At 67.3% G+C, this 54498-nt stretch carries 61 protein-coding genes, 2 tRNA genes and 1 pseudogene (2 of these 64 cut by a window edge); 28 read left to right on the top strand and 36 right to left on the bottom strand.

Features of this window, described 5'->3' with window-relative positions; genetic code table 11:
- Together EG854_RS07495 and EG854_RS07490 are read right to left on the bottom strand one after the other, a co-directional pair.
- Positions 1-38: the 5' portion of a hypothetical protein gene (locus EG854_RS07495; RefSeq protein ID WP_164461939.1), read on the bottom strand. The gene continues 580 nt to the left of window position 1, outside the view; the window shows 38 of its 618 coding nt (coding positions 1-38); the start codon lies at positions 36-38; the stop codon falls past the left edge of the window.
- Positions 39-126: 88 nt separating this feature from the next.
- Entirely contained in the window at positions 127-1437 is a 1311-nt protein-coding gene (locus tag EG854_RS07490; protein WP_241153166.1) for a S8 family serine peptidase, read from the bottom strand.
- A 90-nt stretch (positions 1438-1527) separates the two neighbouring features.
- On the opposite strand from EG854_RS07490, the gene EG854_RS07485 reads away from it, so the two are divergent.
- Together EG854_RS07485 and EG854_RS07480 are read left to right on the top strand one after the other, a co-directional pair.
- Positions 1528-2031 carry an RNA polymerase sigma factor gene (locus tag EG854_RS07485; RefSeq protein ID WP_206423385.1) on the top strand — a complete coding sequence of 168 codons (504 nt, stop codon included), beginning with the start codon at positions 1528-1530 and terminating at the stop codon, positions 2029-2031.
- Complete coding sequence (locus EG854_RS07480; RefSeq protein WP_123287475.1) at positions 2028-2774, top strand: anti-sigma factor family protein; 747 nt, start codon at positions 2028-2030, stop codon at positions 2772-2774. Before EG854_RS07485 ends, EG854_RS07480 begins: the two co-directional genes overlap by 4 nt.
- 39 nt (positions 2775-2813) lie before the next feature.
- On the opposite strand, the pseudogene EG854_RS13450 reads toward EG854_RS07480, so the two are convergent.
- Positions 2814-3017 (bottom strand): annotated as a pseudogene (locus EG854_RS13450) (DDE-type integrase/transposase/recombinase); the annotation flags it as partial.
- 232 nt (positions 3018-3249) lie between these two features.
- Between EG854_RS13450 and EG854_RS13380 the strand changes: the two are divergent.
- Positions 3250-3603, top strand: a complete 354-nt coding sequence (locus tag EG854_RS13380; RefSeq protein WP_123287386.1) for a PH domain-containing protein — start codon at positions 3250-3252, stop codon at positions 3601-3603.
- Between the two features lie 43 nt (positions 3604-3646).
- Here EG854_RS13380 and EG854_RS07465 read toward each other — a convergent pair whose 3' ends face one another.
- Positions 3647-4654 (bottom strand): AraC family transcriptional regulator, encoded by a 1008-nt coding sequence (locus EG854_RS07465; RefSeq protein WP_164461935.1) that lies wholly within the window; start codon positions 4652-4654, stop codon positions 3647-3649.
- Between the two features lie 446 nt (positions 4655-5100).
- Here EG854_RS07465 and EG854_RS07460 point away from each other — a divergent pair, with 446 nt between their 5' ends.
- A complete protein-coding gene (locus EG854_RS07460; protein ID WP_164461933.1) occupies positions 5101-11643 on the top strand; it encodes an Ig-like domain-containing protein in 6543 nt (2180 codons plus the stop codon).
- 109 nt (positions 11644-11752) lie between these two features.
- On the opposite strand, the gene EG854_RS07455 is transcribed toward EG854_RS07460, so the two are convergent.
- A complete protein-coding gene (locus tag EG854_RS07455; protein WP_123287378.1) occupies positions 11753-12526 on the bottom strand; it encodes a glutaredoxin family protein in 774 nt (257 codons plus the stop codon).
- A 68-nt stretch (positions 12527-12594) separates the two neighbouring features.
- Between EG854_RS07455 and EG854_RS07450 the strand changes: the two genes are divergently transcribed.
- Positions 12595-13008 carry a MerR family transcriptional regulator gene (locus tag EG854_RS07450; RefSeq protein ID WP_123287375.1) on the top strand — a complete coding sequence of 138 codons (414 nt, stop codon included), beginning with the start codon at positions 12595-12597 and terminating at the stop codon, positions 13006-13008.
- Between the two features lie 3 nt (positions 13009-13011).
- Here EG854_RS07450 and EG854_RS07445 read toward each other — a convergent pair whose 3' ends face one another.
- From EG854_RS07445 to EG854_RS07415, 7 genes are all read right to left on the bottom strand, one after another.
- Complete coding sequence (locus EG854_RS07445; RefSeq protein ID WP_446325279.1) at positions 13012-13380, bottom strand: DUF411 domain-containing protein; 369 nt, start codon at positions 13378-13380, stop codon at positions 13012-13014.
- 86 nt (positions 13381-13466) lie between these two features.
- Positions 13467-13904 carry a copper resistance CopC family protein gene (locus EG854_RS07440; protein ID WP_123287371.1) on the bottom strand — a complete coding sequence of 146 codons (438 nt, stop codon included), beginning with the start codon at positions 13902-13904 and terminating at the stop codon, positions 13467-13469.
- Between the two features lie 12 nt (positions 13905-13916).
- Positions 13917-14957 carry a copper resistance protein B gene (locus tag EG854_RS07435; RefSeq protein ID WP_123287368.1) on the bottom strand — a complete coding sequence of 347 codons (1041 nt, stop codon included), beginning with the start codon at positions 14955-14957 and terminating at the stop codon, positions 13917-13919.
- Entirely contained in the window at positions 14954-16756 is a 1803-nt protein-coding gene (locus EG854_RS07430) for a copper resistance system multicopper oxidase (RefSeq protein ID WP_123287365.1), read from the bottom strand. The genes EG854_RS07435 and EG854_RS07430 overlap by 4 nt, the downstream gene beginning before the upstream one ends.
- 80 nt (positions 16757-16836) lie before the next feature.
- On the bottom strand, positions 16837-17394 hold the full coding sequence (locus EG854_RS07425; protein ID WP_241153165.1) for an RNA polymerase sigma factor: 558 nt from the start codon (positions 17392-17394) through the stop codon (positions 16837-16839).
- Positions 17395-17401: 7 nt separating this feature from the next.
- Positions 17402-17839: a Spy/CpxP family protein refolding chaperone gene (locus EG854_RS07420; protein WP_123287363.1), complete on the bottom strand. Its 438-nt coding sequence runs from the start codon at positions 17837-17839 to the stop codon at positions 17402-17404.
- Positions 17836-18126: a hypothetical protein gene (locus tag EG854_RS07415; RefSeq protein WP_123287360.1), complete on the bottom strand. Its 291-nt coding sequence runs from the start codon at positions 18124-18126 to the stop codon at positions 17836-17838. The genes EG854_RS07420 and EG854_RS07415 overlap by 4 nt, the downstream gene beginning before the upstream one ends.
- Positions 18127-18233: 107 nt before the next feature.
- Between EG854_RS07415 and EG854_RS07410 the strand changes: the two genes are divergently transcribed.
- A complete protein-coding gene (locus tag EG854_RS07410; protein ID WP_123287358.1) occupies positions 18234-18713 on the top strand; it encodes a nuclear transport factor 2 family protein in 480 nt (159 codons plus the stop codon).
- Here EG854_RS07410 and copD read toward each other — a convergent pair whose 3' ends face one another.
- From copD to EG854_RS07390, 4 genes are all read right to left on the bottom strand, one after another.
- Positions 18714-19622: a copper homeostasis membrane protein CopD gene (copD, locus tag EG854_RS07405; protein ID WP_123287356.1), complete on the bottom strand. Its 909-nt coding sequence runs from the start codon at positions 19620-19622 to the stop codon at positions 18714-18716.
- Between the two features lies 1 nt (position 19623).
- Positions 19624-19977 (bottom strand): copper homeostasis periplasmic binding protein CopC, encoded by a 354-nt coding sequence (gene copC, locus EG854_RS07400; RefSeq protein WP_123287354.1) that lies wholly within the window; start codon positions 19975-19977, stop codon positions 19624-19626.
- A 545-nt stretch (positions 19978-20522) separates the two neighbouring features.
- Positions 20523-20741 (bottom strand): DDE-type integrase/transposase/recombinase, encoded by a 219-nt coding sequence (locus EG854_RS13445; protein ID WP_375782293.1) that lies wholly within the window; start codon positions 20739-20741, stop codon positions 20523-20525.
- Positions 20742-20766: 25 nt separating this feature from the next.
- Positions 20767-20856, bottom strand: a tRNA-Ser gene (locus tag EG854_RS07390).
- A 132-nt stretch (positions 20857-20988) separates the two neighbouring features.
- Here EG854_RS07390 and msrA point away from each other — a divergent pair.
- Positions 20989-21651: a peptide-methionine (S)-S-oxide reductase MsrA gene (gene msrA, locus EG854_RS07385; protein WP_123287352.1), complete on the top strand. Its 663-nt coding sequence runs from the start codon at positions 20989-20991 to the stop codon at positions 21649-21651.
- 3 nt (positions 21652-21654) lie between these two features.
- On the top strand, positions 21655-21999 hold the full coding sequence (locus tag EG854_RS07380) for an MmcQ/YjbR family DNA-binding protein (RefSeq protein WP_123287350.1): 345 nt from the start codon (positions 21655-21657) through the stop codon (positions 21997-21999).
- A gap of 876 nt (positions 22000-22875) precedes the next feature.
- On the opposite strand, the gene EG854_RS07375 is transcribed toward EG854_RS07380, so the two are convergent.
- The 8 genes from EG854_RS07375 to flgF form a co-directional block, all read right to left on the bottom strand.
- The gene (locus EG854_RS07375; RefSeq protein ID WP_164461929.1) at positions 22876-24678 is read right to left on the bottom strand and encodes a DUF885 domain-containing protein; all 1803 of its coding nucleotides are present in this window, start codon (positions 24676-24678) and stop codon (positions 22876-22878) included.
- Between the two features lie 65 nt (positions 24679-24743).
- Entirely contained in the window at positions 24744-25253 is a 510-nt protein-coding gene (locus tag EG854_RS07370) for a hypothetical protein (RefSeq protein WP_206423384.1), read from the bottom strand.
- Positions 25254-25275: 22 nt separating this feature from the next.
- On the bottom strand, positions 25276-25707 hold the full coding sequence (locus EG854_RS07365) for a hypothetical protein (protein ID WP_123287346.1): 432 nt from the start codon (positions 25705-25707) through the stop codon (positions 25276-25278).
- A gap of 31 nt (positions 25708-25738) precedes the next feature.
- The gene (locus EG854_RS07360) at positions 25739-26245 is read right to left on the bottom strand and encodes a hypothetical protein (RefSeq protein ID WP_123287344.1); all 507 of its coding nucleotides are present in this window, start codon (positions 26243-26245) and stop codon (positions 25739-25741) included.
- Positions 26246-26356: 111 nt separating this feature from the next.
- On the bottom strand, positions 26357-27082 hold the full coding sequence (flgH, locus tag EG854_RS07355; protein WP_123287342.1) for a flagellar basal body L-ring protein FlgH: 726 nt from the start codon (positions 27080-27082) through the stop codon (positions 26357-26359).
- Positions 27083-27105: 23 nt separating this feature from the next.
- Complete coding sequence (gene flgA / locus EG854_RS07350; protein WP_123287340.1) at positions 27106-27876, bottom strand: flagellar basal body P-ring formation chaperone FlgA; 771 nt, start codon at positions 27874-27876, stop codon at positions 27106-27108.
- Positions 27876-28664, bottom strand: a complete 789-nt coding sequence (gene flgG / locus EG854_RS07345) for a flagellar basal-body rod protein FlgG (protein ID WP_123287338.1) — start codon at positions 28662-28664, stop codon at positions 27876-27878. Before flgG ends, flgA begins: the two co-directional genes overlap by 1 nt.
- Before the next feature lie 46 nt (positions 28665-28710).
- The gene (gene flgF / locus EG854_RS07340; protein WP_123287336.1) at positions 28711-29448 is read right to left on the bottom strand and encodes a flagellar basal-body rod protein FlgF; all 738 of its coding nucleotides are present in this window, start codon (positions 29446-29448) and stop codon (positions 28711-28713) included.
- Between the two features lie 173 nt (positions 29449-29621).
- On the opposite strand from flgF, the gene EG854_RS07335 reads away from it, so the two are divergent.
- The 7 genes from EG854_RS07335 (at position 29622) to EG854_RS07305 (ending at position 34674) form a co-directional block, all read left to right on the top strand.
- Positions 29622-30272 (top strand): flagellar basal body-associated FliL family protein, encoded by a 651-nt coding sequence (locus EG854_RS07335; RefSeq protein WP_123287334.1) that lies wholly within the window; start codon positions 29622-29624, stop codon positions 30270-30272.
- Between the two features lies 1 nt (position 30273).
- Positions 30274-31344, top strand: a complete 1071-nt coding sequence (gene fliM / locus EG854_RS07330) for a flagellar motor switch protein FliM (protein ID WP_123287332.1) — start codon at positions 30274-30276, stop codon at positions 31342-31344.
- Positions 31341-31859, top strand: a complete 519-nt coding sequence (locus tag EG854_RS07325) for a DUF6468 domain-containing protein (protein ID WP_123287330.1) — start codon at positions 31341-31343, stop codon at positions 31857-31859. The genes fliM and EG854_RS07325 overlap by 4 nt, the downstream gene beginning before the upstream one ends.
- A gap of 31 nt (positions 31860-31890) precedes the next feature.
- Positions 31891-32763, top strand: a complete 873-nt coding sequence (locus EG854_RS07320) for a MotE family protein (RefSeq protein ID WP_123287328.1) — start codon at positions 31891-31893, stop codon at positions 32761-32763.
- Between the two features lie 72 nt (positions 32764-32835).
- Positions 32836-33075 (top strand): DUF3297 family protein, encoded by a 240-nt coding sequence (locus EG854_RS07315; RefSeq protein WP_123287326.1) that lies wholly within the window; start codon positions 32836-32838, stop codon positions 33073-33075.
- A 79-nt stretch (positions 33076-33154) separates the two neighbouring features.
- Positions 33155-34582: a M20/M25/M40 family metallo-hydrolase gene (locus EG854_RS07310; protein WP_241153164.1), complete on the top strand. Its 1428-nt coding sequence runs from the start codon at positions 33155-33157 to the stop codon at positions 34580-34582.
- Between the two features lie 7 nt (positions 34583-34589).
- Positions 34590-34674, top strand: a tRNA-Leu gene (locus EG854_RS07305).
- Between the two features lie 4 nt (positions 34675-34678).
- On the opposite strand, the gene EG854_RS07300 is transcribed toward EG854_RS07305, so the two are convergent.
- Entirely contained in the window at positions 34679-34861 is a 183-nt protein-coding gene (locus EG854_RS07300; protein ID WP_123287321.1) for a DUF3606 domain-containing protein, read from the bottom strand.
- Positions 34862-35014: 153 nt separating this feature from the next.
- Here EG854_RS07300 and pyk point away from each other — a divergent pair, with 153 nt between their 5' ends.
- The 3 genes from pyk (at position 35015) to EG854_RS07285 (ending at position 37947) form a co-directional block, all read left to right on the top strand.
- Positions 35015-36451 (top strand): pyruvate kinase, encoded by a 1437-nt coding sequence (gene pyk / locus EG854_RS07295; RefSeq protein ID WP_123287319.1) that lies wholly within the window; start codon positions 35015-35017, stop codon positions 36449-36451.
- A 146-nt stretch (positions 36452-36597) separates the two neighbouring features.
- On the top strand, positions 36598-37635 hold the full coding sequence (locus EG854_RS07290) for a DNA adenine methylase (RefSeq protein WP_123287318.1): 1038 nt from the start codon (positions 36598-36600) through the stop codon (positions 37633-37635).
- Positions 37636-37674: 39 nt separating this feature from the next.
- Positions 37675-37947: a hypothetical protein gene (locus EG854_RS07285; RefSeq protein WP_164461927.1), complete on the top strand. Its 273-nt coding sequence runs from the start codon at positions 37675-37677 to the stop codon at positions 37945-37947.
- Here EG854_RS07285 and EG854_RS07280 read toward each other — a convergent pair.
- Together EG854_RS07280 and EG854_RS07275 are read right to left on the bottom strand one after the other, a co-directional pair.
- Complete coding sequence (locus tag EG854_RS07280) at positions 37944-38564, bottom strand: ribonuclease HII (RefSeq protein ID WP_123287314.1); 621 nt, start codon at positions 38562-38564, stop codon at positions 37944-37946. The genes EG854_RS07285 and EG854_RS07280 overlap by 4 nt on opposite strands.
- Positions 38564-39163: a DNA-3-methyladenine glycosylase I gene (locus tag EG854_RS07275; RefSeq protein WP_123287469.1), complete on the bottom strand. Its 600-nt coding sequence runs from the start codon at positions 39161-39163 to the stop codon at positions 38564-38566. The genes EG854_RS07280 and EG854_RS07275 overlap by 1 nt, the downstream gene beginning before the upstream one ends.
- 96 nt (positions 39164-39259) lie before the next feature.
- On the opposite strand from EG854_RS07275, the gene EG854_RS07270 reads away from it, so the two are divergent.
- Both EG854_RS07270 and EG854_RS07265 read left to right on the top strand, forming a co-directional pair.
- Positions 39260-39679, top strand: a complete 420-nt coding sequence (locus EG854_RS07270; protein WP_123287312.1) for a tetratricopeptide repeat protein — start codon at positions 39260-39262, stop codon at positions 39677-39679.
- 111 nt (positions 39680-39790) lie between these two features.
- Positions 39791-40018, top strand: a complete 228-nt coding sequence (locus EG854_RS07265; RefSeq protein WP_123287310.1) for a hypothetical protein — start codon at positions 39791-39793, stop codon at positions 40016-40018.
- Positions 40019-40078: 60 nt separating this feature from the next.
- On the opposite strand, the gene ygfZ is transcribed toward EG854_RS07265, so the two are convergent.
- Positions 40079-40870 (bottom strand): CAF17-like 4Fe-4S cluster assembly/insertion protein YgfZ, encoded by a 792-nt coding sequence (gene ygfZ / locus EG854_RS07260; RefSeq protein WP_123287309.1) that lies wholly within the window; start codon positions 40868-40870, stop codon positions 40079-40081.
- Between the two features lie 83 nt (positions 40871-40953).
- Between ygfZ and EG854_RS07255 the strand changes: the two genes are divergently transcribed.
- Both EG854_RS07255 and EG854_RS07250 read left to right on the top strand, forming a co-directional pair.
- The gene (locus EG854_RS07255) at positions 40954-41910 is read left to right on the top strand and encodes a glycosyltransferase family 9 protein (protein ID WP_123287307.1); all 957 of its coding nucleotides are present in this window, start codon (positions 40954-40956) and stop codon (positions 41908-41910) included.
- 22 nt (positions 41911-41932) lie between these two features.
- Positions 41933-43282 carry a dihydroorotase gene (locus EG854_RS07250; RefSeq protein WP_123287305.1) on the top strand — a complete coding sequence of 450 codons (1350 nt, stop codon included), beginning with the start codon at positions 41933-41935 and terminating at the stop codon, positions 43280-43282.
- Here EG854_RS07250 and EG854_RS07245 read toward each other — a convergent pair.
- The 4 genes from EG854_RS07245 to erpA all read right to left on the bottom strand — a co-directional run bounded on the left by EG854_RS07245 (position 43263) and on the right by erpA (position 45659).
- A complete protein-coding gene (locus EG854_RS07245; RefSeq protein WP_123287303.1) occupies positions 43263-44198 on the bottom strand; it encodes an alpha/beta hydrolase in 936 nt (311 codons plus the stop codon). The two genes, EG854_RS07250 and EG854_RS07245, sit on opposite strands and share 20 nt — an antisense overlap.
- Positions 44199-44226: 28 nt before the next feature.
- Positions 44227-44910, bottom strand: a complete 684-nt coding sequence (locus EG854_RS07240; RefSeq protein WP_164461925.1) for an SdpI family protein — start codon at positions 44908-44910, stop codon at positions 44227-44229.
- Positions 44903-45193 carry a metalloregulator ArsR/SmtB family transcription factor gene (locus tag EG854_RS07235; protein WP_123287299.1) on the bottom strand — a complete coding sequence of 97 codons (291 nt, stop codon included), beginning with the start codon at positions 45191-45193 and terminating at the stop codon, positions 44903-44905. The genes EG854_RS07240 and EG854_RS07235 overlap by 8 nt, the downstream gene beginning before the upstream one ends.
- A 76-nt stretch (positions 45194-45269) precedes the next feature.
- Complete coding sequence (gene erpA, locus EG854_RS07230; RefSeq protein ID WP_123287297.1) at positions 45270-45659, bottom strand: iron-sulfur cluster insertion protein ErpA; 390 nt, start codon at positions 45657-45659, stop codon at positions 45270-45272.
- 34 nt (positions 45660-45693) lie between these two features.
- Here erpA and EG854_RS07225 point away from each other — a divergent pair, with 34 nt between their 5' ends.
- The 5 genes from EG854_RS07225 (at position 45694) to scpB (ending at position 50281) form a co-directional block, all read left to right on the top strand.
- Positions 45694-46902, top strand: coding sequence for a deoxyguanosinetriphosphate triphosphohydrolase (locus EG854_RS07225; protein ID WP_123287295.1), 1209 nt, complete (start codon positions 45694-45696; stop codon positions 46900-46902).
- Positions 46903-46980: 78 nt separating this feature from the next.
- Entirely contained in the window at positions 46981-47691 is a 711-nt protein-coding gene (locus tag EG854_RS07220) for an SPOR domain-containing protein (RefSeq protein WP_123287293.1), read from the top strand.
- A 6-nt stretch (positions 47692-47697) separates the two neighbouring features.
- Positions 47698-48744: a beta-N-acetylhexosaminidase gene (nagZ, locus tag EG854_RS07215; protein WP_123287291.1), complete on the top strand. Its 1047-nt coding sequence runs from the start codon at positions 47698-47700 to the stop codon at positions 48742-48744.
- The gene (locus tag EG854_RS07210; RefSeq protein WP_123287289.1) at positions 48741-49589 is read left to right on the top strand and encodes a segregation and condensation protein A; all 849 of its coding nucleotides are present in this window, start codon (positions 48741-48743) and stop codon (positions 49587-49589) included. Before nagZ ends, EG854_RS07210 begins: the two co-directional genes overlap by 4 nt.
- A complete protein-coding gene (gene scpB / locus EG854_RS07205; protein ID WP_123287288.1) occupies positions 49586-50281 on the top strand; it encodes an SMC-Scp complex subunit ScpB in 696 nt (231 codons plus the stop codon). Before EG854_RS07210 ends, scpB begins: the two co-directional genes overlap by 4 nt.
- Here scpB and EG854_RS07200 read toward each other — a convergent pair.
- From EG854_RS07200 to EG854_RS07185, 4 genes are all read right to left on the bottom strand, one after another.
- On the bottom strand, positions 50278-51201 hold the full coding sequence (locus EG854_RS07200; protein ID WP_123287467.1) for a cobalamin biosynthesis protein CbiG: 924 nt from the start codon (positions 51199-51201) through the stop codon (positions 50278-50280). The genes scpB and EG854_RS07200 overlap by 4 nt on opposite strands.
- A gap of 100 nt (positions 51202-51301) precedes the next feature.
- Positions 51302-51817: a hypothetical protein gene (locus EG854_RS07195; protein ID WP_123287286.1), complete on the bottom strand. Its 516-nt coding sequence runs from the start codon at positions 51815-51817 to the stop codon at positions 51302-51304.
- Between the two features lie 2 nt (positions 51818-51819).
- Positions 51820-52599, bottom strand: a complete 780-nt coding sequence (xth, locus tag EG854_RS07190; RefSeq protein ID WP_123287284.1) for an exodeoxyribonuclease III — start codon at positions 52597-52599, stop codon at positions 51820-51822.
- Between the two features lie 103 nt (positions 52600-52702).
- The gene (locus EG854_RS07185; protein ID WP_123287282.1) at positions 52703-53686 is read right to left on the bottom strand and encodes a hypothetical protein; all 984 of its coding nucleotides are present in this window, start codon (positions 53684-53686) and stop codon (positions 52703-52705) included.
- A gap of 142 nt (positions 53687-53828) precedes the next feature.
- On the opposite strand from EG854_RS07185, the gene EG854_RS07180 reads away from it, so the two are divergent.
- On the top strand, positions 53829-54498 hold the 5' portion of the coding sequence (locus EG854_RS07180; RefSeq protein ID WP_241153163.1) for an MBL fold metallo-hydrolase. 452 nt of this gene lie beyond the right edge of the window; the window shows 670 of its 1122 coding nt (coding positions 1-670); it begins with the start codon at positions 53829-53831; its stop codon lies beyond the right edge, outside the window.

Here is a 54498-nt window from a genome sequence, read left to right as displayed (position 1 = left end):
CCGGCAGCAACCGTGGCCATCATGATTACTTTTTTCATCGTCTGTCTCCTGCAAATCGCGGTCAATCCCGCCATCAACAGGTCCAACGAGCGGACCAGGCGACTTCATCCCGTTACGCGCAAAAAATTATTGCAGGCGCAGGCGGCCGCGAGCCCCGACACTCCGCGGCTCAGTGCGGGAGGCGCTGCCGACCAGGCCGACGCCGTACACCGGATCCGGGCCGGGCAAGCCGAGGTCCAGCGCGTCTCTTGCGAGGGTCGCACGGGTGGTACGCGTCAGCATTCCGGCGACGATCGGAGCGGCGAAGGAGGTGCCCCGCACCGTGGTCCATCCGCCCGCTTGCGCCGCAGCGGCCATGTCGGCACCGGGCGCGGAAAAGTCGACCTGAGGCCCTCGGGCCGCTTCCGGAAGGACGCTGTTGCGACCTGTCACGGCGGTCACACCGATGACGGCGGGGTACGAGGCCGGGTACAGGGGGGCGGCGGCAGGTCCGTCGTTGCCCACGGCGGCTACGATGGTCACCCCCAGAGCCTGTGCCCTTGCTATGGCGCGTTCTACAAGGGCATTGCGCGGCCCTACGAGACTGATGTTGACAACCGGGACGCCTTCCGAGACGAGCCAGTCGAGGGCCCGCGCCAGCGTCGTGGATGCGCCCCCCGTCGACTGTCCACCGTAGATATCCGCGACAAGCAAGGCCTCGCCGGGTGCCCCCCCTCGAAAACTGCCACTTTGTCCAACCATCAAGGAGGCAACCGCGAGGCCATGCGCCCCCATTCTGGGTGGGCCAGCAAACCCGCGCTGAGCGATGGGCGATCCGGCTAGCGCGGGATGGGAAGGATCTACGCCGGAATCGATCAATCCGAGCCTGGGGCGAACAGGCATCACGCCTGCAGGAGCCAGGCCCCCGTAGGGTGAACCGGCGATGGCTCCTGCGGGCGCGTGGATATGGTTGTAGCTGATGGATGCCTCGACATTCATCTGCTCAAGCATTTCCATCGCTTCGTCCAGCGACATCCGTCGGGGCGGGGCCAGCACGGTCGAGGTGATCCCCAGGGCCTCCAGCCGCTCCTCGCGAACAATCACATAGCCGGCTGCCAGGATCGTCGCCCGGGCTCGCGTGCCCAGGTCGATCACCACAATCTCACGGGCAACGACGGGCCAGCCATTCGGGTCGACGTCCAGCCGCCGGTCGGACCTTCGGGCGAGGCGTGTCAGACGGCGCGGTGCCTGCAGTGCTTCGTCCACTATTCCGCGGACGTAGCGGTCCGTGTCGGCCAGGGGAGGCATGCCATCTCCGCCCAGTGGCGGCAGGGATGGAATCGACCGCGACAAGCCCGGAATCTGGGCCATAGCAGGCGGCGACAACGCCATGAGGACGACCGTCAGCAATGCGGCCAGAACCCGCCAGAACTGCTCGCCCATCTTCAGATCCTCCATTTGTTGGCTCCGGAATGCGGCCCCATGATTATACTATGGGATGAAACGACAGGGTTCGCTCGTTTCATCCACCATGGCCGGGGAAATCGATTGGACGAGTTTCAGAATGGACTTGTGGAGCTTCTTCCGCGCCTCCGTCGATTTGCCCGCGTGGTGCGGTCCGAGGATGCGGATGCGCAGGACCTTGTCCAGCAGACCGTCGAGCGGGCATTGGCCAGCCGCCATACCTTCCGGCCGGGGACGCGCCTCGACAGCTGGGCTTTCACGATCATGAGACGTATCGCTATCGATCACGGTCGGTCGGCACGCCGCTGGTCTCGCATACTTTCGCCAAGTAGTGAGACCGACGACAGAGCCCCGGACAGGTCCATCGCAGATGAGGACGCGCGCGCCGACGCGATGGCGATGCGCGATGCCATTCATCGTCTACCTGACGACCAGAGGCATGCCGTCGCGCTCGTGCTGATCGAAGGATTGACCTATGCGGAGGCCGCCAAGGTTCTCGGAATACCGGTCGGAACCTTGACGAGCCGCCTGGTACGGGGACGGCTGGCGCTTGTTGAAACATTGTCCAGTCAGGAGATTTCCGGATGACCCAGCTGGACGACAAGATCCTGATGGCATGGATCGACGGAGAGCTCCCGCCTGCGGAGGCTGACCGTATCAAGGCCCTCATAGACGCCAGCCCTTCCATGACGAGGCGCGCGGAAAGCCTTCGGCGTCTGAACACTGTGACCCGAGACGCCTTTCCCTGTGTGGCCGACCCGCGTGACCTCGCCCTGGCAGCCCGGATATCCGCCGCTCGGCAACCCGCGAGCTGGATCGCCCGTGCGGGCGCGGCGCTAAACACATTCACCCTCCCGCAACGTACGGCGGTATGGGCCGGCCTGGTCACTGCCGCATTCGTCGGCGGAATGCTGCTGGCCTCGGGTCTGGAAGGCCGCGCGGCCCGAGCGCTGATGGCGCCCGGCGGAACTGTGGTCGATGGCGACCTCTTGAGGGTGCTGGACACGCGCCTCGCCGCCCAAGGGCCAGACGCTGAAGGTCGTTCTGTTGGCCTGACCTTCCAGGATCAGGACGCGCGTTGGTGCCGGACGTTCGAGGCGCGCGCTGCGGGACTGGCTGGTCTGGCGTGCCGGAGCGGCCAGGCATGGCAGATCGTGGTCATGGCTCCGGTCCCGGACGCAGGCCCGGAGGTGCGACAAGCCGGATCGGCACTCCCCGGACCCGTGCTCGACACGGTTGATGAGATGGTGAGCGCGGAGACACTCGCCCCCCTCGATGAGGCAGCGGCCCGCGATGCCGGCTGGCCAACAGATCGGGTCCCCGCGAACTGACGGCGGGCCGAGGCGGTGCTGACAGCACCGCAGACCGTCCGTGGTGATAGCCTTGGCCCGGCCGTGCCGCTTCATGAGTTTCTTCATGAACTTCAGCGCGGCCGGCTTGTCCTGGGTCTTGCTGGCAAAAGATTCCAGCACCTCGCCCTCGTGGTCCACGGCGCGCCATAGGTAGTGCATCTCGCCGTTAATCTTCACGTAGACCTCGTCGAGGTGCCATCGCCAGTGGGTGAAGGCCCGCATTTTATGAACCCGCTTCCGGCGGATCTCCGCAGCGAACATCGGACCGAACCGGTTACACCAAAGCCTCTCCGTCTCGTGGAGATGTCGATGCCACGCTCGGCCAGCAGGTCCTCCACATTCCGCAGAGACAGCGGGTATTTGACTTACATCATCACGACGAGGCGGATCACCTCGGGCGAGCTGTCAAAGTACCGAAACGGGTTCGTCGATTCGGCCATGCCGGAGACGCTAGGTGCCCCCGCCGTCATCTGCAATCAGTTTGGGCCGACAGTGCCGACAGCACCCGTCGAAGGCATGGCTATGCGCTGGCTGCCGGGAGCGTACAGGTCACGCGCGGTGTGCTGGTGCAACGCGACTGGACGGTGCTTACGGCAATGTGCAGGCTGTGACCGTGCGGCGCGGGCCAGTCCAGCGTCTGCTGGGCATCGCCACCATACGGATCGACACCGCCGGCGGCAGCGGGATCAACGGACCCCATGTTCACGACATCGACGAGAGCCTTGCGGCATCCTTTTTGCGCGACCTTATGGAGCGCGTCGAAGCCCATGGCAGGACCGGCCCCGGGGACGATTGCAATCCGGATTGAGGCGATCGTGGACGGTGGACCCGGCGCGCAGGAGATGGCCCGGTCAGTCGGGCCCGCCTTTCATCCAGTCGAGGAGCAGATCGTAGCGGATGTCACCGCTGAAGTCCGGCTCCGGCAACGTCCGAAGCGGTCGCACAGCTCCGGGGGGAGTTCCATAAGCCAGCTTGAACAGGCGACTGAAATGCGCCTCGCTCACAAAGCCATGGGTGTGGGCAATCTCCGCGACTGACGGGTTTCGACCGATCCGCTCCAGCAAGGCGGAGCGGGCGCGCTGGAGGCGCTGATGTGTAATATGCCTGTTGATGCCGCCACTCTCTGAGAAGGCCCTGAACAGGGTCGCGCGCGAGACGCCGATCGCATTGGTCAAGTGAACAATGCCGAGCTGGGATTCAGTGAGATGGCGGTCGATGTGCTGGGTCGCCGCGGCCCGAATGCTTCGGTAGACGGCCTTGGTCTGGTTTGACGAAAGGCGGCCGGAATTTCGGAATGCCTTCTCCGCGAGGATCAGGGCTGCCCGGATTGAATTGATCCCTTGCTCAAGCCCCATCGTCGGCGCGGTGCTCGCCAGTACCGATATATGATTGATCAGAATGCGACCGATGGCGGGACAGCTGTCGATGCTGGCCCCGTGAAGATGGGGCTCCATAAGCCAGGGCGGGGCTGCCTCGCGCGGCATAGTGATCGTGAGCACATCCACCGCGGCGAGCCGTGCGGCCGAGAGCCTGGCCTGATGGCGGATATGCACTGTGCCCGGTCGGCCGCTTACCGTGAGACCGTCAGCGTCTCCCTCGAGACCCCCAAAATCCAGCAGCAGGGTCACGCCGTCCAGCCCGGAGCGCCGAATTTGCTCTGGCCCCCGCGTCAGGGTTTGCCCGATCGAACGCCCCCGGGTGAGCACGAAGTCCCCGAACTGGCATATGGTCTTTTCGGTGAAGAACCGGGACGCATCGGCGTCGCTGAAACCTGAGGTGTCATACCAGTCTGCCAGGCCCGCGCGGTAGCGGTCGAAGGCGTCGGGATCGTTGACGGCGGTGACGTTCCAGCGGGCCATGCCCGGACGCGCGGTTGCAGACATAAGCCCTCTGATCGCCTCTCGATAACCACAAGCTATGCGGGAGGCGGCGTCCGCAGCGAATCGAGTTTAGCGGATCGGAAGAGCTTTGAGCAAGGTTCTGTGACCCGCGGTCGGTTAAGCAAGTTCCTATCCTAAAAGGGGAAAACGCGACATTTTTTGATAACTGTGCATCGCCCTTGAGACGGACAGGCATGTTTATCGATTAAGAACTCGTTTACCCCTCCTCTCGTCCTGTCGTCCAAATCTCACTGGAAGTTGAGGGGGGCAGGGTGGTCGCTTCGATCCCGAAGCGATGTTGGGGGTAAGGAACAACAGTGTCAGCGCGTCGGTGCTGCCCAAGGGGCGGCGGCCTGTGCGTTGCGGTCCAAGTGTCCGCCGCTGCCGGTTCGGTACCGCAAAACATGACGGCGAAGGACTCAGCCATGGCTGCCAAAGGCAAATCGGGTAACGACACCACCACCGGCACTGCCGGCAATGACCACCTGAACGGGGGAGCGCGCGACGACGTGATCCACGGTCTCGGCGGGAATGACCGGATCAACGGCGGGGCCGGCAATGATGTGCTGGACGGTGGTTCGGGCAACGATATCGTCAGCGGGGACTCGGGTAACGATATCCTCGTCTACGACCTGAGCGAAAACGTCGGTTCGACGGATGTCTATGACGGCGGGTCGCACATTGACACGCTGCAGCTCGTGATGACGCGCGCCGAGTGGCAGAGCCCGGCGGTTCAGGCCGACATTGCCCGCTACCTGGCCTTCCTCGCCGAGGTCACCCACCCGGTGAACGGCCAGGCCAACAACAAGAATTTCACCTTCTCCTTTGGCCTGATCGCGTCGAAGTTCGAGAACATCCGCATCATCGTCGACGGTGTGGAAATGGATCCGCGCGACCAGGCGGTGACGCTGGTCGATGACGTCATGACGGCCGGTGAGGACAGCGCCAGCGTGGCCGTTGATGTGCTTCTCAACGACAGCGTGCCGGACCTGATCGGGTCCCTGACCAACACCCAGCCGGCGCACGGTTCGGTTACCCTGACGCGGACCAGTGGAGCGCCGGTGACGGCCGACACCGCCAGCTTTGTCTACACGCCGGACGCGACGCACTGGCAGTATCTTGCCGTGGGCGAAACGGCGACCGACACCTTCACCTACACCGTCACCGACTCTGACGGCGACGTACAGACCGCCACGGTGACGGTAACCATCACGGGCTCGAACGACGCTCCGACCCTGACGGCCGCCGTATCCAGCGGGGCCGTCGTTGAGGACGGCCCGGTCACTGCCTTGGGTGCAATCGATTTTGCCGACGCTGATCTGAGCGACAGCCACACCGTTTCCAGCGTCGCGGCCGGCAGCGGTTACCTCGGAACCTTCACCGCCAGCATCAGCGACGACAGCACCGGCGACGGCAGCGGTTCGGTCGCCTGGGACTTCGCAGTCGACAACGCCGCGATCCAGTATCTGGCCGAAGGCGAGACCCTGACCCAGAGCTACACCGTCACGGTCGATGACGGGAACGGTGGCACGGTCGATCAGATCGTCACCGTCACCATCACTGGCACCAACGATGCGCCGACCGTCACCAGCGCCACCTCATCGGGCGCCGTCGTCGAAGACGGCGCGGTGGCCACCTCGGGTGCCATCGCTTTTGCCGACGTCGATCTGCGCGACGGGCACACCGTGTCCAGCGCCGCGGCCGGCAGCGGTTACCTCGGAACCTTCACCGCCACGATCACGGACGACGGAGCCGGCGACGGCAGCGGTTCGGTCGCCTGGGACTTCGCAGTCGACAACGCCGCGATCCAGTATCTGGCCGTCGGCGAGGTCCTGACCCAGAGCTATACCGTCACGGTCGATGACGGGAGCGGCGGCACCGTCGACCAGACCGTCACCGTCACCATCACCGGCACGAACGATGCGCCCGTGGTCCAGGACGTGACCGGCACGGCGATGGAAGACGGCGCGCCCGTCACGGTCGCCTTCTCGGCCGACGATGCGGACAGCGACGACGATGCCGGCAGCTTGACCTACACCTTCACCTCAAGCCCGGCTGAAGGCAGTGTCGTCAACAACGGCAACGGCACCTTCTCCTTTGATCCTGGCGCCGATTTCCAGAACCTCGCTGCCGGTGAGACGCGCGAGATCACCTTCGGCTACGAGGCCACGGATGCTCACGGCGCCTCGACGCCGGGTTCGGTGACGATCACCGTGACCGGAACCAATGACGCCCCTGTCACAGGCGATGTCGAAATGGGTGGAACGTCGGTTGGCGCCGGCTTCCCGCTCGTGTTCGGCGGGTACTACAGCTACGCCGCTTACAACCAGGACAGCGGAGAGGTGGTGTTCTCGCTGATCGATACCAACGGCGACGGGATCGTCGACGCCCCGGGTTCGAGTTCGGAACTCCCGGGCCAAGGCCAAGGCCAAGCCTACTACGACTATCACTACGGCCTGGCGGTCGGCGACATTGACGGCGACGGAGACATCGACGTTGTGGTCGCCACCCAGCAAGGCCTGGTCTCATACACCAATGTTGGCGACACCAACGGTGACGGCCAGGCGAATTTCGTCCGGTCGGTCCTGACCAACACATTCGCGGGATATGACGTCGCGCTCGGCGACCTGGACGGCGACGGTCGTCTCGATGTCGTGGCGTCGCGATCCAACACTCTGACTGAGCTGCTGAACACCGGCGACGCAAACGGCGACGGGCTGATTAACGACTTCGCGGCGCGAACGGTTGCCACGGGCGCCCAGGGCAATGCCTACGGCATCACCACCGCCGACATGAACGGCGACGGTCTCACCGACGTCATCGTCGCCAACTACTGGCAAGGTCCCAACCAGATTCTGCTGAACCAGGGCGACACGGACGGCGACGGACAGATAAACTACCGCGTCCAGAATCTTAGCGGCGCCTACAACACCAACGGTCTCGGCGTGATCACCGGTGATATCGACGGCGACGGCGACCTGGATCTGCTGGTCTCCCGCTGGGGTGGCCAGAACGAGGTGGTCTACATCAACGATGGCGACTCCGACGGGGACGGCCTGATCAACTTCAGGACCATTGAACTGCCGACCGGCGGCAATACGCTGGAAAGCGAACTGATCGACATCGACGGAGACGGCGACCTCGACGTTGTTTCGTCGGAGCTCTCCGGCAACGCTCGCATCGCCTACAACCAGGGCGACACGAATGGTGACGGTCTGGTCGAATTCTCGATTCAGAACGTGACAGGCGCTTCCAGTAACTATGGCGTGGCGGTTGGTGACGTGGATGGCGACGGCGACCTCGACATCGTCTTCCCTTCCCTTGGTACGAATGGCGCGGTCTACCTGCAGAATCAGGGGGATACGGACGGGGACGGCCAGATCAACTTCGCCCGTGTGGCCCTGACCGGCGTCGATGCGTCCTGGGATGCGGAGTTCACCCGGATCGGCGGCGGCGGCGGCGGGTCCGGCGCCTATGAAGACGGCCCGGTGGTGATCGGCGCCTTCGATGGCGACGACGTCGACAGCGACGACGACGGCGCCAGCCTGACCTACACGATCACCTCGGCGCCCTCGGAAGGCAGCGTCGTCAACAACGGCGACGGCACCTTTGGCTTCTCGCCGGGTGACGATTTCCAGGACCTGGCCCAGGGCGAGTTCCGGACGGTGACCTTCACCTACACCGCTACTGACGCCCACGGCGCGGTCTCCGAGCCGAGCACGGTCACGATCCGGGTCGCCGGCACGAATGATGCGCCGGTCGCGGTGATCGACTCCGTATCCGGGACAGAAGACGCCTCGGTCACCATCAACGTGCTCGCGAACGACACCGACGTCGATGGCGAGACCCTGACGATCACCCACGTCAACGGCGCCAATATCGCCGTGAACGGAACCGTGGCTGTGGGCGGCGGCGCCAGCGTTCGTCTGAACGCCGACGGCACGCTGACCTATGTGCCGGCGGCCAACGCGAACGGAGTGCAGACGTTCTCCTATACCGTTAGCGACGGCATGGGGGGCGCGGACACCTCGACCGTCGAGGTGGATCTCGCGGCCGTCAACGATGCGCCGGTCGCCCAGCCCGACACCGCTTCGACGGATGAAGATACGACCCTGGTTCTGACCGCGAGCAGCCTGCTCGCCAACGATACCGATCTGGATGGCGACACCCTGTCGATCTCCTCCGTCTCGGCGGTCTCCGCACGGGGCGCCAGCGTCTCGATCAACGCTGCCGGCGATGTCGTCTACGACCCGGGCTCGTCGGCTGAACTCCAGGCCCTGAGCCGTGGCCAGCAGGTGACGGACACCTTCACCTATGTGGTCACTGATCCCAGCGGCGCGACCTCGACCACCACGGTGACCATCACCGTCGACGGACAGCTGGAGGCGCCGGTCGCCAATCCGGACACCGTCACGGTCTCCGAGCACGGACAGGCGTCCGGCAACGTCGTCGCCAATGACATCGTCACCGGTTCGACGGGCAACAGCGGCAACGTGCTGGTCAACGGCAGCTTCGAGGACGGCCACAACGTCGGACCGGGCGGCATCGACTATCCGGCCAGCCTTCCGGGCTGGACTTCGGTGCAGGGCTCGTTCGAGGTCTGGGGCACGGGCTTCGGCGGCAATATCGCCAGCGACGGCACGGCCTTCCTTGAACTGGACAACGGCGGAGGGCAGGACGCCTACAGCAGCAACCTGACGACCGACGTTGGCCGCGAGTACACGCTGAACTTCGACCTTGCTCAGCGCAACGGCACTTCGCCCGGCAGCAACCAGGTCGAGTTCCTCGTCAATGGCGTGTCGCTGGGCGTGTTCACGCCGCCCTCGACCACCTTCTCGACCTTCACAGTGACCTTCATCGGCAGCGGCTCGGACGTCATCACCTTCCGCGAACCGGCGAGCGCCAATGACGGTGTCGGGGGCCTGATCGACAACCTCCGCATCGCGGCCGACGCTGACGTTTTCGTCACTGCGGTGGATGGCGACGCCGGTCTGGTCGGACAGGGTGTCGACGGCAGCAACGGCGGAGAGTTCATCCTCCAGTCGGACGGCAGCTACACATTCGATACCGATGGCGACTTCGATCACCTCGGAGTCGGGGAATCGGCCACGACCTCGGTCACCTACACGGTCACGGATGACGGCGGATCGGACACCACCACCCTGACCGTCACGGTCCAGGGCGAGAACGATGGTCCGGTCGCCAGCAATGATGTGGTCGCGGCGGTCGAGGATCAGTCCATCACCTTCGACGTCCGGTCCAATGACAGTGACGTTGACGGCGACACTCTGACGGTGACGCACATCGAGGGTCAGGCCATCTCGACCGGCGCCTCGGTGGCGCTCGCCGACGGCGGCACTCTGACGTTGAACGCGAACGGGACGTTGACCTACACACCCGTCGCCAATGCCAGTGGTCCGGTGGATTTCGTCTACACCGTCGCTGACGGTAACGGCGGCATGGCCAATGCCTCGACCACGATCAATGTGGCCGGTGTGGCGGATGCTCCGGTGCTCGCGGTGGGCTCATCGACGGTGCTGAACCCGACCGTCGGGTCGGCGATCCAGACGACCGTCACCCTCGCGGCGGGCGACACGGTCTCGTTCACCTGGGACTTCGTCGCCCACGACTACATGCCCTACAATGACTTCGCCTTCGCCACGGTGAACGGCGCAGCCTACATGCTGGGTTCGGTCCAGGTGGTCGGCGACTATGGCACGACGGGCTGGCAGACCTTCACCTTCACAGCGACGGAGGCCGGGTCGTACAGCTTCGGTGTCGGGGTTTCGAATGTGAACGACAGTTCGCTGAATTCGCATCTTCTGGTCGACAATCTGCAGGTCAACGGGGTCACGATCTCGAGCTTCGAATCCGGATTTGCCGGCTGGACCACACTTGGCGGCGTCGGGGTTCAAGGCGCCCATGACGGCGTTACGCCGACGGACGGTGTCCAGATGGCCTATCTCGCCTCGACCTCCGCTTCCGCCGCTGCGATCGAAAGCTTCCTTGGACTGGTTCCCGGTCGGCTGGCGCGGATCGCCGAGGCGGCTGGCCAACAGGGCGACCTGGTGACCGTACCGGTGTCCATGACGCTGGGCGCGGGCGAGAGCGCGGAGGATTCCTATGTGATCATCACAGGCTTCCCCGCCGGTTCGACCTTCAACTCCGGCGAGGCGGATGCGGCGAGTGGGGGATGGAAGGTTCCCGCCAGCGGACTGGGCGGCAACCTGCTCATCGATACGCCGGACAGCTTCTCCGGCTCGTTCACCCTGACGGTGGTCGCGACGACCTTCATCGATGAAACCGGATCTTCGGCCAGCACGGCGCCGCAGACCATCACGGTGACGATCGATCCGGCCCCGGCCGCGATCGTGCCCCAAGGCGCCCCGCTGGCCATGGCGTCCAAGCCCATGACCGACGCGCAGGTTCTGCCCGGACCGAGCGCGGAGGGCGAGGTGGAGGCCACCGGCCCGCAAGTCTTGCCGGGTGCCGACACCGTTGACCTGAAGAACGACGGGGCGCAGACCCTGCCGTCCGAGACCGGTTCCTTCGTGTCCAAGGATTCGGGACCGCAGGTGCTGCCTGAGGCGGGTGAGGCGTTCGAGCTCAAGGACTTGGGACCGCAGGTGCTGCCACCGCTGGATGACGACGCCTTCCTGCCCATGCTCCCGGTCGACTCGGGACGTGAGTGGGCGGGGCTGATGCTCCGGGTCGAGGATGCCGATCCGGCACGCATTGTGCCCACGATCGACGCCGATGACTTCCTGCCGATGGTGTTGGAGGGGATGGGGCCGCAGGTCCTTCCGGCCGAAACACCGGCTTATGAGGACGCCTTGCTTGATCCGGCGTCCTCCGGCTCGGGGCTGAAGGACGTTCTGGCAAGCTGGTCATCGGACCTGCTGAAGCCGACGGGCCTGGATACCGACGAAAGCTGGTATCAACTGCCGTCCAACGACGGGTTCCAGTAAAAGCAGCCTGATAGCAGACAGGCCGGGGGCGACGGATGTTTCCAGTCGCCCCCGGTGGTTCTGAAAAAACCACCGGGGGGCAGGGCCGCCCGGGACGAAGCGGCACGGGTCACATCGGCATGGCGGTGGACCCTACGGCGTACTCCATGACCAGCATCCAGACCGCCATGGCGATCATCATCAGGTTTTCTGTCAGGGACAGGAAGCCCAGCGGCACATTGCTGTCGCCGCCGACGCAGGCGCACTTGAGTTCCCGCTTGTCGAGGTAGACGGCCTTGAACACCGAGGCGGCGCCGATGCCGCCGATGACCAGGGCGACCGGTGCCGACAGCCAGGTCAGGACACCGGCGACCATCAGGGCACCAGCCGCGAACTCGGCGAAGGGATAGACCTTGCCATAGGGCACCCACCGCTTGGCCAGCAGGTCATAGTTCAGGAACATCGACGAGAAACTCTCGACGTTCTGCAGCTTCAGCATGCCCAGCACCATCATCGACAGGGCGATGAACCATTCGGCCGCCTGCACGGTCAGAGGGGTGCCGAAAACGACAAGGCTGAGCATGGCGGCCATGACGGCGGTCGTGAGAAACACGACCAGTACGGGCGTATAGGTCGTCGCCTTGGGGTCGCGCACCTTCAGGCCGAGGAAGCGACGCAGGTCATCGTGACCGCCAATGCGCTGGCCGTCGATGAACACCTGGGGCGTGGTCTTGACCCCGTGTTCGGCCTTGAAGGCGTCGGTTTCCTCGCGGGTGGTCAGCCAGCGGTCATCGACGGTGTAGCCCCGGCTCTTCAGCAGGTGACGGGCCTTCAGACCCCAGGGACAGGTGTGGTCGGGCATGACCATCCGATACAGGACGGCGGTTCGGGACGGTTTGGACATGGTGTGCTCCTTGGCTTGGCAATCCAGAGCGGGGACTTTAGGTTCCGTACTTAAGTACGGAGTCAATCATGAAGGTCAGAACGATCGCGGCCCTGGCGCAGCAAGGCGGCGTGGGGGTGGAGACAGTGCGATTCTATCAGCGACGGGGTCTTATGCCGACGCCTGATCGTTGGTCGCGCGACGGGGTGGGCGCGGGCATCCGCCGCTATGGCGAGGAGGATGTGCGTCGGCTCAGATTCATTCGCTCGGCGCAGACAGCCGGCTTCACCCTGGAGCAGATCAAGGAACTTCTGTCTCTGGACGCCGGCGAGGACAGGGCTCGGGCCCGCGTGCTGGCGTCCGAGCGTCTGGCGGCGCTGGACCGCACCATCGCTGATCTGGAGACGGCGAGGGCGGCCCTGAGGCGGCTGGCGAGCGCCTGTGCCTCAAAGGATAGCGGGCCTTGTCCGATCATCGCCGCCTTCCAAGGGGAGACGGCCTGAGGCTCAGGCTCCGTTATGGCGCCCGAACACGGTGGCCTGGCCCCTGCGGTCAATCAGCAGGGTGACGTAGGGCTGGCGGCCCGCAGCCTCCATGCCGGGCGAGCCGGCGGGCATTCCCGGTGCGGCGAGGGCCACCGCCTGCGGCTGGTCCCTCAGCAGACGGGCGACGTCGGAGGCCGGAACATGGCCCTCGACGGCATAGGCGCCGACCACGGCGGTGTGGCACCCGGCATAGCGATCCGGCACGCCGTAACGGGCACGAACCGGGGCGAGGTCCTCGCGCTCGACCACCTCAACGGTCCAGCCCGCGGCGCGCATGTGCGCCACCCAGCCGTCGCAGCATCCACACCAGGGCGTCTTGTAGGCGGTCATCCGACGGTCCTGGGCCATCGCGGTGCCCGCCGAGGCGAGCGCGACCGCGCCGCCAAGAAGCACGCGACGGTTCAATCGGGGTGCCATCAGTGGACCATGAAACGGACGGCGCCCGTCATCTCATGACCGTCGGCGCCTTCGGCCGTCCAGTTCAGCACATAATTGCCGGGGGCCAGGGTCGGCAAATCGGCCGATACGCGCGTCGTTGCGGCCGCAGCAGCAACGGGAACCGCGACCGCGTCACGTCCTTCGGCGGTCACGGTAACCGTCTTCAGGGTCATCGCGTGCGGGAAGGTGGCGGTGAACCAGTCGGGCGAGCCGTCGGTCATGGCTCCGTCCGCCGGGCTGGTGACGACGTCGTGCGCGGCGTGGTCGGGGTCGGCAGCATGGGCGTCGTGGGCGTCGTGGCCTGCTTGCGCGCCCGGGGGATCCTGCTCGCAGCAGCAGCAAGCCTCGACAGCCTGAGCGAATGTGGGGACCATGAGGGCCAGGGTCATGGCGACGGTCGGCATGATCTTGCGCATAGGTAACTCTCCTTAGAACCAGGCCTTGAGGCCGATGACGAAACGGGTGTGCTCGGGCTCGCCGCCCGCCGCGCGGGTGAAGTCGGCGGTATCTCCGAGTTCGCGACTCCACTCCACCCCGACATAGGGCGCGAACTCCTTTGCGATTTCATAGCGCAGGCGAAGGCCGGCCTCGACGTGGGTGAAACCCGAGCCCAGACCGAGCTCCGGCACGTCGGACGCCGAAGCCTCGACCTCGATGCGCGGCTGCAGGATCAGGCGCTGGGTGATGCGCTGGTCATACTCGGCTTCGACCCGCGCGGTCAGGTCGCCTTCGGTCGACAGGAAGGTGGCAGCGTCGACCTCCCACCAATAGGGGGCGAGACCCTGGAGCCCGAGCACCAGATGGGTCGGATCCTCGCCGCCCTCCCCGAAGTCCTGGCGCACGCCCGCCTGCACATCCCAGAAGGGCGTGATGGCGCGGCTGTAGAGAGCCTGGACCTCGCCTTCGATCTCGCCATCAAAGTCGCCTTCGGCCTCGGACTTCCCCCAGAAGCGGTTGATGTCGCCGCCGGTCCAGCCCGCCACGTCCCAGGTCCAGGCCTCCTCGCCATCGCCGAAGCCGACCTCCAGCCGGTCGATGATGACGGCGGTGGCGCGCACATCGCCGTTCTCGCGCCTCAGGATGTCGCGGGCGCCGGTCATCCGATCCGCCCCCCAGATCGCGTCGGCCGCATGGGCCGGGCCGGACAGGGCAGCGGGCGGCAGGGGCGGTTGGCGGGGACGTCCATCGTCATCGGCGCTGGTCGGCACGTCTGGCGGACCCATCGCCTGTTCGCTCATGTCATGTCCGGCGTGCGGATCCGCTGTCCGGGGCTGCGCTCCCATGTCGTGACCGGCATGGGGGTCGACGGGTTCCGGGGCCGGGCTCATGTCATGTCCGGCATGCGGATCAGCCGTCGGCGGGACCGTCGCGGGCGTCTGGGCCGTTGGGGGGTGATGCTCATGATCCTGGGCCGTGGCAGCGCCCGCCAGGAGCAACAGCGGCACCAGACACATCAAAAGCCGGATCATGACGCTGCTCCATCCAGCGGGCGGACGGTAACGACGTTGAACATCCCCGCGTGCATATGCATCAGCATATGGCAGTGGAAGGCCCAGTCGCCCGGCGCATCGGCGGTCAGGTCGAAGGTCACCTTGGACCCCGGCGCGACGTTGACCGTGTGCTTCAGCGGTTGATGCCCGGCCGGGCCGCCCGTCACCAGCTCGAAGAAGTGGCCGTGCAGGTGGATGGGGTGGGCCATCATGGTGTCGTTGACCAGGGTCACGCGCACCCGCTCATCGCGCTCGAAGCGGATCGGCTCGACGATCTCGGAGAACTTCCGTCCATCGAAGCCCCACATGAACCGTTCCATATTGCCGGTGAGGTGGATTTCGAGCGCGCGCGAGGGCGACCGCTGATCCTTGTTGGGCGCCAGGGAGGCGAGGTCGGTATAGACCAGCACGCGGTGCGGCGCGTCCTCCAGCCCCATGGGGCGCTCGCCAAGGCGGTTGGCAGGGTCCGGCGAGACCATGTCGACACCGACGCCGACAGCCATGCCGGCCGGCGCATTGTCCGGGTTGCGCATGTCGTGATCCATGGACCCGTGGTCCATCGGCGCGGCGGCAGGCTCTCCGTGGCCCATGGCGGCGTGATCCATCCCATGTCCCATGGCCGAGTGATCCATGCCCGCCATCCCGCCCATTCCCCCCATGCTCATACCCATGTCGCGCATGGTCAGGGTCGGCACCTCGCGCAGCGGCGGTACCTCTGCCGTCATGCCCGGACGGGGCGCCAGCGTCGCCCGCGCCATGCCGGACCGGTCGACCGACTCGGCCACCAGCGTATAGGCGCGGTCATCGGTCGGGCGGATGATGACGTCATAGGTCTCGGCCACCGAAATCTGGAACTCGTCGGTCTCGACGGGGCGCACGTTCTCGCCGTCGGCATTGACCACGGTCATGGCCAGGCCCGGGATACGCACATTGAAGATCGACATGGCCGAGGCATTGATGACCCGGAGCCGCACCCGCTCGCCGGGACGGAACAGGCCGGTCCAGTTCTCGGTCGGGCCATGGCCGTTGACCAGATAGGTATAGGTCGTGCCGTTGACGTCGGCGATGTCGCGCGGGTCCATGCGCATCCCGCCCCACATGCGCCGCTCCTCCAGCGACATCCCATCCTCGCCGGACACGAGGCCCGACAGGGTCGTGCGCGACTGGTTGAAGTAGCCGGGGCTCTTCTTGAGCCGATCCAGGATTTCGTGAGGGTGCAGGAAGCTCCAGTCCGACAGGACGATGACGTGCTCGCGGTCGTAGGCAACCGGATCCGCGCCCGCCGGATCGATGATCAGCGGTCCGTAGTGGCCCATCGCCTCCTGGAGGTTCGAGTGGGAGTGATACCAGAAGGTACCGGACTGGATCACCGGGAACTCATACTGGAAGGTCTCACCGGGCCGGATGCCGGGGAAGCTGACCCCCGGAACGCCGTCCATGTGGAAGGGCAGCAGCACCCCGTGCCAGTGGATAGACGTGTCTTCGTCCAGGGTGTTGGTCACCGACAGCCGCGCCGTCTGGCCCTCGCGCAGCCGGATCAGCGGCGCGGGCAAGGTCCCGTTGACGGTGATGCCGTGACCGGTGCGCCCGCCGACGGTGAACGGCGAATGGCCGACCGTCAGCCGCACGTCCGGTCCGTCGAGTGTGTGCAGGTCTGTCCTTAGGCCCGCTGACCCGCTCTGGGCCCATGCCGGCATCAACCCCTGGGCGGCGAAAAGCCCTGCGCCGCCTGCGAAGCCGCGCAGCAATGCGCGACGGTCTGTTTGAATCGATCTCATGCGTCTGTCTTGGCCCATCTGTCTGAACAAGCCTTACGTCAGAACCGCGCCCGCCCCTCGCGACGGCTGGTCGCAGGGGCTCATTCGGAGGGGCCGAGGCGATCCAGCAAGGCCTTTCGGGCGCGGGCAATCCTCAGTTCGACCGCCTTGGACGACAGTCCCAGTATCCGGCCGATCTCGGCATGAGACCGGCTTTCCAGAACCGCGAGCAGGAGCGGCGCGCGCTGACCGTCGGGCAGTTCATTCAAGGCGCGATTCAGACGCTCCACCCGCCGCCGATCATCCATCCGGTCCTCGGCCCCGGGCGTCGGGTCACCGACTGTCATGGCTTCCGGCGCGTCCAGGCCCATGACGCCCCTCACGAGACGACGCACGCGGCGGCGACGGCTCCAGTCCCGGCATTTGTTCAGGGCGATGGTGCGCAGCCAGGCTCCGAACGGCCGTTCGGGATCGTATCGACGAATCGACAGCCAGGCGGCGGCATAGGTCTCCTGGGTCAGGTCCAGCGCCTCGTCCGGGTCGCCGACGTAACGGCTGACGAACCGATGCAACTCACCCTTCGTCGCCGTCATCAGGCGCGAAAACGCCGCCCGGTCTCCCAGGGCGGCCTGGCCTTCGTCGGTGTCGCCAGCCCCCACGCTCGTGTCAGTCGGCGTCGGCGCGCAGGGTCTCGACCACCGCGCGGTCGAACTCTTCCGCCTGCCGGGGCGTCAGCACGGCGCGCATCTCGAACACATGACGGATCGTCGCCATCTGAAGATCACCCATGGCGGTGTGGAAGTGATCGACGGCGGCCTGAACTTCGGGCGTCTCGCCTTGGCTGGCGGCAATCGCAGCCGACAGTTCCGCATTGGCCTGTCGTACCTCGGCTTCCAGTGGCGCTCGCCGCTCGGCGAACGCCGCTTCGATCTCGTCCAGACGCCGATCCTGTTCCGGGCTCAGGTCCAGCCTTTCGTGAACGAGGTGGTGGAGGTCGGCGGGCCTGTCCTGCCGCGCCTGTATGGTCATTGCACCCCAGGCCGCGGCCGCGCCTACGGCGGCGGCCAGCACGGCTGTGACCAGTGTGGACTTCAGCCCGCTCATCCGAGGGTGCTCCGGATACCAAGGGGTGTCGCTGCCATGCGGGGGCTGAAGATAGACAGTTCGCTGCGACCTGTTTCGACTGTCGGCGCCGTTACGCCACCGGCGACGCCGCCGATGGCCGCCGCGATTCCAAGCGCCGCGAACCGCAGCGATCGCTCACGTGTCCTGACTTGCGCCTGCTGCACGCGCTGCCAGACGCCGTCTTCCAGACCGTCGAGAGAGGCGGTTTCCACAGGCGGGCCCCGTGCAATCAAGTTATCCAGTTCGACCATGCCGATCGTCTCCATGGGTTCCGCACATCTACGCACGGTCCCTGTCCGCCCCTCGCAAGAGGGTGCTGTCCTCGCCGCACAAATAGAGCATAGTCACACTCCTTCGCCACCGAGAGCCCTTCATGAAGCGCCTGATCCTCGCCGCCGTCCTCGCCGTATCGGCCTCCGTCATCGTGACCCCCGGTGGCGCTGTCTCATCCGCGTCAGCCCCGGCCGATGATGAAGCGGCGCGCCCCGCCATCGCCGTCGTGGAAGCCTTTCATGCCGCCCTGGGGTCGGGCGACGCCGAGGCTGTCCTGGCCCTGCTCGCCGAGGACGTCGTGGTGCTGGAAGAGGGCGGTGCCGAGCGCTCGCGCGAGGAATACGCAGGCCATCACCTGCCCGCAGACATGGCCTTCGCCGCCGCCACCACCGCCGAGGTCACGCGCCGAGCGGCCCGGGTCGAGGGCGACGTCGCCTGGGTGCTGACCGAGGGCCGCACGACCGGCGCGTTCAATGGCCGGCCCGTCGACCGGCTGACCGCCGAGACCATGATCCTGCACCGGGACGGCGACGTCTGGCGTATCCGCCACATCCACTGGTCGTCGCGCGCGCCGCGCTGATTACATCGACGCCGGCGGCATCTGCACGCCCATCGCCGCGACAAGCCCCAGAAGGACGAGGCCGGCCGCCATCTCCAGGCCAATGCTGAGCTGCAGTCTCCGAACAGGCCCGTCGGTCGGGGTATCATGCGTGATGGCCCGCGCCAGGGCGGGCGTCAGGGTGAAGCGGTTATGCGCCGCCAGCCCGACCATCAGGATAAACAGGGCCAGCTTGCCCAGGAGCAGCAGGCCCCAGGTCGAGCTTGCAACCCGGACCACGCCGTCAATGCCGATCAGAAAGCCGGCGTTGATCAACCCTGTGAGCACCAGCACCGAAACGGCTGCCGAGCCGACCGTGGCGAACCCGGCAAGGGCACGCGTCGTCGTCTCGATCTCGCCTCCGAAAGGACGACACAGCCGCATGCAGAATCCTGCCAGCGCGCCCAACCAGACGGCGGCCGCCAGCGCATGAATGATGTCGGCGATCAGGTGGATGAGCCCCCCGGCTCCCTCGCTGGCCGCCCCGTGGCCGCTCCAGGCGAAGCTGGCTGTAGCCCCGGCGAACGCCGCGACAGCCATCAACTGCGCGACCTTCCTGTCCTGTCCGAACATCGAGATCGCGACCCCTGTCAGGGCCAGTATGGCGCGGGCGATGTGCGCCATGCCCAGACTGGTGGACTGGATCACGTAACCGATTGAAGCGGGGTCTGCGGCTGCTGCCCAGCCGCCTGCCATCATGGCCGTCTGAGCCACAAGGCCAGCGGCCGCCCCGACCGCCAGAAGCAGCCCGGCGGTGATGGCGACCCGACGCACCGAACGCGAAGGGACCGGTCCCGACGCATAGATCCGGAACAGTGGCAGTCCCAGCGCCACGACCGCCGCAGCGAACTGGAGCCACCTTAGGACGACGACGGTCAGGTCGATCGGCACGTCAGCGGACGGTGAAGCTGTAGTTTCCCGTCATGCGGTGACCGTCGGCCGCCGCGATGGCCCAGGTCACGCGATAGGTCCCGGCCGACAGCGGCGCTGCGAACGACCCGCCCAACGTCTTGCCGTCCTCCGACACCGTTTTGGTCAAGGCGATGGCGCGCCCCCGCCCGTCCTCGACCTCGACGTTGGAGAACGGCGCGGCGAACCGCTCGCTGAACGTCAAGCTGATCGTGCGGGGCGCCGACACAACCGCCCCGCTCGCGGGCGTAGCCGACACCAGACGGGCGTGGCTCAATACGGGTGAGGCAGACAGTGCCAGGGCGGAAGCGACCGCAATCGGCATAAATCGGATCATGGAGAACTCCTTCAACGAGAACCCCTACGTCGGTGCCAGATTCTTCCCTCGAATTCGAGGCCCCGGAGCAGACCCGCGCGCCGGCGCTGCCCGGGGGGCTGAGCGTCAAGCAGCGGGAGCGCTGGCTTCTGCAAAGGCGTCGGCTGCCTGACGGGCGGGCTGCGCGGTGGTCGCGGCCGTTGCCGGGCGGACCACGATGCCGACCAGCCTATCCTCGGTGCTGTCAGGCAAACGGTGCTGTCAGTCTGACGGCAACTTGTCTCCGTTGAACGCCGGTGGGGGAGGGGAGACAAGCCTCAGGCGGCGAGCGCCTTCCACTCAGCCAGAGCAGCTGAGCGTCGGCCCTTGTAGTCGTCCCGGCTGATGAGATGGCGGTCCTAGTTGAAGAGGTTGTGGAAGGCGGCGGGGAGGAAAACTGCGCCGGGCGACAAACGCGTGACGCACACGCCGTGTCACGGCCGGCGGCAGGGTTGGCCGCTCAGGGTGCTGTCAGTCCAACGACAACTCGTCTCCACCAGGCGCAGACTGGGTAGGGGCCGCAGAGCCTATCCGGCGAGCGTCTTCCACTCAGCCAGGGCGGCTGATCGTCGGGCTTTGTAGTCGTCTCTGCTGATGAGGTGGCGATCCTGGTTGAAGTGGTTGTGGAAGGCGGCGTGGACGGAGCTGAACTTCTGCAATGTCTTCATCTGCCGGAAGCGGAGCATGGCCCGTTCTCGTCGTCGGAAGGACCGGTGTGAATTCTCACACCGGTTGTTGACCCTTATCGTTGATATTCAATGGGGTAGGCGATGGCGGACAGAGAGGGATTCGAACCCTCGGTACGCTTTCACGTACACACGCTTTCCAAGCGTGCGCGATCGACCACTCCGCCACCTGTCCATTTCCACATCGCGGAAACGCGCGGGCAGTCGACCCGCGAGAGGCGAGGCTGATAGAACAGACTGGCCCTCTCGGCAAGCGGGGGGTGGCACCCCATATGCCGTGTCTTCCCTGTTTTGTTCGAGAACCGCCATGCTGACGCAAAAGACCCAGATGCCCACGGCCGAAACCGCCCTGCCGGGCCGCGCCGAGCCCCTGCCCACCGATGAGTGGCATTTCGTCAGCGGCCATCCGCTGAAGGGGCCGTACCCGGAGGGGTTCGAGACGGCGGTGTTCGGCATGGGCTGTTTCTGGGGCGTGGAGCGCATCTTCTGGCAGCTGCCGGGGGTGTGGGTGACGGCGGTCGGGTATTCGGGCGGGGTGACCCCCAATCCCACCTATGAGGAGACCTGCACCGGGCGCACCGGCCATACCGAAGTGGTCAAGGTGGTGTTCGACGCCGAGGTCATTTCCTACGGCGACCTGCTGAAGGCCTTCTGGGAGAACCACGACCCGACCCAGGGCATGCGCCAGGGCAATGACATCGGCACCACCTATCGCTCGGCCATCTATTACGGCGACGAGGGCCAGAAGGCCGAGGCCGAGCGGTCGCGGGAGGCCTATCAGGCGGCGCTGGCCAAGGCCGGCCGGGGCGAGATCACGACCGAGATCGCGGCGCTGGGACCCTTCTATTATGCCGAGGACTATCACCAGGGGTATCTGGCGAAGAACCCGGCGGGCTATTGCGGCATCGGCGGGACCGGCGTGGTCTGCCCGATCGGCGTTGGCCCCAAATTCGAGACAGAGGGGGCCTGATCGATGGACCGGGCGGGGATCGGCCGGGTGTGTCTGGCGCTGCCGGCGACCACGCTGGCCCATTCGTTTGGCGAGGATCACGACGTCTACAAGGTCGGCGGCAAGATGTTCGCCATCGTCGGCGGCGAGGGCGCGCTGAGCTTCAAGGTCTCGGACATCGCCTATGAGGTGCTGACCGAAGCCGGATACGCGGCGCCTGCCCCCTATATGGCGCGGGCGAAATGGGTGCAGGTGGCGGATCCGGCGAGCTGGGATGAGGGCGAGCTGGCCGATCATCTCAAGACCGCCCACGCCCTGATCGCGGCGAAGCTGACGAAGAAAGCGAGGGCCGAGCTGGGGCTGGGGTAGGGGCGGCTCGTCCTGCAAATAAACACCGTCTGAACCGTCTGAACCGTCTGAATGCTCTGAAATGGTGCCTTCTCCCTTGGGGGGGAGAAGGGCACGGCTGTCTGCCTCTCGCCCTTGGGGCAGAGGTGGAGGGCAGGCGGAGCGCCGGGCCTTCGCCCGGAGTGAATGAGTATTACCGTTTCGACGAAAGCTGACGCTCCGCGCGGTGGTTTTCCGGAAGCTTGCGTCGGGTGGCCGTGTTCGGGCCTTACCGCAGCGCCCCCGGCGGGCGGGGATGTCCTGCGACACCTCCCGGAACGGTCGAGTATCCCCCTCGACCCAATGTTTTTGGGGCCTACCGTTCGCGCCGCGGGCGCTCACTGCTTGAGGCCCGAAGTTTGATCGGCGGTGTCCCAACAACCCCGCTCCATCCGCTCCCGCCGCTCACAAGGTCGCAGGCCTTACGAGCCCTCCGTGCGACGGGACGGAGGGAGTGTGGCACACGGCTGGACCTGGTCGGGAAGAACGGTCCGGGAAACGGTGGGGGCGTTGAAAGGGCGGGGGAATTCGGGGGCGACTATCATAACTGAGGCGCTCAACCCATCATCATTGTCCCTTCTCCCGATGGGAGAAGGTGTCGCGCGAGCGACGGATGAGGGGCGACGGTGTCAGTCGGCGCAAGCCGTGGCAGGACCGGTGCGACGGCTCACGCCGAGGGAGGCGGAGAGCCCCTCACCCCCAACCCCCTCTCCCGCCGGGAGAGGGGGCTTAAGGGAGGGGTTCATCACAGCGAACACAGCGAGGACACGGCGACCACAGCGGGGGCAGCGGGCTCGACCCCGCTGTGTCCGCTGTGAAAGTGCCGTGGTCGCTGTGATGAACCCGCATCGCGGACGACTACTGCTTCGCCCGCTGTTCCTCGATCCAGCGGTTCATGTGGGCGTCGAGCAGGGCGAGGGGGAGGGGGCCGGGGACCAGCAGGGCGTCGTGGAAGGCGCGAACGTCGAAGTCTTCGCCGAGGGCCGTCTCCGCCCGGGTGCGGATCTGGCGCAGGCGGATCTCGCCGATCTTGTAGGCCGTGGCCTGACCGGGCCAGCCGACATAGCGCTGCAGTTCGGTCTCGATGTTGTGGGGGGCGAGCGCCGAGTTGTCAGTGAAACAGGTGCGGGCCTGTTCGACGGACCAGCCCATCCAGTGCATGCCGGTGTCGGCGACGAGGCGGCAGGCGCGCCACATCTCATAGCTGAGGCGGCCGAAGCGTTCGTAGGGGGTGCGGTAAAAGCCCATCTCCTCGCCGAGGAATTCGGCATAGAGACCCCAGCCCTCGGTGAAGGCGGTGACATTGGCGTCGCGCCGGAAATAGGGCTGGTCGGCGGCTTCCTGTTGCAAGGCAATCTGCAGATGGTGGCCGGGCACGGCCTCGTGCAGCGTCAGGGCCGGGAGTTCGTAGAGCGGGCGCTGGTCGAGGCGTGAGGTGTTCACCATATAGCCGCCCGCGATGCCGTTCCGCATCGAGCCGGAGAAGTAGCGGCCGGTGGTGTAGTTGGCCTCGATCTCGGCGGGCACGGGACGGACGCCGTAAGGCAGGCGGGGCAGGGTGCCGAACAGGGCGGGTAGGCCGTCATCGGCGCGCTTGGACATTTCCGACGCCTTTTCCAGCAGCTCCTCGCGGGTGGAGGCGTAGAACTGCGGGTCGGTGCGCAGGAAGGTCAGGAAGCCGGGGAAGTCGCCGGTCCAGCCGGCGGCGCGCATCTCGATCTCCATGCGGGCCCGGATGCGGGCAACCTCGTCGAGACCGATCTGGTGGACCTGGTCGGGGGTCAGGTCGGTGGTGGTGTAGCCACGCACCAGCCAGGCATAGATGTCACGGCCGCCGGGGCGGTGAACCAGACCGGGGGTCTCGGGCGCGACCGGCAGATAGTCGTCCTTGAGGAAGTCCCGCCATGCGCGGCGGCGCGGCTGGATGTGGTCGCGGACGATGGATTCGGCCCGGGCCTGATACGCGCGGCGCTCGCCCTCGGGGATCGAGGCCGGAAGGTTGGCGGTGGGGCGCAGAAGCGGGTCGGTGGCAGCGGTCAGGGCGGCGTCGGTTTCGGCCAGCAGCAGAGCGCTTTCGACGACCGAGCGCGACTGGAGCAGGCCGGTGTCGAGGCCTCGGCGGGCATTGGCGAGGGTCGCGTCAAACAGGGGGCCCATGTTTTCCAGCCGGGTCAGCCAGGCCTCGACATCGTCGCGGTCGGTCAGGCGGGCCGAGCCGGCGATATAGGCCGCCGACTGGCCAAAGCCGCCTTCGGAGTTGAAGGCCATGCGCGAGACGTCGAGGTCGATGCCCTCGATGGCGCGGGTGATCAGCCAGGTGGCAAAGGCGTGGTTCTGGGCCTCGGCCGGGCTGAGGGCCGTGACGTCGATGGCGGCCAGCCGGTCGGACAGGGCGACAAGCTCAGGCCTGCGGGCCAGCTCGCCTTCACGCGAGAGGTCGGGTAGGCGGGATTTCGCGGCCTCGTCGCCTTCCTGTGAGGCGCCGAAGGGGTCGTGCCGTTTGAGGAAGGCCTCATAGTCTGTGATGACGGCGGCCAGGGCCTGGCTGGCGGTAGGGGCTGTGACGGCGGCGGGGGAGGCCGGGTCGGCTGCGGGTGTCGCGCAGGCGGAGACGCCGATCATGAGCGCTGCGAGCGCCGTGGCCAGAACCGGTCTGTTCATTGGTCATTCCCCCAGAAGTCGAGCGGGCAGTCGAGACGAGGGGGACCGTCCCGTCAAGCGGAGGCTCAGCCGCAGTAGGCGAAGAAGCGCTCTATGCCGTCGGTGGAGGTCGGGTGGGCCACCATCAGGGCCCGGCCCTCGGCGTCGTGAAGGCCCAGCCAGCCCAGCCTGCGAAACCGCTGGAACACCGGGGGCGTGGTCGGGGCCTCGGCCAGGACCTCGCCGTGCTCGAACAGCTCGGAAGGCTCGATGCGCCCGGTGAAGCGCTCGGTCTCGCCGCCGGATTCGAGGTAGATGACGGGCTGGCCATCGGCATCGGCGGGACGGAACAGGTCGAGGCGGCCGCTGTCCTTGTTACAGGCGAGGGACAGCCAGACGTCGTCGCTCTCGGCCCGGCCATAGGCGAGGGAGGCCTGATCGTTCTCGACGTAGAAGGCCCAGTCGTGATCGGCGATCGGCTGGGGTGCGGAATCCGGGGTATCGGTCGGGCTGAGGGCTGTGGGCGCGGGGTCCATCGACGCGCAGGCGCCCAGCGTCAGAAGCGCGACGAGGAGCGGCAGTGAGGTGGCGCGCATGATGTCCCCCGAGCCGTCGGGCTCAACCCGCACAGATTTCCGTGAAACGGCGCAGCTTTGCAAGGTGGGGGCGCGAGAAGGTGATCGTACGCGTCTGGTCGCCGGCCACCACTTCCAGCGATCCGGTCGCCGTGAAGTTGGCGATGGCTGGATGATCGGTGCGCAGGGTCAGGGAGAAGGGATCGGAGCCCTCGCCCGCCGCCATCTGGGCCGTGCCGCTGGCGTCGCCGGAGCGGAAGTTGGCGAACCCTGCACGGGCCGGCAAGTCATAGAAGCTGACCACGACCCGGCCCGAGCCGGGGGCGCAGGCGAGGGTGGTGGTCAGGCGATCAGTGTCGGGGATTTCACGGGCGAGGACGGTCTCGCGCGTGTCCTCGTAAAGGGACCAGACCCAGCCGTCGGCCTGGGCCAGACCAGTATGCAGGGCCAGTATCGCAGCCAGCGTAATCATCATGGTTTCCCTCTCCCGAACGGAGAAGAGATGATCAGGCCGGGGCCGTTCCGCAAGAGGCGAAGAACGTCTTCACGGCTTCCTGATCGGTCGCGTCCGAGCCGATAGCGACCTTTCCCTGATCGCTGACGACGGTCATCTTGCCCGTGGCGGCGAGGTCAGCGAGCGCGGCATCGTTCCGTGCGATCTCGGATTCGTGCAGGACGCCGCCGGTCATGGGGTCCTGATAAGAGGTCTGGCCGGTGGCCGTATCAGCCTCGGCGCGGACCGAGCCGAGCGTCGACACCTTGTCCTCGCCGGGGGTGCACATCAGGATCAGCACCAGCTGGTCGGAGTTGGCGACGCCATAGGCCAGTTTGGCGGTGTCGCCCTCGGTGTGGAAATGCCAGTCCATCGCGGGCGTCGCAGGCGCGGCTTCGACCGGAGCCTCAGCCACGAGCATGATCGGAGCCGCCGCAACGCCGTCTTCGGCGGTGTAGCTCTGGGCCGCGTGGGCGACCAGGCCCAGGGCGGCGACGGCGGGGATCAGAATCTTGAACATGCGAACACCTCTCTGGCGAGGGAAACGCGGTTGGCCGTTAACGGTTCACGGCCAAGCTTCGACCCCCGGCAGAAATTGCCGGGGGTGAGCTTTGGGGTGTGGGGGCGGGGCTCAGAAGGGGCTGAAGCGCTCGACCAGGGACTGAGCCGCGGGGGTGGCCTGCATGCGGCTGATGTCGCCACGGCCGCCGTAGGAAATGCGGGCCTCGGCGATCTGGGTGTGGTCTATGCTGTTGGCCGAGGAGATGTCCTGTGGCCGGACGATGCCGGCGATGGTCAGCTCGCGCACCTCGCGGTTGGTGCGGACCTCCTGACGGCCCTGGATGATCAGATTGCCGTTGGGCAGGACATCCGTGACGACGGCTGCGATGGTCAGGTTGACGCGCTCGGAGCGGTTGACGCTGCCGGAGCCGGCGGCATTGGCCTGACCTTGGACGCCGACCATGTTGGCCGGGTCGAAACCGCCCGGGAAGGCCTGGCCGATGCTGCTCTCCAGTCCGAAGAAGTTGGTGACGCCGCCCGAGGCGTCATTGGTACGGGACCGCTCGGTCGAGTTCTGTGTCTGGGCGCGGTCGTCGATGTCGATGCGAACCGTGACGATGTCGCCGACATAGCGGGCGCGCTGGTCGCCGAAGAAGGTGCGGGCCCCCGTGCGCCACAGGCTGTTGGCGCTGGCGGGGCGGGCTTCGGGCGCCGGCAGATACTGCTGCTGCACCGGAACGAGGGCCGCCGGATAGCCGATCGGGGCCAGTTCAGGGCCGCGCACCGCCTCGATCGCGGTCGAGCAGGCGCCCACCGACAGGGCAGAGAGGGCGGTCAGGGTCAGGACGATACGCATGGGAATCCTCTCAGCGGGACGGATCAGCGGGATTGGGCGCGGAAGGTACGGGCGGCGGGGCCGACCATGGCCTGACCGGGGGCGGTGGCGATGGCCTCGATGGTCCGGCCGGACTGCAGGTTCAGGATGGGCACGGGCTCGCCGATGGCGGCATCGCGGGTGGCCCGGCCGGTGATGGTCAGGGTCAGGCCCTGATCGACATAGGCGACCTGGACCATGTCATTGCGGGCGATGACCTGGGGCTGGGCGAGGTCGCGGCCCAGCACCGGCGTGCCGGAGCGCAGGGCCCGGCGCGCGGACAGGCCGATGACCTCCTCGGCGTCGGCCGGGCCACCGACGGGCGCGCGGTGGGCCTGAACCTCGGTCCAGGCGAGGTCCTCGGGGCGGATGATGTCACCGGCGGCGAGGCTGCGGGTCCAGGTCAGGACTTCGACGGTCTCGCCCGGGCGGGCCGCGGCAGAGGTGGCCGACGGGGCTGCGGGTGTCGTGCTGCCCTGACGGACGACCACCCGGCGCAGGCCGCGCGGGTTCGACCATGCCAGACCGGCCTGGTGGGCGCGCGACTGGACCATGCCGGCGTCGAGCACGACCGTCGGGCCAGCGCGGCGGGCGATGACGATATCGGCAGCGGCACCGGCGCCCTCGAACAGTTCGCCGAGCGTGACCTGACCGTCGTCGTCGACCGGATTGTCGCGCAGGGTGACCGGCGCCGAGGCCAGCGCCGCCGAAGCGGCAAAGGCAAGGCAGACGCCGAGCGCGAGGCGGCGGATGAGGCGAGAGGCGAGGCGAGCCATCAGCCCTTCACCTGGGCCGAGACCGACATCATTTCGTCGGCGGTCGAGATGACCTTGGAGTTCATTTCATAGGCGCGCTGGGCGATGATCAGGGCGCTGATCTCGGAGACGGCGTCGACGTTCGAGGCCTCGGTATAGCCCTGCAGCAGCTGGCCGAAGCCGGGCTCGCCCGGGGCGCCCGGGGTGGCGGGGCCGGAAGCGGCGGTTTCGAGCAGCAGGTTGTCGCCGATGGCCTCGAGGCCCGCTTCATTGAAGAAGGTGGCGATCTCGATCTGGCCGACGACGGTCGGTTCGGTCTGGCCGGCCTGGATGATCTGGACCTCGCCCGCCTTGGAGATGAAGACGTCGATGGCGTCCTGCGGGATGCTGATCGCGGGCTCGACGGGATAGCCATCGTCGGTGACGACCTGGCCCTCGCCATTGACCGAGAAGTTGCCGGCGCGGGTGTAGGCGGTCTCGCCCGAGGGCATGGTGATCTGGAAATAGCCCTTGCCGTCGATGGCCAGGTCCAGCCGGTTGCCGGTCTGGGTGGGGGTGCCCTGTTCGGTGATGCGGTAGACGCTGCCGGCCTTCACACCGGCACCGATCTGGATGCCGGTCGGGACCACCGTGCCCTGCGCCGAGGAACTGCCGCCCATGCGTTCGACGTTCTGGTACAGCAGGTCCTGGAACTCGGCCCGCTGACGCTTGAAGCCGACCGTGTTCATGTTGGCGATGTTGTTGGAGATGACCTCGACGTTCAGCTGCTGGGCTGACATGCCGGAGGCGGCGGTGCGTAGCGCTCTCATGGGATTGCTCTCCTTGAGGGGGAAGGGGGAAGGGGACGGGTCGGCATCAGCCCACGCGCCCCAGCCGCTCGACGGACTTGCGGCTCAGTTCGTTGCTCTGTTCGATCATTTTCGAGATGCGCTCATAGCTGCGGCTGATCTCGATCAGATTGGTGATTTCGAGGATGGGATTGACGTTGGAGCCCTCCAGCATCCCCTGATGGATGCGGGCGTCGGGGGCGTCCATCGGCTGGGCATTCGAGGTGTTGCGGTACAGGCCGTCGCCGGCTTTTTCGAGCACCGACAGGGTGTCGAAGCGCACGACGGTCAGGCGTCCGACGATCTGGCCGTCCTGACTGATGGTGCCGTCCCCGGCCACCTGGGGGGCACCGCGTGCCGGGTCGAGCAGGATCTCGCCGCCGTCGCCGAGCACCGGCAGTCCGGCGGCGGTGACCAGCAAGCCCTCGGGGCTGATGGTGAAGGCGCCGTCGCGGGTATAGGCCTCGGCGTCACCGTCCTGGACCGTGAAGAAGGCGCCGTCGCCCTCGATGGCGAAGTCGAGAGTGCGACCGGTCTGGGACAGGGCGCCCTGGCCATAGTCGCGACCCACGCCCCGATCGAGCACAAAGCTGACCCCCGGACGCACCGCGTCGTTGCGGGCCCCCTGGCCGATCTCGGTGCCGACCATCAGCTGCTCGACCTTGAAGCCGGTGGTGTTCGCATTGGCGATGTTGTTGGCCACGATGTCGAGCTCGCGGCGCAGCGTCATCTGGCGAGACAATCCGATGTAGGCGACGTTTTCCAAGGCGGAACTCCTTCGACCGGGGTGTCGCAAGGGCCGTGCCAATATAGTTAACGCATTAAAATCAATATGATAATGAATTGGGCACGTCGGGCACCCGGCAGGAAATGCCGGTTCTAAACGCCCCGTTAACCAAAACCCGCTTCTTTGGGCCGGTCAGAGTGGGGCCATAGCGCATGCTGAAATTTGGCAAGAAGAAAAAGGCCGAGGGGACGGATGTCGCCGTGGCCGAAGGCGCCGGCGAAGGTGGCGACGGCGAGGGCGAAGCGCCCGCCAAGAAGAAATTGCCGCTGCTGTTCATCATCATTCCCGTCGCCCTGCTGGTGCTGGGGGGCGGGGGCGCGGGCGCCTTCTTCATGCTGTCGCCCAAACCTGCGGCAGCCGATGGCGCCGAGGGACACGAGGCGCCCAAGGACGACGGCCACGGCGACACGAAGAAGGCCGACAAGGGCGGCGGTCACGGCGGCAAGGGCGGCGGGGAGCCGGACCCCGCGCTGGGCAAGATCACAGAGGGGCCGGACGGCGTAACCTTCTACACCCTTCCCGACATGGTGGTGAACATTCAGACCGCCGACGGTCGGCCCGCCTATCTGAAGCTGCGGCTGACGCTGGAGCTGGAGGATGCCCACCTGGCCGATCAGCTGATGGCCGAGATGCCGCGCCTGCAGGACATGTTCCAGGGGTTCCTGCGCGAACTGCGCACCGAGGATCTGAACGGCTCGGCCGGCAATTTCCAGCTGCGCGCGGAAATCCTGCGTCGGGTCAATCTGATCCTGGCGCCCGGGAAGGCGGAAGCCGTGCTGATCGAAGAAATGCTGGTGAACTAGGATGGCCGAGGCCGCGCTCGCCGATACCGAGGACGATCCGTTCGGCGGCACCGAATCCGGTGACGGTCGTGCCGGCCTGATGCCCGAACGGGTCCTGAATCAGGAAGAGATCGACAGCCTGCTCGGCTTTGACATGAGCGGCGACGACGAGGAGCGCTCGGGCATCCGGGCGATCATCAACTCGGCGCTGGTCAGCTATGAGCGCCTGCCGATGCTCGAGATCGTCTTTGACCGCCTGGTGCGGTTGATGACGACCTCGCTGCGCAACTTCACCAGCGACAACGTCGAAGTCAGCCTCGACAACATCTCGTCGATCCGGTTCGGCGACTATCTGAACTCGATCCCGCTGCCGGCGATCCTGGCCGTGTTCCGGGCCGAGGAGCTGGACAACTATGGCCTGCTGACGGTCGATTCGAACCTGATCTATTCGATCGTCGATGTGCTGCTGGGCGGGCGGCGCGGCACGGCGGCGCTCAGGATCGAAGGGCGGCCCTATACGACCATCGAGCGGGTGCTGGTGCAGCGCATGGTCGAGGTGGTGCTGAACGATGCCAAGGCGGCATTCGAGCCGCTGACGCCGGTGCATTTCAACCTCGACCGTCTGGAGACCAATCCGCGCTTTGCGGCCATCGCCCGACCGGCCAATGCGGCCATTCTGGTCAAGCTGCGCATCGATATGGAGGACCGCGGCGGGCGCATCGAGCTGTTGCTGCCGTACGGCACGCTGGAGCCGATCCGCAAGATGCTGCTGCAGCAGTTCATGGGCGAGAAGTTCGGCCGCGACAACATCTGGGAAGGCCACCTTGCGACCGAGCTGTGGACCACGGGCACCGAGGTGCGTGCTGTTCTGGACGAGCAGCAGGTCCCCCTGTCGCGGGTGCTGAACCTCAAGGTTGGCGACACCCTGATGCTGAATGCGACGCCCAATTCCGAAATCTCGATCCGCAGCGGCACCATCCCGCTGACGACGGGACGGATGGGCCGCAAGGGACAGAATATCGCCGTGCGCGTCGAGGCGCCGGTGCGGGCGGAGATCGCCGAGCGGCTGACCAAACACAGGGATCTGTCATGATCGGAACGGTTCTGGATGCCATACTGATGCTGCTGCTGGTCAGCGCCATCGCCTATGGCGTGCGACTAGATCGTCGTCTGAAGGCGGTCCGCGAGGGTCAGGCGGCGTTCGCCGGGGCGATTGCGGAGCTGAACAGCGCGGCCGGGCGGGCTGAGTCAGCGCTGAAGACCCTGCGCGAGGCGGGTCAGGAAACCGATCTGCTGCACGACCGCATCGTCAAGGCTCGGGCCCTGAAGCAGGAACTGGAGGGCCTGCTGGCGCGCGAGGGCCGCGAGGTCCGTACCGCGATGGCCGCAGTACCCGCCGCCGAGCCTAAGTTGAAGATGGCGCCGGGCGCCGATCCCGCGACCGACCTTTACGGCAAGCTGGAGAGCCTGGCCGTCGCCCCGGATGTGCCCGGAGAGGCGGCGGAACGCTTTGCCCCCGTGCTGCAGGCGCTGGCCGCTAACCACGCTGCGAAACAAAGCCTGAACCGCGCGCGGCGCAGTCTGGATGAAGACCTGTTTGCTGCCTGACCCCTCCTTTCGCGCTCTCTGAAAGACCCTGATGTCCAAGCTGCCCCGCCTTCTGCCCCTCGTTGCCATCGCCATCGGCGGGGTGATTGCCGTGCGTGCAGCAAGCACCATGCCGGGCATGTTCCAGGGGGCGGTGGCCTGGGCCGAGGAAGCCGTGCCCGCCGAGGGAACGCAGAACCCCACCCCGCCGGTGACCGGGGTCTGCACCCTGACCGATGAACAGCTGGCGGATCAGGCCGGGATTTCACCGGCGGAGCTTCGCGTCATCCAGTCGCTGTCGGGCCGTCGCGTCGAGCTGGACGCCCGCGAGGAAGAGATGGCGACCATGCTGCCGCTGCTGATCGCGGCCGAGCAGAAGATCGACGCCCGTATCGCCGAGCTGAATGCCGTCAAGGGCGAGGTCGAGGGCATGCTGGGCCAGCTGGACGAGAAGGAACAGGCCGAGGTCGACCGGCTGGTGCAGGTCTATTCGGCCATGCGTCCGCGCGATGCCGCAGCGGTGTTCACGACGCTGGACGATGAGGTCCGCCTGCCGGTGGCAGCGGCCATGCGGCCCCGGGCTCTCGCAGCCATCATGGCGCAGATGCCGCCCGCCGAGGCGCGCGAGCTGACCGAGAAGCTGGCCGGGATGAACACCCGTCCGGATCTGGAAGCGCGGGCGGCCGCCGCGACGCGGGATGCGCCGACGCCCGCGACGACGCCCGCGACGACGCCTGCGGCCACGCCCGCCGCGACCCCGGCCACGCCCCCGGCCACGACGCGCGCACAGCCTGCCCGTCAGCCCGCCCGTTCGACCCCGCCGACGCGTCAGGCCCCGCCGCCCGCAGCGGAGACTCCCGCCCAGCGCGCACCGGCCACCGCTGATGCCCCGGCAAGGGGCCCAGCCCGTCAGACGGTGCAATAGGCGTCCCCTTGCCTTGACCGGCTGAGGCTCTAAGAGGGCGATCTTCGTTTCTCTTCCGCCCGAGGACCCGTCATGTCCGATACCCCGCCCGATCGCCTGTGCGTCGATCCCGACAGCAAATTCCACGATGAGACCGTGCTGGCGCGGGGCGTCGGCATCCGCTTCAAGGGCGAGGAAAAGACCAATGTCGAGGAATATTGCGTGTCCGAAGGCTGGGTGCGCCTGGCCGTCGGCAATCGGGTGGATCGGCGCGGCAAGGCCCTGACCGTCAAGCTGCAGGGACCGGTCGAGCCCTATTTCCAGGACGCCTGAGTAGCGGCGGGCCGATCAGGCTTTGCGCCCCGCCCCTGAGCCGCTAGGACTGCGGCTCCGGTATTCGGGGGAGATGACGATGCGGCTTGCAGCAACAGCTTTGGCGGGGGCGCTGGGTTTGATGGGGCTGGGTGTGGCCTCGTCCACCGTGGCCCAGAGCGCCGAGGACATCCGCATCGCCGAACAGCTGCGCGATCGCGCCCTTGAGGGCAGCGGCGCGTTCGAGATTGTCGAGGAACTGACCACCCGGTTCGGACCGCGCCCGGCGGGCTCGGCCTCGGAACAGGCGTCGGCACAGTGGGGTGCCGAGCTGATGACCGGCATGGGCTTTGCCAATGTCGAGATCGAATCCTTTCCGCTGAAGCTGTGGGAACGGGGCGAGACGCGGGTCGAGATCCTGTCGCCCTTTGCCCAGCCGCTGGTGGCGACCGCGCTCGGTGGGACGATTTCGACCCCGCCGGGCGGGATTGAAGCCGAGGCGGTGATCTTCGAGACCTATCAGGAGCTGCTGGACCAGCCCGAGGGCTCGCTGACCGGCAAGATCGTGGTGGTGCTGCAAGATACGGTGCCGGCCCAGGACGGCCGCGGCTATGGCACCAGTTCGCCCATCCGGGGGCAGGGGCCGTTCGAGGCGGCCAGCCGGGGGGCGGTCGGCTATGTGCTGCGCTCGCTGGGCACCCATGACCACCGCTTTGCCCATACGGGCGCGACCCGGGTCGGCGAGGGCCAGATCCCGGCCTTTGCCATCAGCCCGCCGGACGCCGACCAGCTGCGCCGCGCGCAACGCCTGAGCGATGAGCCGATCCGCATGCGGCTGGTGTCGGGCGCGGGCTTTGTCGCCGATAGCCATTCGCAGAATGTCGTGGCCGAGGTGGTCGGCTGGGAGTTTCCCGATCAGGTGATCGTCATCGGCGGGCATCTGGACAGCTGGGACCTGGGCACAGGCGCGATCGACGATGGGGCCGGCATCGCCATCACCACGGCGGCGCTGAAGCTGATCGAGGATCTGCCGGTGCAGCCGCGCCGCACGATCCGTGTCGTCTGGTGGGGATCGGAGGAGGTCAGCCAGCCGCCGCCCTCGCAGGGTCTGGCCGGGGCGCGCTTCTATGCCGACCGCCGGGCCGATGACCTGGAGATGCACGTCGCCGCCAGCGAGAGCGATTTCGGCGCGGACCGGATCTACAGCCTGGCCCTGCCGGCGGGCGCGGGCGACAGTGATCTGCGCCGGGCCGCCATGCGGGTGCTGACGCCGCTGGGCATTCTGTTCGACGGGGCGCCGGCGACCGGGGGCGGGCCCGACACCACGCCGCTGGTGCAGGCCGGTGTGCCCGCCTTTCGCCTGAACCAGCAAGGCATGGACTATTTCGACTGGCACCATACGGCCGACGATGTGCTGGACCGGATCGATCCCGAGGCGCTGGACCAGAATGTCGCTGCCTGGGCCGCCTTCCTGTGGCTGCTGGCCAACTCCGACATCGACTTCAGGGCCTTACGGGCGGCGCAATAGGCCTCTGGCGAGCGTGGCGAAACTGGTAGACGCAAGGGACTTAAAATCCCTCGACTTCGGTCATGCGGGTTCGACCCCCGCCGCTCGCACCATGGCTCAGCGCTTCTTGCCAAGCTCGGCGGCGATGTCCTTGACGTTGCGGCCGACCTTGCGGTGGGCGGCGGTCAGCTGGTCGCGGGTGACGCCCCAGCGCTTCATCCAGTGCTCGACAGCCTGACGCTCGGACAGGTCCAGCCGGTCCTTGTCGATGAAGCCGCGCTTGTCCTTGAGGCCTGCCATGATCGTCTCCGTTGCTGCGTGGTGCCGTAGCGCGAAATGGGTCGGGGCGCGACCGCGGGGCGTAACTTCGTGTTTCGCGCCAAGAACCGCCCTTAACCCGACGCGCTTTCGTGGGCACAAGGGGGAAATCCCCTCCGTTCGCATGGATATTCGATGAAGAGAGCCCGACACGCCCGGATCGTTGCGACCCTGGGACCGGCCAGCCGGTCGCCCGGCATGGTCAAGACCTTGGCACAGGCCGGGGTGGATGTGTTCCGCCTGAACTTCAGCCACGGCTCGCACGACGACCATGCGGCGGCGCTGAAGGCGGTGCGTGGGGCCGAGATGGCGTTGAAGCGGCCGCTGGGCGTGCTGGCCGACCTGCAGGGGCCCAAGCTGCGGCTGGGCCGGTTCCGGGACGTCGAGATCGACATCAAACCTGGCCACAAGATGCGCTTCGACCTCGACCCCGAGCCGGGCGACGAAAAGCGGGTGCAGATGCCGCATCCGGAAATCTTCAGGGCGTTGCGCGAAGGCATGCTGCTGTTGCTGGACGACGGCCGGGTGCGGCTGCGCGTCGGCAAGCGATCGGACGACTGGGCCGATGTGACGGTCGAAAGCGGCTCGAAGCTGTCGGACCGCAAGGGGGTGGCGGTGCCGGAAGCCGTCATCCCGGTGTCGGCCCTGACGCCCAAGGACCGCGAGGACCTGGCCTTTGCGCTCAGGATCGGCGTCGACTGGGTGGCGCTGAGCTTTGTGCAGAAGGCCGAGGACATGGCCGAGCTGAAGCGGCTGGTGAACGGCAAGGCGGCCTGTCTGGCCAAGATCGAAAAGCCCCAGGCGTTGAACGAGCTTGAGGCTATCCTCGACTATTCCGACGGGGTGATGGTGGCGCGCGGGGACCTCGGTGTTGAGCTGGATCCCGAAGAGGTGCCGGTGGCGCAAAAGGCCATCATTCGCGCAGCTCGCCATCGCGGGGTGCCAGTGATCGTGGCGACCCAGATGCTGGAGTCGATGACCAGTGCCCCCGCACCGACCCGGGCCGAGGCCACTGATGTCGCCAATGCCGTCTATGAGGGGGCTGATGCCCTGATGCTGTCGGCCGAGACGGCCTCGGGCGACTATCCGGTCGAGGCGGTGACCATGATGAACCGCATCATGGAGCGGGTCGAACGCGATCCGGTCTGGCCCAGCCTGATGGATGCCGAACACGCCGGCATGGACGACATCGACGCCGATGCCCTGGTGGCCGCGGCGCGCAAAGCCGGTGAGGCCCAGTCGACCGCCTGTATCGTCGTGTTCACGACGCTGGGCGGCACGGCCCGGCGGATGGCGCGCGAGCGGCCCCTGCACACGGTGCTGGCCCTGACGCCCAACCCGGACACGGCGCGGCGGCTGGCGTTGGTCTGGGGGTTGGAGCCGCGTCTGGGCCGCCAGCCGGACTCGCTGGAACAGGTCACCGACGATGCGGTCAACGGGGCCATGGACTATGGTCTGGCCCAGCCGGGTCAAAGGATCCTGATTCTGGCCGGGACGCCGTTCGGCGCGCCGGGGGCTGCGAATCTGTTGCGACTGGCGCATGCTCCGGCGAAGATGAAACGGCGGAAGTGATCCTCCTCTGCTGAGCGTAGCGAAACTGGGGAGGGGGACCGCGCGCAGCGGGGTGGAGGGGGCGAACCCTGACACCGGCGCTTGTTGTCGCCCCCTCCACCACTCCGTGGTCCCCCTCCCCCGCGGGCGGGGGAGGAGATGAGTGCATGATCAAATATATCGGCTCGAAGCGGGCTTTGCTGGGGCAGGTGACCTCGGCGATCGGCGCGCTGGCGGGGTCGGGGACGACCGTGTGTGATCTGTTCAGCGGGTCGGCCAGGGTTGGGCATGCGCTGAAGCGGGCGGGCTACCGCGTCTGGTCGAATGACCACAATGCCTATGCCCACACCCTGGCCACGGCCTATGTGCAGGCCGACCGGGAGCGGTGGCTCGATAGGGCCTTGGCGGTGCTGGCCGAGCTGCGGACGCTGAAGCCCGAGGCGGGCTGGTTCACCCGGGCGTTCTGTGAGGATGCCCGCTATTTCCACCCGGACAACGGCGCGCGGATCGACGCCATGCGCGAACGGATCGAGGCGCTGGACCTGGAGCCGGACCTGAAGGCCATCGTGCTGGTCAGCCTGATGGAGGCGGCCGACCGGGTCGATTCCACGGCCGGGGTGCAGATGGCCTATATGAAGCAGTGGGCCCCGCGTGCCTTGAAGCCATTGGAACTGCGGATGCCGGATGTGCTGCCGTCGGTGGGGGCGCCATGTCGGGCGACGCAGGCCGATGCGGTCACGATCGCGCCGGAGATCGAGGCCGATCTGGTCTATCTGGACCCGCCCTACAACCAGCATTCCTATCTGGGGAACTATCACTGCTGGGAAAGTCTGGTGCTGTGGGACAAGCCCGAGACCTATGGCGTGGCCAACAAGCGGATCGATGTGAAGACGCGGAAAAGCGCCTTCAACAGCCGGCCCGGGATTGGCCCTGCGCTGGCGGCGGTGATCGAGGGGTTGCGCGCTCCCAATCTGGTCGTGTCGTTCAATGACGAGGGCTATCTGGACCGGGAGGCGCTGACCGGCATGCTGTCGGCGCGGGGGCATGTGCAGGTGATCGAAATCGCCCATCCCCGCTATGTCGGAGCCCGCATCGGCATCCATAACCCGAAGGGCGAGAAGGTCGGTCAGGTCGGGCGTTTGCGGAATGTCGAGTACCTATATGTGGTGACGCCGGAGCCGGTGGCCCTGCCGCACGCAGCTTGATCTGCGGGAACCGTCGGGGTTTGATGCCGTTTGGTCGTCATGCAGACGATCCATGACATTGAGGCGGACGAAATGGGCAGCGAGGCCAGATTTGCGGGCCGGGGTCTGGTCCGGTCGGACCGGGCCATTGACGCCTTTCAGACCGTCGCCTGGCGTGCGCCCGAGCCGCGCCGCGACCGGTTCACGGCAGCCAACGTCGCCGGTCCTGCAGAGGCCGAGAGCGAAGAGATTCCGCACTGGATGATCCTGGTCGGCGGAGGTTTGCTGGCGGCCCTGCTGGGCGCCTTGCTGGGCGGAGCGATGGCGCTTTAGGCGCTCAACCTGTCCTCAATCATCAGCCGTATCGGCGCGAAGGAGCGGCGGTGCTGGCTGCACGGCCCCAGCCGGTCCAGCGCCTGACGGTGTAACGGCACGCCATAGCCCTTGTGCCGGGCAAACCCATAGCCGGGGTGTTCCGCTTCAAGCTCATGCATCAGCCGGTCGCGCGCGGTCTTGGCGAGGATGGAGGCGGCGGCGATGGAGGCGGAGCGCGCATCACCCTTGATGACGGCGACCGAACGGCACCCCACATCCAGCGCATGATTGCCGTCGATCAGGGCCAGCGCGGCGCGTTGCGCCAGACCCTGAACCGCGCGCCGCATGGCCAGTTCGGTGGCGCGCAGGATGTTCAGGCGATCAATCTCCTCGACTGTCGCAAAGGCCACGGACCAGCACAGGGCGCGCGCCTTGATGCCGGCCTCGGCCGCCTCGCGCGCGGCCTCTGACAGCGCCTTGGAGTCGTTCAGGCCCTCGGGCAGATGGTCGGGGTCGAGGATGACGGCGGCCGCGCTGACCGGCCCGGCCCAGGGGCCACGACCGGCTTCATCTACGCCACAGACGAGGCCGTGCGAGGCCCATTCCTGTTCCAGCGTCAGATCAGGTCGCAGCATCAGCCCTGCCCGCCTGAGAGGGGGGCATGCCGATGGCAGGTCGTGACGTGGTCATTGACCATGCCGGTCGCCTGCATGAAGGCATAGACGATGACCGGACCGCAGAATTTGAAGCCCTCGGCCTTCAGCGCCTTGGCCATGGCGATGGACTCGGGGGTCGACGCCGGGACCTGGGCCATGGAGGGCCACTCGTTCTGGATCGGCTGGCCGTCGACGAAGGACCACAGCCAGTCCGACATGTCGCGGCCCTGATCCTGCAGGTTCAGCCAGATGCGGGCGCCCGAAATGGTGGCGTCGATCTTGGCGCCCGAGCGGACGATTCCCGCGTCGTTCAGCAGGCGCTGGCGGTCAGCCTCGCCATAGCGGGCGACCTTTTCCGGGTCGAAATCGTCAAAGGCAGCGCGGAAGGCCTCGCGCTTTTTCAGGATGGTGATCCACGACAGGCCCGCCTGAAAGCCGTCCAGCACCAGCTTTTCCCAGAGGGCGCGCGGGTCGCGTTCAGGCACGCCCCATTCCTGGTCGTGATAGGCGACATAGAGGGGATCGGTGCCGCACCAGCCACAGCGGCCGGTCGTGTCGGGCACGGGCGAGTCGGTCATGGCCGCAAGGTCGCCGAGCTGGCCTCCGGACGCAAGAGTCATGTCCCGTCAGACGCCGGGCGGCGCGCGGTCTGGCAAGGGGTGAAGGTGACCCGCATGCCCTTCCTGATCGCGCTGATTGCCCTCGGCCTTGCCGCTGCATTTGCGGGAGAGGCGCGCGCGCAGGACAGCAAGGCCGTCATGCATCCGCCCGGTGTGGTCGGGGAACTGGGCCAGACCGATCCCGATGCCCTGATCGCCTCGCAGCTATGGCTGGCGGAGGTCTATGAGCGTGAGGGGCTGATCGATGAGGCGATCCAGACCTATGAGGCGGCGCTGCTGTCGATCCTGCAGTTTCGCGGGCAGGGGCATGTGTCGATGGCCGATCCCATGGTGCGGGTGGCGCGCCTGACCGAGGATCCGGAAACGCGGGTGCGGTGGCTGGAAGCGGCCCTGCGGATCCGCGAGGTCGGCTGGGACACAGGCGATGCGCGCCGGATGGTGCTCCGGATGGAGCTGAAGCGGGCGTCTGACTGACGGCTCGCCCCTCTGGCGTGATCTCGAGAGGGCTGCCGACGGAGGTCAGGGGGTGGACAAGTCCTTGCCGAAACGAAACAACAATAGCTCCCACAATCGGAGGATATAACCATGCGTATCGCCCTGTTCGCCGCTGCTGCTGCCGCTCTGGCCCTTGCCGCCTGCTCGCAGGAGACCGGTGACAATGCCGCTGAAACCGCGGACGCCGCCGGCGACACCGTCGCCTCGGCCGCCGAAGACACCGCCGAGAATGCTGACGCCGTGGCCGACAACACCGCCGCTGCCGCCAACGAAGCGGCCGAGGACGTCGACGCCGCCGTCGAGACGCCCGCCGAGTAAACGTTTCACGATCGATAGGGAGACGCGCCCGGAGTTCGCTTCGGGCGCGTTTTCTTTTTTTTAGAGGTCCAACCAGTCTGGCCGTCGGACCGTTGCCGGCGTCCCCTCGACCGTCAGGTTGCCGTCCAACCGGTCGAGACGCAGCAGGGCCATGAGGCGGCCGCCCTGACCGGACAGGGTCTGGCCCGCGCGTCGGTCTCCGTTCAGGACCTCGGAGCCGAAGGGGGGCAGGGGGCCGTCAATGTCGAGGGGCAGCATGCGGTTGCGGATGGCGCCGCGCCGCTTCATGCGCGAGGTCGTCTCCTGACCGATGAAACAGCCCTTGGAAAAGTCGATGCCGTTGAGCAGATCGAAGTCGGCCTCGATCGGATAGGTGGTGTCCTGACCGCCGTCGCGGGCGGGGTCGGGGATGCCCAGCGACAGGCGGTGATCGTGCCAGTCGGCGGCCTCGGCCGAGGTGGGCAGGGGCGCGCCATAGTGGCGGTGGCCGAGATCCGCGAGGCGAGCGTCCGAGGTGCCGGGCGTGTCCGGAGTTGCGGGCCAAAGGACCTGGACGGTGCCGTCGTCCGGCTGGATCGTGACGTCGGCGCGCAGGCGATAAAGCGAAAGCCGCTGGATCAGGGCGTCCCGGCGGTCAGCGGCGACATCGATCAGCACGCCGTCGTCCTGGCCCAGAAGGAACAGGTCGAACAGCAGGCGACCGGGTGGGGACAGCAGGGCGCCGAAGCGCAGCTCGCCCGGCTTGAGGCTCAGGACCTCCTGCGTCAGCAGGCCGTTGAGGAAGGTCCTGGCATCCGGGCCGCTGACCCGGACGAGGGCGCGATCAGGGAGGGAGGCGATGCAGGCGGACATGGTCCACAGATAGGGTGACCGCGGCGGCTTGGCGAGGGGGCGATGCCGCTGCCCGACTGCGAGAATCCGTATACGGTAGGGTTATGCCCTCGGCCTTTCCCGTTCTCTATATCGCCGAAGCCGACCCGGAGATGGCGGTGATGGGCTCGGGCGTGCTCGATCATCTGGCCGAAGCCTTGCCGCAGGCGCGGTTCACCGTGGTGGGATCACCGTCCAGCGCGCCGTTGTTTGCCGGGGTGCCGCGTCTGGACCGGACGCTGGTCCTGAAGGGCGAGGGGCTGGCCGAGCTGACGGGCCTGTGGAACCAGGTGCGGGGCACGCACTGGGGTCTGGTCGTCGATATGCGGGGCACGAAGTTGTCGGGCTGGCTGAGGCGGCAGAAGCGGGCGGTTAGGGGCCAGATGCCGGACGGCCTGCATGCCGTCGAGGCGGCGGCACGCGTGCTGCAGCTGGACGAGGTGCCGGCGCCGCGCCTGCACCCGACGGCCGAGGATCGGGCCGCGGCCGAGGCCCTGCTGGGGACGGGCGAAGGGCCGCTGCTGGCCATTGGGCCCGGGGCGGACTGGATCGGGCGGCTGTGGCCGGCGGAACGCTATGCCAAGGTGGCGCAGGCCCTGCTGGGCGAAGGGGGACCGCTGGCGGGCGGGCGACTGCTGATCGTCGGCGGGGCGGGCGACCGGGATGCCGCCCATACCATCCGGCTGGTGGTGCGGCGCGAGCGGGTGATCGAGGCGCAGGGCAAGCTGCCGCCGCTGGCCACGGTGGCAGCCTTGCAGCGCGCGGACTTTTATCTGGGCGGGGATTCGCTGTGGACCCAGCTGGCGGTGGCGGCGGGTGTGCCGGTGACGGCGCTGTTCGGCCCGTCGGACGAGTCGGTGCGCGGGCCCTGGGGCGGTCAGACCCTGCGGGGGCCGCGGACCTTTGAGGAATTCCGCGTCATGGACCCCCGTTTCGACCAGGCGCTTCAGCATATGATGGACCTTCCGGCCGAGAGGGTGTTGAAAGCCTGCATGCGGCGCCTGACGACCGACGCCGCCTGATCTGACCGGCAGGAGTATCGCCATGGGCAACAGCTATGACCTGATCGTGCGGGGCGGCGAGGTCGCCAATCACGCCGGACGGGGGCCTGCCGATGTCGGGGTGCGCGACGGCAGGATCGCCTTCGTCGGAGACCTGTCCCAGGCCTCGGCCGGAGAGGTGGTGGATGCCGCCGGCCTGACCGTCCTGCCGGGGGTGATCGATACCCAGGTGCATTTCCGCGAGCCGGGTCTGGAGTGGAAGGAAGATCTCGAGACCGGCAGCCGCGCGGCGGCGCTGGGCGGGGTGACCGCCGTCTTCGAAATGCCGAACACGGATCCAACGACCACCGATGCCGATGCCATGGCCGACAAGCTGGCCCGGGCCAGGGACCGGATGTGGACGGACCACGCCTTTTACATCGGCGGCACCCACGAGAATGCGGCCTGGCTGGATGAGCTGGAGCGGCTGCCGGGGTGCTGCGGGGTCAAGGTGTTCATGGGGGCCTCGACCGGGAACCTGCTGGTCGCCGACGATGACGGGGTGCGCGACATCCTGAAGCGGGTGAACCGCCGGGCGACCTTTCATTCCGAGGACGAATATCGGCTGGCCGAGCGGCGCAGTCTGGCGCGGACCGGGGACTGGACCAGCCACCCGGAGGTGCGTGACGTCGAAAGCGCGATCCGCAGCACCCGGCGTCTGGTCGGGCTGGCGCGGGAATGCGGGGCGCGTATCCATGTGCTGCACGTAACCACCGCCGAGGAGATCGAATTCCTGGCGGGGGCGAAGGATGTGGCCACCGTCGAGGTCACGCCCCAGCATCTGACTCTGGACGGCGACGAGGCTTACGAGCGGCTCAAGGCACTGGCCCAGATGAACCCGCCGATCCGCAACCGGCCGCATATCGAAGGGCTGTGGCGGGGCATCGCCCAGGGGGTGGTGGATGTGCTGGGTTCGGACCACGCGCCGCACACGCTGGAGGAAAAGGCCCGGCCTTATCCGGCGTCGCCGTCGGGCATGCCGGGGGTGCAGACGCTGGTGCCGGTCATGCTGGATCATGTGGCGAAGGGGCGGATGACGCTGGAGCGGTTCATCGACCTGACCTCGGCCGGGGCACAGCGCATCTTCAACATCGCCGGCAAGGGGCGGATGGCCGAGGGCTATGACGCCGACCTGACGCTGGTCGATCTGAAGGCGAAGACCGTGCTGAAGCACGCCGACATGGCCACGCGGTCGGGCTGGACCCCGTTCGACGGCATGGAGGTGCAGGGCCTGCCGATGGCGACGATCGTGCGCGGCCGGGTGGTGATGCGCGACGGCGAACTGCAGGACAGCGCCCACGGCCGCCCGGTGCGCTTCCAGGAAACGCTGGCGCCTAGCGCGGCGCGAGGATGAAGCCGGCGATGTCGGGTACGACCGGGGCGGCCAGTGGCAGGTCCGGGTCGGCATAGGCGCGGATGTTGGCGGCGCGCTCGGCGGGGGCGACCTTGAGCACGTGATTGACGCCCTCCCAGACGACGAGGGTGGCGTCGGGCTGCGCGGCCTTCATCGCATCGGAATCGGCCGTCGTGACCTGGATGTCGGTGGTGCCCTGGGCAATCAGCACGGGGCCGTCATACGCGGCGACCAGTTCGCGGGGATCGAGCGCCAGCCACGAGATCAGATAGGGCTGGACCGAAGGCCGGAACAGGGCCTCGAGGCCCGGGACAGATTCGACCTCGCGCCCGGCCTCGAGCTCGGCCAGCGCGGTGAAGGCCTGGGTCCGCATCGGTTCGGGCAGTTGCGGGCCCAGCTGTTCCTCCAGAACGATGCGGGCCGGGCGACCGGCGCCCGCGACCAGCACCAGACCGCAGATGGCCGAGGTGTCGCGTTCGGTGGCGGCAAGCGCCACCAGCGCCCCTTCGCTGTGGCCGATCAGCCAGGCGCAGGGCAGGCTGGCCTGTTCTGCAGCCTGCTCGGCCCAACCGATGGCGTCATCGACGAGGTGGGAGAAACGCAGATCCTGTTCGGCCATGCCGGTGAACAGGCTCTCACCGACGCCGCGCTTGTCGTAGCGGACGGTGGCGATGCCCTGATCGGCCAGTCCCTCGGCCAGCAGGCGATAGGTGGACGACCGGATGCCCTGGGCGCTGTTGCCGTCGCGGTCGGTGGGGCCCGAACCGGCGATGATGACGCCGACCGCGCGGGGTGCTTCGGCCGGAGCCAGCCAGGTTCCGTGCAGGGAGCCGATGTCGGTCTGGTGGGTCACGGCTGTGCCGGGATCCTGGGCGGTCAGGGTCAGGGCGGCGGCGGCGATCAGGGCGGACAGCATGGGGTGTCTCCGTCTTGAAGGAACAGGATCAGAAGGGTTGGCGGTCGGGGTCGTTGCGCCAGACGCGCCAGCTTTCGACCGCCGCGAGGACAACGGCGACCAGCACGGCGACGACCACGGCGATGACGCCGAACGGCTGGGGCATGAAGGGCGCGCTGACCAGACCGAACAGGCCGATCAGGAACAACAGGCGTCCGGCGAGGCGGTTGGACCGTTCCCACGCCAGCTTGCTCTTGAAGGCCCAGGGGGTGCGCACCCCGACAATGGGGTTGGGCCCGACCCGGCCGAGGAAGGCTCCGGTCGCCATCATCAGGACGCTGATGGCCAGCATGGGCGCGAGGGTGCCGATGGAGGTGGCGCCCGACAGGCTGAGGGCGGCGGCGAACAGGGTGGCGCCGGTAAGAGAGATGAGCGTCACAAGCTGGGCAAAACGCAGGGCCCGGCTGCGGGCCGGCTCTGCGGCCTTGCGGGCAAAGTGACCAAGGCCGCCGCTGAGGGCGAGGGTGGCGAGGCCGAGCGCCAGGATCAATGCGCCGACGGTCTCGCGCCCGGCCCAATCGTCAGCGTCGCCATGGACGTTGAAATGAATGGGCATCAGGCCGGTGGGGCCGGCGAAGAAGATCCATAGCCCGAGGCCCAGCAGGATGGCCGAAATGCCGAGAGTGGCCACGTCGATGGCCGAGGCGGGGGCGGATGGGCGGGTATCAGTCACGGTCCTTGTCTCCATCGGACGGGCTGCGGGCCCCGGTGATCGACAGGAGGAAGGCCAGCGCCTCCTCCACAGCGGAAATGTCGAGGCGGTAGCGGATGGTGGTGCCGTCGCGCTCGGGGCTGACCAGTCCGGCCTCCTTGAGGGCGTTGAGGTGACCGGTGACGGTCGGCCAGGTCATGTCGAAGGCCGCGGCAATGTCGCCGGACGCCATGGGACCTTTCCTCAGCATCTCGATGATCCGACGCCGCACGGGATGCGACAGGGCCTTGAACAGGGTGTTCACAGGATATGCCTAATTAGGAAATCCCCTAAATGCAAGGGGTGGATCCTCCCCCGGTTACCGGGGGAGGATCAGAGGCTTAAATGGAAAAGCTGACGCCGCAGCCGCAGCTTGAGGCGGCGTTGGGGTTGCGGATGACGAACTGGGCGCCGGCGAGGTCGTCGACGAAATCGATCACCGAGCCGCTGAGGAAGGGCAGGGAGACGGGATCGACAAGGGCGGTGTGGTCGTCGTTGCGGATGCGGATGTCTTCATCATCGGCGGACCCGACCAGATCGAACCGGTACTGAAAGCCCGAACACCCGCCGCCATCGACCGCGACCCGCAGCATCAGCGGGGTGCCCCTTGCCTCGGACAGGTGGCGCAGACGGGCCGCAGCAGACGCGGACAGCGTCAGACCATGGGCCGCAGCGCGGGCGCCGGCGTCGCCGGTGGTCTCGACCCGGAAGTCTGTGGATCGTTCGGTCATACCGCCCTATATGAGGCCGCCACGGGCTACCGCAATGCCTGTCACCCCATCGGGATCAACTCCGCTGACCGATCGTCGCCTCTCCCCCTATGCCCTGGATGCTGCAAACACGCTGGGACGGCGTGTGCCCGAGCCCGCCAGCCGGACGCGCACGGCCTTTGCCCGCGACCGCGACCGCATCATCCATTCGACGGCCTTTCGCCGGCTGAAGGAAAAGACCCAGGTGTTTGTGGCGCATGAGGGCGACCACTATCGCACCCGCCTGACCCACAGTCTGGAAGTGGCCCAGATCGCCCGGTCGCTGGCGCATGCGCTGCGGCTGGATACCGATCTGGCCGAGGCCGTGGCGCTGGCCCATGACCTGGGCCATCCGCCGTTCGGCCATGCGGGCGAGGACGAACTGCAGGCCTGTATGGCGCCGTGGGGCGGGTTTGATCACAACGTCCAGACGTTTCGCGTGATCACCCGGCTGGAGGAACGCTATCCGGACTTTCTCGGCCTGAATCTGAGCTGGGAGACGCTGGAAGCCGTCATCAAGCACAATGGCCCGGTCGACGGCATGCTGGATCGCCCCTCGTGGAAGCCGGTGGCGGAGTTCTCGAAGGACTGGGACCTGAGGCTGGACAGTTTCGCCTCGCTGGAGGCGCAGGTCGCGGCCATTGCCGACGACATTGCCTACAACAATCACGATGTGGACGACGGGGTGCAGGCGGGCCTGTTCACCCTGGAGGACCTGATGGAGGTGCCGCTGATCGGGCCGATCCTGAAGGGGACGCGCGACGACTGGCCTGATCTGGATGCCCGGATGATCCGGCTGGAAGCCGTGCGGCGCATGATCGGCGCCATGATCGAGGACGTGTTGGCCGAGACCGGGCGCCGCCTGAAGGCGGACGGGATCGAAACGGTCGAGGATGTGCGGACGGCGAAGCGGATGCTGGTCGCCTTTTCGCCCGACATGCTGGCCGACCTGGGGGCGCTGCGGCGGTTCCTGTTCACGCGCATGTATCGCCACTATCGGGTCAACCGCACTCGCAGCCAGGCGCGGCGCATCCTGTCGGAAATGTTCCAGCTGTTCCTGGCCGAACCGGACATCCTGCCCCCCGAATGGGCGGAGCGGGCCTCAAGCGGCGATCCGGCCCGCCGGGCCCGGGCCGTTTGTGACTATATCGCCGGGATGACCGACCGTTATGCGATCGAGGAACACAGAAAGCTGTTTACACTCGATCTGGCGCTGGATCTGTGATTCGAATGCAGACACCGGGAGCGCTAGGATAGGCGCTCAGCCGCGCGATTCGCGGACGCACATGCATTGAGGCCCTCCATGTCGCACGAAGACCCCTATCGCCAGGATCCGGGCGCCGGTCGTGACCGGGGTGCCTATACGCCGCCGACCGACGAGGAATTGCCGTTCCGCCGGGGCGGGGGTGGGTATGACGCCCGCCGCAGTGGCGTCGGCGGCCCGCCGGTCACCCTGATCATCAGTGCCGCCGTTCTGCTGCTGCTGATCGTCGTGGTGGTCATCTATTACCGGGCCGGGGCCCGTGGGTCCGAGGATGCGCCGCCGGCCATCGGCACGCCTGTGGGTGAGCTGAAGGTCGAGGCGGCCGAGGATGCCCAGCCGATCGATCCGGCGGCGGGAATCGACGTCTATGACGAGGCCGCGCCGATCGTCACCGCGCCGACCTATGTGCCGCCGCCCGAGGCGATCCAGCCCAATGCGCGGCCAGCGGAAGCGACAACTCCCGCACCCGCTCCGACAAGGCCTGCCGAACGCCCGACGGTCGCGGCAGGCGGCAATTCGGCAGTGCAGATCGGGGCCTTTTCGACGCCAGGTCTGGCCGACAGCGAATACAGCCGGGTGGTCGGACGCTACAGCCAGTACACCCAGGGTGCGGTCAAGCGGGTGCAGGAGGTGACCTCGTCCAGCGGATCGACCCTGTACCGGACCATGGTCTCGGGCCTGAGCCGCGAGCAGGCCCAGGGGCTGTGCGACGCCATCAAGGCCTCGGGCGGCGACTGTATCGTGCGCTGACCTGACGTGACGCGGGCCATCATCCTGGGCTGTTCCGGCCCCCGGTTGACGCAGGCGGAGGCAGACTTCTTTGCCGAAGCGCAGCCGTTCGGCTTCATCCTGTTCCGGCGAAACGTCGAGGACCCGGCGCAACTGGCTGAGCTGGTGGCGTCGCTCAGGGCCTGTGTCGAGCACGAGGCGCCGGTGCTGATCGATCAGGAAGGCGGGCGGGTGCAGCGGATGATCCCGCCGCACTGGACCCGCTATCCGCCGGGCGCGGCCTATCTGAAGTCCAGCAACGATCTGGCGGGCGCGCGCGAGACGGCGAGGCTGGGAGCGCGACTGATGGCGCACGACCTGCACGCCGTGGGGATCGACGTCGACTGCCTGCCGGTGCTGGATGTGCCGATACCGGGGGCGCACGACATCATCGGCGACCGGGCCTATGCGGCCGATCCGGAACAGGTCGCCGTGCTGGGCCGGGCGGCGGCCGAGGGGCTGATGGCGGGCGGGGTTCTGCCGGTGATCAAGCATATTCCCGGGCACGGGCGGGCGCTGGCCGACAGCCACCACGACCTGCCGGTGGTCAATGCCGACCGGGCCCATCTGGAGGCCTGGGACTTCATGCCGTTCAAGGCGCTTTCGGATATGCCGATCGCGATGACGGCTCACGTCGTTTACACGGCGCTGGACCCCGAAGAGCCCGCCACGACCTCGCGCATTGTGCTGGACATGGTTCGCGACGAGCTGGGCTATCAGGGACTGATCGTCTCGGACGACCTGTCGATGAAGGCGCTGAAGGGCGATCTGGAACAGCGAGCCAAGCGGGCGCTGAAGGCGGGCTGCGACGTGGTCCTGCACTGCAATGGCGACATGGCCGAGATGCAGGCCGTGCTGGCCGGATCGAAGGCGCTGAAGGGCAAGCGGCGCAAGCGCGCCGAGGCGGCGATGGCGCGGCGGGTGCGTCTGGCCGAGCCGCTTGATGTGGTGGAAGCCCGCGCGCGGTTTGACCGGCTGATGACGCCGTATCTGGAGGCGAAGGCCGGACCGGATGTCGGGGAGGCGCAGGGGTGAGCCGCGCCTTTCAGCCCAATCTGAACTTTGCCGCGGTCGAGGCGGTCGAGGCGGTCGAGCCGGAGGAGGCATTCGTCGTCGATCTGGACGGCTATGAGGGGCCGCTGCATGTGCTTCTGGCGCTGGCGCGGAACCAGAAGGTCGATCTGCTGACCCTGTCGATCACGCGGCTGGCGGAACAGTATCTGGCCTTTGTGCATGAGGCGCGGCGGCGGAATTTTGCGCTGGCGGCGGACTATCTCGTGATGGCGTCGTGGCTGGCCTATCTGAAGTCGCGCCTGCTGTTGCCCCGCACGGAAGCGGCGCCCGATGCCGAGATTCCGGCCGAGGAGATGGCGGCGGCACTGGCGTTTCGGCTGCGCAAGCTGGAGGCGATGCGCACGGCGGGCGAGGCCCTGATGCGCCAGCCGATTCTGAAGCGCGACGTGTTCACCCGGGGCGACCCCGAGGCGACGGTGATCGTGCCGTCTGACCAGATTGATGCCAGCCTGTATGAGCTGATGACGGCCTATGTGAACCAGCGGCGGCGGGCCGAGCGGCGGGCCTATAATCCCGGCCTGCGGGTCGAGGCCTTTCCGCTGGAGGCGGCGCGCGACTGGCTGCGCGATCGCCTGCCCGGGATGGACGCGTGGACAGCGCTGGACGAGATCGCGCCGCGGGCCGAGGCGGTCAGTGAGACGGGCGAGCGCGAGGGCCCCAGCCCGGCCAGCTATGTCGCCTCGACCCTGTCAGCCAGTCTGGAACTGGTCAAGGAAGGGGCGCTGGACGTGACCCAGGCCGAGGCCTTTGCCGATGTCTATTTGCGGCGGCGCGCGCACGGCCAGCCGCTGGAGCTGACGCCATGAGCGATGAGCCGACAGGGTCCAAGGCGGGACTGGCCTTCCGCCCCGACGACACCGAGATCGAACGGCGGGTCGAGGCCCTGCTGTTCGCGGCGGCGGGGCCGCTATCAGCGGCGGACATCGCGCGGCGCCTGCCGGAAGATGCCGATGTGGGGCGGGCATTGTCGCGACTGGTCGAGCGCTACCGCGACCGGGGGGTGACCCTGCAGGTGGTCGCCGACCGGTGGAGCTTCCGCACGGCGCCGGACCTCGGCTTCCTGATGACCGAGGAGCGCGAGGAGCCGCGCCGCCTGTCAAAGGCCGCGCTGGAGACTCTGGCCATCGTCGCCTATCACCAGCCGGTCACCCGGGCCGAGATCGAGAGCGTGCGGGGTGTGTCGCTGTCGAAGGGTACGCTGGACCAGCTGCTGGAGATGGGGTTCGTGCGGCTGCGCGGGCGGCGGCGGACGCCGGGGCGCCCGGTGACCTATGGCACCGCGGACCGGTTCCTCGAGCATTTCGGACTCGCCAGCCTGAGCGACATGCCGGGCGTGCAGGAGATGAAGGCGGCGGGCCTGCTGGACATGTCCATGCCCAGCGGCTTCGAGGTGCCGGACCCGGGCCGGGCCTCGGACGGTGACGACGAGCTGGACCTGCTGGACCCCGAGGACGCCCCCGAGTTCGCGCAGGATTTCGTCGGCGAGCGCGACGCCTAGGCCGGCGGCAAGCGGGTCACGCCGAGGACCCAGCCTTCCTCGGTCTCGACCTGACGAATCAGGTCGTCGGAGGCGCCCTTGGGCGGGGCAAAGGCCGCGGCGAGTTCGCCACGCTCGTCCATATTGGCGAAAGTCTCGGCAGTGACGCGGACCTGGGCCTGATCCTTGAACTCGCCTTCTTTCGGCTGGGCGTTGAACAGCGACGGCCAGACCTCGACGACGAGGGCCGACAGGGGCTCGATGTCAGAGGGGTCCAGCGCACGCCAGCCGGTGCCGAACGGCCAGACGGCGGCCGACGGGTCGAGCTTTTTCAGCAGGCGATTGACGGCAGCGATGCCGACCAGCGTCTGGCCCCCGACGGCGCCGGCGCCATGCATCTGCCATACGCTTTTCGGCTGAAGGCGGCCTTCGCGGGCGGCGCGTTCGGTGGCCCGGAACTCGGGGATGTCGGCGCCGGCGCCCTCCGGCGGCTTGGTCGCGGTCAGCCAGCGCTGGGTCTGTTTGGCGGGCGCGCCCCAGAACGGCCAGGCCTGATCGGTCATCAGCCGGTTCATCTTGGCTGCGACCTGATAGCGGTTGTTGGTGTTGTCGGCCTTGTCGACGACGTTCGAGGCAATGAAATCCCACAGACCGCGCCAGCTGGTGTCCTTAAGACCCAGACGCTGGCCGGTGCCCGCCGGATAGCCGAGGTTGAAGTCGAAGCCGACCAGCACCCGGTCGCCGCGCTTCCTGTGGTCAGCCAGCAGGGAGGCGATCAGGGCCTCACCCTCGGCCCGCGAGGCGACATTGTGGGTCTCGGTATAGAGGCGGAAACGCACGTCGCGCTTGGCTACGCCGACCCACAGGGACTGGTCGCCCAGCTTGCGCGTCTCGGCGGCGGTCCAGTCGGCGATCAGATAGGCGTCAAACAGGCGGGCCACGGCGGGCACTCCCCGGAGAAAGGCGAAACAGGAATGGGCGGGCTTCTAGACCCGCAGGGACGGAACGCAAAGCCCAAAGGCGCGGTTCAGGCCCGAGGCGTCACGCGCGCAGCAGGGCGTCCAGATGCGACAGCCAGCGGCGCCCCAGACGCAGCGCCTCGGACGGAGAGCCTTCGAGCGTGGGGGCCGTGGCATTCCACAGGTTCAGCTCGAACTCTGGATAGCGGGCGTCCATGAACATCAGGCGCAGCACCACCAGTTCGGCCTCGGGCGCGAGGATGTCGAGGGCCTTGCGGGGTTCGCCCCGCCGCACGCGGGCGACCACGTGGCCGTCAACGATGATCTCGGCCCCCTCGATCTCCTCAAAGCCATAGACCAGACCATGGCCGCCCCGGGCCCAGAGGACGGCGATCTGGCCCTCGTCGAAGTCGAGGCCGGCAGCCTTGCCCTCGGCGGGGGAGAAGGCCTCGACCTCCGGGGCGACGCCCAGCGTCTTGAGCATGGTGCGCCGGAGGCGGCGTTCGCTCTCCATCCACCAGGCAAGCGCCAGCATGAGGGTGGTGAGGGCCGCAGCGGCGAGGGCGACCAGCAGCAGGAACCGCACGGCCTCGCTCACCCTCAGTCCTCCAGCGTCACGACCACGGGAACGTGATCGCTGGGCTTGTCCATCTCGCGCGCCTGACGATGGGTCTGGATGCCGCCAAAGCGGTCGGCGGCCTGGGGCGACAGCAGGTGAAAATCGATGCGGATGCCGTGGTCGCGCTGCCAGGCCCCGGCTTGATAGTCCCAGAAGGTATAGGTGCCGGCGGGCTCGTGACCCAGTGCGTGGCTGTCGGAAAGGCCGAGGTTGCACAGGGCGCGGAAGGCGGCGCGGCTCTCCGGCTGGAACAGGGCGTCATCAACCCAGGCCGACGGGTCCCGGGCGTCGTCGGGTGTCGGGATGACATTGTAGTCGCCGCACAGGACGAAGGCTTCTTCCAGCGCCAGCAGGTCGCGCGCATGGGCGTTCAGGCGGTCGAACCAGCCGAGCTTGTAGGCGAACTTCTCGGTGCCGAGTGGATTGCCGTTGGGCAGGTACAGGCCGCCGACGCGGACGGGGCGAGGCGCCTCGATCACCGCCTCGATATAGCGGGCCTGTTCGTCGGACGGATCGCCCGGCAGGCCCTTGCGGACATCCGAGATCGGCAGTTTCGAGAGCAGGGCGACGCCGTTGTAGCTCTTCTGGCCGTGGGTCTCGACATTGTAGCCGAGCGACTCGAACGGCTCGCGCGGGAATTTCTCGTCGACGCATTTGATCTCCTGGAAGCAGGCGACGTCGGGCTGATGCTCGCCCAGCCAGGCGAGCACGGTTTCCAAGCGGGCGTTGACGGAATTGATGTTCCAGGTGGCGATGCGCATGGCACGACGCTAAAGCGATTTTCCACGCGAGGCGAGGGCCACAAACGAAGCGGCCCGGTGCGCCGCAAGGCACCCCGGGCCGGGATCGGAAAGGACCGGACGATTACTCGGCCGGGGAGGCCTCCGGCTCGGTCGAGGCGGGGGCAGCCGTCAGCTCGCAGGGCTTGCTGAAGATCTGCACGGCGTCGACGCAGGAATAGACCTGTTGGGTCGCGCCTTCGTGGAAGCGGACGATGACGCCCTCGCCCGTGGAGCATTTCAGCTCATAGAAGGCGCCGCGCTGGGGGTTGTCCCCCATCCAGGATACGTCCTCGACGTTACAGGCGGCGATCTCGGTATTGGCGACCAGTTTCGGCCATTCGGTGCGGGTCTCCTCAGCCGTGGTCAGCTGGCAGGTGCCGGTCGAGATCAGGGCGTAGCGCCAGCAGGGCGTGGCGCTCCAGGCACCCGCTTCGGATTTCTCCAGACGGTAGCCGTCGGTGCCGGCGCAGCCCAGTTCATAGACGCGGGTGTTCCAGGCGATGGCTTCGTCGGCATTGCACGACACACCGGCCTGCTGGGCATAGCCGCTGATCACTTCGACGCGGTTCTGGTTGCCGGGCAGGGCACACTGCAGGCCGACCTCGGCCTCGGGATTCTCCCGACGCAGCTGCCAGGCGAGGCTGGACTGCAGCACGCAGTCGGCGGCGGTCGGGGCGCCCTCGACGGCCTCAAGGATATAGCCGGGACCGGTGGCGCACGCCACTTCGTACAGCTTGGCTCCGCCCTCGCGCATGCCGAGCAGCGAGGATTCGGTCACCTGACAGGTCGGCACGGCAACAGCCGCGACGGCGCTGGCAGCGGCCTGAACTTCCTCGGCGGAAGGCGGCGCGGGCTGGCGACCGCGCTGACGCTGCTGCTCACGGTCCTGACGCCCGCCGCCGATGCGACCCGGCAGGACGACCTCACCCGTGACCTGGCCGGAGGCCTCGGAGGACTCCTCGCTGCGGTCATTGCCGCGATTGTCCTGGGCCAGGGCCGGGGTGGCGGTCAGAAAGGCGAGGGCGAGGGCCGACCCCGCGAGGGTGGCGATTTTGGCGTGGGACACGGAGGAGGCTCCTGAAACAACTTGAACTTGGGCAATCCTTGGCGTGCAGATGTGACAGGGTCAAGGCAGGATCAGGGCAGTCCGCTGCCGGTGGACGCGTGCGCGGAAAATGGTCTATCGAAGGTTTCGATTGGAGACGCACTTGGCCGACGGCGTGAGACGCGACGATGCGGAAGGGGACGCAGCCCGGGCTGACGGGGCTCGGGGCCTGACCTATCCGTTTGCGCGTGTGCCGGAGGCGGGCGAGGGGATCGAGGTCGCTCCAGGCGTGGTGTGGTTCCGCCTGCCGCTGCCGATGGCGCTCAACCACATCAATCTCTACGCCCTCGAGGACGGAGACGGCTGGACGCTGGTCGACACCGGCCTGTTCACCCCCGCTTCGGTCGAGATCTGGGACGGTCTGCTGACCGGGGCGCTGCGGGGCCGACCGATCAAGCGCGTGATCTGCACCCACATGCACCCGGACCACATCGGCATGGCCGGCTGGCTGTGCGAGCGGTTTCAGGTCCCCCTGCTGATGTCGCGGCTGGAGTATGTGACGGCACGAATGCTGGTCGCGGACACCGGCCGACCGGCGCCGGAATCGGGGCGGACCTTCTATCGCGCGGCGGGCTGGACCGAGGAGCAACTGGCCGGATGGGGCCGGGACTATGGCTCGTTCGGGCGGGTGGTCAGCCCCATGCCCGACGCCTATCACCGCCTGACCGAGGGCGATGTGCTGTCCATTGGCGGGGATGACTGGGAGGTGGTTGTCGGTCAGGGCCACAGCCCGGAGCATGTCTGTCTATGGCGCAGGTCGGACGGTGTTTTTC

The sequence above is a fragment of the Brevundimonas halotolerans genome (assembly GCF_003730275.1).
Lineage (GTDB): Bacteria > Pseudomonadota > Alphaproteobacteria > Caulobacterales > Caulobacteraceae > Brevundimonas > Brevundimonas halotolerans.
This window is presented reverse-complemented; position numbering and strand designations above follow the sequence as displayed.

What these genes read in the sequence shown, in the direction of transcription:
- EG854_RS07445 (WP_446325279.1), bottom strand. Translation starts at nt 13,380, where the DNA reads ATGACCGCCTACAAGACGCCCTGGTGTGGATGCTGCGACGGCTGGGTG.
- EG854_RS07380 (WP_123287350.1), top strand. Translation starts at nt 21,655, where the DNA reads ATGGACCGGGCGGGGATCGGCCGGGTGTGTCTGGCGCTGCCGGCGACC.
- flgA (WP_123287340.1), bottom strand. Translation starts at nt 27,876, where the DNA reads ATGGCTCGCCTCGCCTCTCGCCTCATCCGCCGCCTCGCGCTCGGCGTC.
- EG854_RS07480 (WP_123287475.1), top strand. Translation starts at nt 2,028, where the DNA reads ATGACCCAGCTGGACGACAAGATCCTGATGGCATGGATCGACGGAGAG.
- erpA (WP_123287297.1), bottom strand. Translation starts at nt 45,659, where the DNA reads ATGACCGAACGATCCACAGACTTCCGGGTCGAGACCACCGGCGACGCC.
- EG854_RS07250 (WP_123287305.1), top strand. Translation starts at nt 41,933, where the DNA reads ATGGGCAACAGCTATGACCTGATCGTGCGGGGCGGCGAGGTCGCCAAT.
- EG854_RS07440 (WP_123287371.1), bottom strand. Translation starts at nt 13,904, where the DNA reads ATGCGCAAGATCATGCCGACCGTCGCCATGACCCTGGCCCTCATGGTC.
- EG854_RS07365 (WP_123287346.1), bottom strand. Translation starts at nt 25,707, where the DNA reads ATGATGATTACGCTGGCTGCGATACTGGCCCTGCATACTGGTCTGGCC.
- EG854_RS07455 (WP_123287378.1), bottom strand. Translation starts at nt 12,526, where the DNA reads ATGTCCAAACCGTCCCGAACCGCCGTCCTGTATCGGATGGTCATGCCC.
- scpB (WP_123287288.1), top strand. Translation starts at nt 49,586, where the DNA reads ATGAGCGATGAGCCGACAGGGTCCAAGGCGGGACTGGCCTTCCGCCCC.
- EG854_RS07450 (WP_123287375.1), top strand. Translation starts at nt 12,595, where the DNA reads ATGAAGGTCAGAACGATCGCGGCCCTGGCGCAGCAAGGCGGCGTGGGG.
- EG854_RS07490 (WP_241153166.1), bottom strand. Translation starts at nt 1,437, where the DNA reads ATGGAGGATCTGAAGATGGGCGAGCAGTTCTGGCGGGTTCTGGCCGCA.
- EG854_RS07320 (WP_123287328.1), top strand. Translation starts at nt 31,891, where the DNA reads ATGTCCAAGCTGCCCCGCCTTCTGCCCCTCGTTGCCATCGCCATCGGC.
- EG854_RS07360 (WP_123287344.1), bottom strand. Translation starts at nt 26,245, where the DNA reads ATGTTCAAGATTCTGATCCCCGCCGTCGCCGCCCTGGGCCTGGTCGCC.
- EG854_RS07420 (WP_123287363.1), bottom strand. Translation starts at nt 17,839, where the DNA reads ATGAGCGGGCTGAAGTCCACACTGGTCACAGCCGTGCTGGCCGCCGCC.
- EG854_RS07225 (WP_123287295.1), top strand. Translation starts at nt 45,694, where the DNA reads ATGCCTGTCACCCCATCGGGATCAACTCCGCTGACCGATCGTCGCCTC.
- flgG (WP_123287338.1), bottom strand. Translation starts at nt 28,664, where the DNA reads ATGAGAGCGCTACGCACCGCCGCCTCCGGCATGTCAGCCCAGCAGCTG.
- pyk (WP_123287319.1), top strand. Translation starts at nt 35,015, where the DNA reads ATGAAGAGAGCCCGACACGCCCGGATCGTTGCGACCCTGGGACCGGCC.
- EG854_RS07335 (WP_123287334.1), top strand. Translation starts at nt 29,622, where the DNA reads ATGCTGAAATTTGGCAAGAAGAAAAAGGCCGAGGGGACGGATGTCGCC.
- EG854_RS07290 (WP_123287318.1), top strand. Translation starts at nt 36,598, where the DNA reads ATGATCAAATATATCGGCTCGAAGCGGGCTTTGCTGGGGCAGGTGACC.
- flgH (WP_123287342.1), bottom strand. Translation starts at nt 27,082, where the DNA reads ATGCGTATCGTCCTGACCCTGACCGCCCTCTCTGCCCTGTCGGTGGGC.
- EG854_RS07245 (WP_123287303.1), bottom strand. Translation starts at nt 44,198, where the DNA reads ATGCTGTCCGCCCTGATCGCCGCCGCCGCCCTGACCCTGACCGCCCAG.
- EG854_RS07255 (WP_123287307.1), top strand. Translation starts at nt 40,954, where the DNA reads ATGCCCTCGGCCTTTCCCGTTCTCTATATCGCCGAAGCCGACCCGGAG.
- copC (WP_123287354.1), bottom strand. Translation starts at nt 19,977, where the DNA reads ATGATCCGATTTATGCCGATTGCGGTCGCTTCCGCCCTGGCACTGTCT.
- EG854_RS07460 (WP_164461933.1), top strand. Translation starts at nt 5,101, where the DNA reads ATGGCTGCCAAAGGCAAATCGGGTAACGACACCACCACCGGCACTGCC.
- EG854_RS07310 (WP_241153164.1), top strand. Translation starts at nt 33,155, where the DNA reads ATGCGGCTTGCAGCAACAGCTTTGGCGGGGGCGCTGGGTTTGATGGGG.
- EG854_RS07435 (WP_123287368.1), bottom strand. Translation starts at nt 14,957, where the DNA reads ATGATCCGGCTTTTGATGTGTCTGGTGCCGCTGTTGCTCCTGGCGGGC.
- EG854_RS07325 (WP_123287330.1), top strand. Translation starts at nt 31,341, where the DNA reads ATGATCGGAACGGTTCTGGATGCCATACTGATGCTGCTGCTGGTCAGC.
- msrA (WP_123287352.1), top strand. Translation starts at nt 20,989, where the DNA reads ATGCTGACGCAAAAGACCCAGATGCCCACGGCCGAAACCGCCCTGCCG.
- EG854_RS07220 (WP_123287293.1), top strand. Translation starts at nt 46,981, where the DNA reads ATGTCGCACGAAGACCCCTATCGCCAGGATCCGGGCGCCGGTCGTGAC.
- ygfZ (WP_123287309.1), bottom strand. Translation starts at nt 40,870, where the DNA reads ATGTCCGCCTGCATCGCCTCCCTCCCTGATCGCGCCCTCGTCCGGGTC.
- EG854_RS07270 (WP_123287312.1), top strand. Translation starts at nt 39,260, where the DNA reads ATGCCCTTCCTGATCGCGCTGATTGCCCTCGGCCTTGCCGCTGCATTT.
- EG854_RS07430 (WP_123287365.1), bottom strand. Translation starts at nt 16,756, where the DNA reads ATGAGATCGATTCAAACAGACCGTCGCGCATTGCTGCGCGGCTTCGCA.
- EG854_RS07375 (WP_164461929.1), bottom strand. Translation starts at nt 24,678, where the DNA reads ATGAACAGACCGGTTCTGGCCACGGCGCTCGCAGCGCTCATGATCGGC.
- EG854_RS07265 (WP_123287310.1), top strand. Translation starts at nt 39,791, where the DNA reads ATGCGTATCGCCCTGTTCGCCGCTGCTGCTGCCGCTCTGGCCCTTGCC.
- EG854_RS07300 (WP_123287321.1), bottom strand. Translation starts at nt 34,861, where the DNA reads ATGGCAGGCCTCAAGGACAAGCGCGGCTTCATCGACAAGGACCGGCTG.
- EG854_RS07285 (WP_164461927.1), top strand. Translation starts at nt 37,675, where the DNA reads ATGCAGACGATCCATGACATTGAGGCGGACGAAATGGGCAGCGAGGCC.
- EG854_RS07465 (WP_164461935.1), bottom strand. Translation starts at nt 4,654, where the DNA reads ATGGCCCGCTGGAACGTCACCGCCGTCAACGATCCCGACGCCTTCGAC.
- fliM (WP_123287332.1), top strand. Translation starts at nt 30,274, where the DNA reads ATGGCCGAGGCCGCGCTCGCCGATACCGAGGACGATCCGTTCGGCGGC.
- xth (WP_123287284.1), bottom strand. Translation starts at nt 52,599, where the DNA reads ATGCGCATCGCCACCTGGAACATCAATTCCGTCAACGCCCGCTTGGAA.
- EG854_RS07275 (WP_123287469.1), bottom strand. Translation starts at nt 39,163, where the DNA reads ATGACCGACTCGCCCGTGCCCGACACGACCGGCCGCTGTGGCTGGTGC.
- EG854_RS07370 (WP_206423384.1), bottom strand. Translation starts at nt 25,253, where the DNA reads ATGCGCGCCACCTCACTGCCGCTCCTCGTCGCGCTTCTGACGCTGGGC.
- EG854_RS07410 (WP_123287358.1), top strand. Translation starts at nt 18,234, where the DNA reads ATGAAGCGCCTGATCCTCGCCGCCGTCCTCGCCGTATCGGCCTCCGTC.
- EG854_RS07315 (WP_123287326.1), top strand. Translation starts at nt 32,836, where the DNA reads ATGTCCGATACCCCGCCCGATCGCCTGTGCGTCGATCCCGACAGCAAA.
- EG854_RS07415 (WP_123287360.1), bottom strand. Translation starts at nt 18,126, where the DNA reads ATGGAGACGATCGGCATGGTCGAACTGGATAACTTGATTGCACGGGGC.
- EG854_RS07280 (WP_123287314.1), bottom strand. Translation starts at nt 38,564, where the DNA reads ATGCTGCGACCTGATCTGACGCTGGAACAGGAATGGGCCTCGCACGGC.